This window comes from Mycobacterium sp. E1214 (genome assembly GCF_001666755.1).
Lineage (GTDB): Bacteria > Actinomycetota > Actinomycetes > Mycobacteriales > Mycobacteriaceae > Mycobacterium.
Genome location: NZ_LZJC01000151.1, coordinates 1 through 57,410, shown reverse-complemented (window position 1 = coordinate 57,410; position 57,410 = coordinate 1). Strand labels below are relative to the sequence as shown.

The 57,410-nt window shown below is 71.1% G+C and carries 51 protein-coding genes and 2 pseudogenes (1 of these 53 running past the window's edge); 14 read left to right on the top strand and 39 right to left on the bottom strand.

Features of this window, described 5'->3' with window-relative positions:
- From A5700_RS21365 to mqo, 7 genes and pseudogenes are all read right to left on the bottom strand, one after another.
- Positions 1-1,601, bottom strand: partial view of an MFS transporter gene (locus A5700_RS21365; RefSeq protein WP_068064522.1) — the 5' portion only. The gene continues 16 nt to the left of window position 1, outside the view; the window shows 1,601 of its 1,617 coding nt (coding positions 1-1,601); it begins with the start codon at positions 1,599-1,601; its stop codon lies beyond the left edge, outside the window.
- Between the two features lie 22 nt (positions 1,602-1,623).
- Positions 1,624-2,843 (bottom strand): annotated as a pseudogene (gene cobA / locus A5700_RS21360) (uroporphyrinogen-III C-methyltransferase).
- Between the two features lie 9 nt (positions 2,844-2,852).
- Positions 2,853-4,283, bottom strand: coding sequence for a cobyrinate a,c-diamide synthase (locus A5700_RS21355; protein WP_197502689.1), 1,431 nt, complete (start codon positions 4,281-4,283; stop codon positions 2,853-2,855).
- Positions 4,280-4,894: a cob(I)yrinic acid a,c-diamide adenosyltransferase gene (gene cobO / locus A5700_RS21350; RefSeq protein ID WP_068064515.1), complete on the bottom strand. Its 615-nt coding sequence runs from the start codon at positions 4,892-4,894 to the stop codon at positions 4,280-4,282. Before cobO ends, A5700_RS21355 begins: the two co-directional genes overlap by 4 nt.
- 23 nt (positions 4,895-4,917) lie before the next feature.
- Complete coding sequence (locus A5700_RS21345; RefSeq protein ID WP_068204994.1) at positions 4,918-6,762, bottom strand: magnesium chelatase subunit D family protein; 1,845 nt, start codon at positions 6,760-6,762, stop codon at positions 4,918-4,920.
- Positions 6,759-7,229 (bottom strand): GNAT family N-acetyltransferase, encoded by a 471-nt coding sequence (locus tag A5700_RS21340; RefSeq protein WP_068064513.1) that lies wholly within the window; start codon positions 7,227-7,229, stop codon positions 6,759-6,761. Before A5700_RS21340 ends, A5700_RS21345 begins: the two co-directional genes overlap by 4 nt.
- Before the next feature lie 69 nt (positions 7,230-7,298).
- Entirely contained in the window at positions 7,299-8,786 is a 1,488-nt protein-coding gene (mqo, locus tag A5700_RS21335; protein ID WP_068064544.1) for a malate dehydrogenase (quinone), read from the bottom strand.
- 180 nt (positions 8,787-8,966) lie between these two features.
- On the opposite strand from mqo, the gene A5700_RS21330 reads away from it, so the two are divergent.
- Both A5700_RS21330 and mtr read left to right on the top strand, forming a co-directional pair.
- Positions 8,967-10,004 carry an alpha/beta hydrolase gene (locus A5700_RS21330; RefSeq protein ID WP_068064511.1) on the top strand — a complete coding sequence of 346 codons (1,038 nt, stop codon included), beginning with the start codon at positions 8,967-8,969 and terminating at the stop codon, positions 10,002-10,004.
- A gap of 13 nt (positions 10,005-10,017) precedes the next feature.
- On the top strand, positions 10,018-11,397 hold the full coding sequence (mtr, locus tag A5700_RS21325; RefSeq protein WP_068064508.1) for a mycothione reductase: 1,380 nt from the start codon (positions 10,018-10,020) through the stop codon (positions 11,395-11,397).
- On the opposite strand, the gene A5700_RS21320 is transcribed toward mtr, so the two are convergent.
- Positions 11,394-11,873 (bottom strand): Fur family transcriptional regulator, encoded by a 480-nt coding sequence (locus A5700_RS21320; RefSeq protein WP_068064506.1) that lies wholly within the window; start codon positions 11,871-11,873, stop codon positions 11,394-11,396. The two genes, mtr and A5700_RS21320, sit on opposite strands and share 4 nt — an antisense overlap.
- A gap of 180 nt (positions 11,874-12,053) precedes the next feature.
- Here A5700_RS21320 and A5700_RS21315 point away from each other — a divergent pair, with 180 nt between their 5' ends.
- The 5 genes from A5700_RS21315 to A5700_RS21295 all read left to right on the top strand — a co-directional run bounded on the left by A5700_RS21315 (position 12,054) and on the right by A5700_RS21295 (position 17,676).
- Positions 12,054-13,145, top strand: coding sequence for a HoxN/HupN/NixA family nickel/cobalt transporter (locus A5700_RS21315; RefSeq protein WP_156671342.1), 1,092 nt, complete (start codon positions 12,054-12,056; stop codon positions 13,143-13,145).
- A gap of 231 nt (positions 13,146-13,376) precedes the next feature.
- Complete coding sequence (locus A5700_RS21310; protein WP_068064501.1) at positions 13,377-14,879, top strand: mannitol dehydrogenase family protein; 1,503 nt, start codon at positions 13,377-13,379, stop codon at positions 14,877-14,879.
- 102 nt (positions 14,880-14,981) lie between these two features.
- Positions 14,982-16,100, top strand: a complete 1,119-nt coding sequence (locus A5700_RS21305; protein ID WP_068064499.1) for an alkaline phosphatase family protein — start codon at positions 14,982-14,984, stop codon at positions 16,098-16,100.
- Between the two features lie 135 nt (positions 16,101-16,235).
- Complete coding sequence (locus tag A5700_RS21300; protein WP_231973674.1) at positions 16,236-16,610, top strand: hypothetical protein; 375 nt, start codon at positions 16,236-16,238, stop codon at positions 16,608-16,610.
- Between the two features lie 121 nt (positions 16,611-16,731).
- Positions 16,732-17,676: a PPE domain-containing protein gene (locus A5700_RS21295; protein WP_068064494.1), complete on the top strand. Its 945-nt coding sequence runs from the start codon at positions 16,732-16,734 to the stop codon at positions 17,674-17,676.
- Here the strand turns inward: A5700_RS21295 and A5700_RS21290 are convergent.
- The 13 genes from A5700_RS21290 to dxr all read right to left on the bottom strand — a co-directional run bounded on the left by A5700_RS21290 (position 17,663) and on the right by dxr (position 32,365).
- Positions 17,663-18,442, bottom strand: coding sequence for a 3-oxoacyl-ACP reductase (locus tag A5700_RS21290; protein WP_068064492.1), 780 nt, complete (start codon positions 18,440-18,442; stop codon positions 17,663-17,665). The two genes, A5700_RS21295 and A5700_RS21290, sit on opposite strands and share 14 nt — an antisense overlap.
- 3 nt (positions 18,443-18,445) lie before the next feature.
- Complete coding sequence (locus A5700_RS21285; RefSeq protein ID WP_068204992.1) at positions 18,446-19,810, bottom strand: aldehyde dehydrogenase; 1,365 nt, start codon at positions 19,808-19,810, stop codon at positions 18,446-18,448.
- Positions 19,811-19,812: 2 nt separating this feature from the next.
- Positions 19,813-20,559, bottom strand: a complete 747-nt coding sequence (locus tag A5700_RS21280; RefSeq protein WP_231973673.1) for a gamma-glutamyl-gamma-aminobutyrate hydrolase family protein — start codon at positions 20,557-20,559, stop codon at positions 19,813-19,815.
- Positions 20,540-21,934 carry a glutamine synthetase family protein gene (locus A5700_RS21275; RefSeq protein WP_068064485.1) on the bottom strand — a complete coding sequence of 465 codons (1,395 nt, stop codon included), beginning with the start codon at positions 21,932-21,934 and terminating at the stop codon, positions 20,540-20,542. The genes A5700_RS21280 and A5700_RS21275 overlap by 20 nt, the downstream gene beginning before the upstream one ends.
- A gap of 21 nt (positions 21,935-21,955) precedes the next feature.
- Complete coding sequence (locus A5700_RS21270; protein ID WP_068064540.1) at positions 21,956-22,507, bottom strand: alpha/beta hydrolase; 552 nt, start codon at positions 22,505-22,507, stop codon at positions 21,956-21,958.
- 151 nt (positions 22,508-22,658) lie between these two features.
- Positions 22,659-24,158, bottom strand: coding sequence for a cobyric acid synthase (locus tag A5700_RS21265; protein WP_068064483.1), 1,500 nt, complete (start codon positions 24,156-24,158; stop codon positions 22,659-22,661).
- A 4-nt stretch (positions 24,159-24,162) separates the two neighbouring features.
- Positions 24,163-25,020 (bottom strand): type I methionyl aminopeptidase, encoded by an 858-nt coding sequence (gene map / locus A5700_RS21260; RefSeq protein ID WP_068204988.1) that lies wholly within the window; start codon positions 25,018-25,020, stop codon positions 24,163-24,165.
- Between the two features lie 155 nt (positions 25,021-25,175).
- Entirely contained in the window at positions 25,176-25,763 is a 588-nt protein-coding gene (locus A5700_RS21255) for a DUF1707 domain-containing protein (protein WP_068064476.1), read from the bottom strand.
- Between the two features lie 67 nt (positions 25,764-25,830).
- The gene (locus A5700_RS21250) at positions 25,831-27,651 is read right to left on the bottom strand and encodes a penicillin-binding transpeptidase domain-containing protein (protein ID WP_068064474.1); all 1,821 of its coding nucleotides are present in this window, start codon (positions 27,649-27,651) and stop codon (positions 25,831-25,833) included.
- A gap of 166 nt (positions 27,652-27,817) precedes the next feature.
- A complete protein-coding gene (locus A5700_RS21245) occupies positions 27,818-28,672 on the bottom strand; it encodes a GNAT family N-acetyltransferase (protein ID WP_068064471.1) in 855 nt (284 codons plus the stop codon).
- Between the two features lie 54 nt (positions 28,673-28,726).
- On the bottom strand, positions 28,727-29,893 hold the full coding sequence (gene ispG, locus A5700_RS21240; RefSeq protein WP_156671339.1) for a flavodoxin-dependent (E)-4-hydroxy-3-methylbut-2-enyl-diphosphate synthase: 1,167 nt from the start codon (positions 29,891-29,893) through the stop codon (positions 28,727-28,729).
- Positions 29,894-29,914: 21 nt separating this feature from the next.
- Positions 29,915-31,132 carry an RIP metalloprotease gene (locus tag A5700_RS21235; protein WP_068064466.1) on the bottom strand — a complete coding sequence of 406 codons (1,218 nt, stop codon included), beginning with the start codon at positions 31,130-31,132 and terminating at the stop codon, positions 29,915-29,917.
- Positions 31,133-31,171: 39 nt separating this feature from the next.
- Positions 31,172-32,365, bottom strand: coding sequence for a 1-deoxy-D-xylulose-5-phosphate reductoisomerase (dxr, locus tag A5700_RS21230; RefSeq protein ID WP_068064464.1), 1,194 nt, complete (start codon positions 32,363-32,365; stop codon positions 31,172-31,174).
- Between the two features lie 112 nt (positions 32,366-32,477).
- Here dxr and A5700_RS21225 point away from each other — a divergent pair, with 112 nt between their 5' ends.
- Entirely contained in the window at positions 32,478-32,732 is a 255-nt protein-coding gene (locus tag A5700_RS21225) for a DUF2631 domain-containing protein (protein ID WP_068064462.1), read from the top strand.
- Here the strand turns inward: A5700_RS21225 and A5700_RS21220 are convergent.
- The 6 genes from A5700_RS21220 to pyrH all read right to left on the bottom strand — a co-directional run bounded on the left by A5700_RS21220 (position 32,683) and on the right by pyrH (position 37,759).
- Positions 32,683-33,600 carry a cytochrome c biogenesis CcdA family protein gene (locus A5700_RS21220; protein ID WP_082960302.1) on the bottom strand — a complete coding sequence of 306 codons (918 nt, stop codon included), beginning with the start codon at positions 33,598-33,600 and terminating at the stop codon, positions 32,683-32,685. The genes A5700_RS21225 and A5700_RS21220 overlap by 50 nt on opposite strands.
- A 4-nt stretch (positions 33,601-33,604) precedes the next feature.
- A complete protein-coding gene (locus A5700_RS21215) occupies positions 33,605-34,114 on the bottom strand; it encodes a redoxin domain-containing protein (protein WP_068064459.1) in 510 nt (169 codons plus the stop codon).
- A 118-nt stretch (positions 34,115-34,232) separates the two neighbouring features.
- Positions 34,233-35,327, bottom strand: a complete 1,095-nt coding sequence (gene rlmN / locus A5700_RS21210; RefSeq protein ID WP_068064458.1) for a 23S rRNA (adenine(2503)-C(2))-methyltransferase RlmN — start codon at positions 35,325-35,327, stop codon at positions 34,233-34,235.
- A gap of 18 nt (positions 35,328-35,345) precedes the next feature.
- Positions 35,346-36,269, bottom strand: coding sequence for a phosphatidate cytidylyltransferase (locus tag A5700_RS21205; RefSeq protein WP_082959782.1), 924 nt, complete (start codon positions 36,267-36,269; stop codon positions 35,346-35,348).
- A gap of 32 nt (positions 36,270-36,301) precedes the next feature.
- Entirely contained in the window at positions 36,302-36,859 is a 558-nt protein-coding gene (gene frr / locus A5700_RS21200) for a ribosome recycling factor (RefSeq protein ID WP_068064456.1), read from the bottom strand.
- A 66-nt stretch (positions 36,860-36,925) separates the two neighbouring features.
- Positions 36,926-37,759 (bottom strand): UMP kinase, encoded by an 834-nt coding sequence (gene pyrH, locus A5700_RS21195; protein ID WP_068064454.1) that lies wholly within the window; start codon positions 37,757-37,759, stop codon positions 36,926-36,928.
- Positions 37,760-38,050: 291 nt separating this feature from the next.
- Here pyrH and A5700_RS21190 point away from each other — a divergent pair, with 291 nt between their 5' ends.
- Positions 38,051-38,290, top strand: coding sequence for a CsbD family protein (locus A5700_RS21190; protein WP_068064451.1), 240 nt, complete (start codon positions 38,051-38,053; stop codon positions 38,288-38,290).
- Positions 38,291-38,464: 174 nt separating this feature from the next.
- On the top strand, positions 38,465-39,247 hold the full coding sequence (locus tag A5700_RS21185; protein ID WP_068064449.1) for a response regulator transcription factor: 783 nt from the start codon (positions 38,465-38,467) through the stop codon (positions 39,245-39,247).
- Positions 39,248-39,269: 22 nt separating this feature from the next.
- Here the strand turns inward: A5700_RS21185 and A5700_RS21180 are convergent, their stop codons facing one another.
- Positions 39,270-40,205 carry a lysophospholipid acyltransferase family protein gene (locus tag A5700_RS21180; RefSeq protein ID WP_068204987.1) on the bottom strand — a complete coding sequence of 312 codons (936 nt, stop codon included), beginning with the start codon at positions 40,203-40,205 and terminating at the stop codon, positions 39,270-39,272.
- A gap of 120 nt (positions 40,206-40,325) precedes the next feature.
- Positions 40,326-40,805 (bottom strand): MPT63 family protein, encoded by a 480-nt coding sequence (locus tag A5700_RS21175; RefSeq protein ID WP_068064443.1) that lies wholly within the window; start codon positions 40,803-40,805, stop codon positions 40,326-40,328.
- 323 nt (positions 40,806-41,128) lie between these two features.
- Here A5700_RS21175 and A5700_RS26650 point away from each other — a divergent pair, with 323 nt between their 5' ends.
- Positions 41,129-41,305, top strand: coding sequence for a hypothetical protein (locus A5700_RS26650; protein ID WP_197502688.1), 177 nt, complete (start codon positions 41,129-41,131; stop codon positions 41,303-41,305).
- A 44-nt stretch (positions 41,306-41,349) separates the two neighbouring features.
- Complete coding sequence (locus tag A5700_RS21170; RefSeq protein ID WP_068064441.1) at positions 41,350-42,189, top strand: glucose 1-dehydrogenase; 840 nt, start codon at positions 41,350-41,352, stop codon at positions 42,187-42,189.
- 20 nt (positions 42,190-42,209) lie between these two features.
- Here the strand turns inward: A5700_RS21170 and A5700_RS21165 are convergent, their stop codons facing one another.
- Positions 42,210-42,542 carry a DUF2795 domain-containing protein gene (locus A5700_RS21165; RefSeq protein WP_068064439.1) on the bottom strand — a complete coding sequence of 111 codons (333 nt, stop codon included), beginning with the start codon at positions 42,540-42,542 and terminating at the stop codon, positions 42,210-42,212.
- 79 nt (positions 42,543-42,621) lie between these two features.
- Positions 42,622-43,035, bottom strand: coding sequence for a ChaB family protein (locus A5700_RS21160; protein ID WP_068064436.1), 414 nt, complete (start codon positions 43,033-43,035; stop codon positions 42,622-42,624).
- 131 nt (positions 43,036-43,166) lie between these two features.
- Here A5700_RS21160 and A5700_RS21155 point away from each other — a divergent pair, with 131 nt between their 5' ends.
- Positions 43,167-43,586 (top strand): MarR family winged helix-turn-helix transcriptional regulator, encoded by a 420-nt coding sequence (locus tag A5700_RS21155; RefSeq protein WP_068064434.1) that lies wholly within the window; start codon positions 43,167-43,169, stop codon positions 43,584-43,586.
- On the opposite strand, the gene A5700_RS21150 is transcribed toward A5700_RS21155, so the two are convergent.
- The 3 genes from A5700_RS21150 to rpsB are packed head-to-tail and all read right to left on the bottom strand — an operon-like array spanning position 43,587 to position 46,697.
- Positions 43,587-45,002, bottom strand: coding sequence for an amidase (locus A5700_RS21150; protein ID WP_068064432.1), 1,416 nt, complete (start codon positions 45,000-45,002; stop codon positions 43,587-43,589). It lies immediately after the preceding gene.
- Positions 45,003-45,034: 32 nt separating this feature from the next.
- Positions 45,035-45,853, bottom strand: a complete 819-nt coding sequence (tsf, locus tag A5700_RS21145) for a translation elongation factor Ts (RefSeq protein ID WP_068064431.1) — start codon at positions 45,851-45,853, stop codon at positions 45,035-45,037.
- A gap of 1 nt (position 45,854) precedes the next feature.
- Positions 45,855-46,697 (bottom strand): 30S ribosomal protein S2, encoded by an 843-nt coding sequence (gene rpsB / locus A5700_RS21140; RefSeq protein WP_068064428.1) that lies wholly within the window; start codon positions 46,695-46,697, stop codon positions 45,855-45,857.
- Positions 46,698-47,102: 405 nt separating this feature from the next.
- Between rpsB and A5700_RS21135 the strand changes: the two are divergent.
- A pseudogene (locus A5700_RS21135) lies at positions 47,103-47,558 on the top strand (M23 family metallopeptidase); the annotation flags it as partial.
- 236 nt (positions 47,559-47,794) lie between these two features.
- Here A5700_RS21135 and A5700_RS21130 read toward each other — a convergent pair.
- The 5 genes from A5700_RS21130 to A5700_RS21110 all read right to left on the bottom strand — a co-directional run bounded on the left by A5700_RS21130 (position 47,795) and on the right by A5700_RS21110 (position 57,322).
- On the bottom strand, positions 47,795-48,691 hold the full coding sequence (locus A5700_RS21130; protein ID WP_068071251.1) for a tyrosine recombinase XerC: 897 nt from the start codon (positions 48,689-48,691) through the stop codon (positions 47,795-47,797).
- A 32-nt stretch (positions 48,692-48,723) separates the two neighbouring features.
- Positions 48,724-49,896 carry a lactate 2-monooxygenase gene (locus A5700_RS21125; RefSeq protein WP_068071255.1) on the bottom strand — a complete coding sequence of 391 codons (1,173 nt, stop codon included), beginning with the start codon at positions 49,894-49,896 and terminating at the stop codon, positions 48,724-48,726.
- Between the two features lie 42 nt (positions 49,897-49,938).
- The gene (locus tag A5700_RS21120; protein ID WP_068071249.1) at positions 49,939-50,790 is read right to left on the bottom strand and encodes a siderophore-interacting protein; all 852 of its coding nucleotides are present in this window, start codon (positions 50,788-50,790) and stop codon (positions 49,939-49,941) included.
- Positions 50,791-50,913: 123 nt separating this feature from the next.
- Positions 50,914-51,795 (bottom strand): hypothetical protein, encoded by an 882-nt coding sequence (locus A5700_RS21115; protein ID WP_231973831.1) that lies wholly within the window; start codon positions 51,793-51,795, stop codon positions 50,914-50,916.
- A gap of 16 nt (positions 51,796-51,811) precedes the next feature.
- Positions 51,812-57,322, bottom strand: a complete 5,511-nt coding sequence (locus A5700_RS21110) for a hypothetical protein (RefSeq protein WP_231973830.1) — start codon at positions 57,320-57,322, stop codon at positions 51,812-51,814.
- Between the last annotated feature and the right edge of the window lie 88 nt (positions 57,323-57,410).

Here is a 57,410-nt window from a genome sequence, read left to right as displayed (position 1 = left end):
TCCATCGCTTCCTTGACCTCTTGCGCGTGCGCGACCTGGTCGGGGGTGTAACCGATGAGCAGTGCCGCGCCGCCGACGATGACGGCCACGCCCGCCACCCACAGCAGACCGTAGGTGTAGCCGTGGTCCAACGCGTGCAGCTGCGCCTCGTTCATGAACTTCACCGGGCCGGTGGTGCCGCCCAGGTACAGGGTCCGCGAGGTGATGACGGCCTGGATGACCGCCAGCACCAGCGGCCCGCCCAGGCTCTGCAGCATCAACGTGACCGCGGACACGGGGCCGATCTGGTCGAAGCCCACGCCGGCGATCGCGGACAGCGTGAGCGGGACGACGGCCATGCCGATGCCGATGCCGCCGACCACGATCGGCAACACCAGGTTCGGGAAGTATGCGACGCCGCGGTGCATGAACGCCCAGCCGTAGAGCATCGCCCAGAACAGCAGGATGCCGCCGCCGATGGTCAGCACCCGCGGCGAGAACCGCGACACCAGCTGCGAGGAGATGCCCAGCCCGATGCCCATGGCGATGACGAACGGGATGAAGCCGACGCCCGCGCGCAGCGCGCTGTAACCCAGCACGTCCTGCACGTACAGGCCGATGCAGACGGTCAGGCTGAACATCAGCCCACCGGCCAAGAAGATCGCGATGAAGGTGACCAGCCGGTTGCGGTCCCGGAACAGGTCGAAGGGCACCACCGGATTCTCGGCGGTGCGCTCCACGACGATGAAGGCCAGGCCGGCGCCCAGTGCCACCACACCGGACCCGATGGTGGTGATCGACACCCAACCCTTCTCCGGGCCCATCGAGAAGGCGAATACGGCCGCGGTGCACGCGAGGGTAGCCAGCATGGCCCCGGTGGCGTCGAGCTTCATTCGTTCGCGGTGGGTTTCCCGCAGCGCGGTGCGGGCGAGGTACATCATCACGAGGCCGATCGGCACGTTGACCAGAAACGCCAGCCGCCAGGACACCTCGGTCAGCGCCCCGCCGACCACCAGCCCCATCACGGAGCCGATGGCGGTCATCGCCGCGAACACCGCCGTCGCGAAGTTACGTGCCGGGCCCTTCGGGAACGTGGTCGCCACCAGCGCCAGACCGGTCGGCGAGGCGATGGCCGACCCGACGCCCTGGGAGAGCCGCGCGATGACCATGGTCACCTCGTCCCAGGCAACGGCGCACAGCACCGACGAGATGGTGAACAGGGCGACGCCGACGATGAACGTGCGCTTGCGTCCGATGGTGTCGCCGAGCCGGCCGCCGAGCAGCATCAGGCCGCCGAACGTCAGGACGTAGGCGGTGATCACCCAGCTGCGCCCGGCGTCGGACAGGCTCAGCTCGTTCTGGATCTTGGGCAGCGCCACGATGGCGACGGTGCTGTCCATGGTCGCGAGCAATTGCATGCCGCCGATCGCGATGACCGCCGCGATGAACCGGCGCGACGGTAGCCAGGCGGGGTAATACTTGCTGATCCGAGTGGCGGCGGTCTTCGCCGGCGGCTTCGCGGCGGTCTCCGCCGGGAACATCGCGCGCGCGGGGGCCGGACGATCGGGGCGCGCAGAGGTCCAGTTCTGGACAGCGCGCTCGGAGTCGTTGAGAGCCGTCATAAAGGGTTACCTTACAGTAATCTTAAGAACCGTTTAAGCCCCGAACGCCGCGACCGCCCCGATGATGACGATTGCGGGAGGTCGGATACCCTCCGCCCGGATCTTTTCCGGCGTGTCGGTGAGGGTGGCCCGCAAAGTGCGCTGAGCCGCCGTCGTACCCTCCTGGACCACCAGGACCGGTGTATCCGCTGGTCGGCCGCCTTTCAGCAGCGCGTCCACGAAGAGCTCGATGCGCTCGACGGCCATCAGCAAAACGATGGTCCCGCTCATTGCGGCCAACGCATCCCAATTCACTAACGATTCGGGATGACCGGGTGGGAGATGGCCGCTGACCACCACGAACTCGTGATTTACGGCCCGATGAGTCACCGGAACGCCCGCCAGGGCGGGCACCCCTATGGCACTTGTCACACCCGGCACGACGGTCACCGGGATCCCCGCGTCGACGCACGCCAGCACCTCCTCGTAACCGCGCGCGAAGACGAAGGGATCGCCGCCCTTGAGGCGGACCACGAAGCTGCCCGCGCGGGCCCGCTCGATCATGGTGTGGTTGATGGCGTCCTGGGCCATGGCCCGGCCGTAGGGGATCTTGGCGGCGTCGATGACCTCCACGTGCGGCGACAGCTCGGCGAGCAGCTCCGGCGGCGCCAGCCGGTCGGCCACCACCACGTCGGCCTGCGCGAGCAGCCGGCGCCCGCGCACGGTGATCAGCTCCGGGTCTCCGGGACCGCCCCCGACCAGCGCCACCCCGCCGCGGATCACGTCGTCGCCGGTGGCCGAGGTTTCGGGCGCGATGGCTCCCGTCTGCAGCGCCTCCCGGATCGCCGACCGGATGGCCGCCGAGCGGCGATGCTCGCCGCCGGCCAACACGCCCACCGACAACCCCGCGTAGCGAAACGACGCGGGGGTGACCGCGGTGCCCTCGACCGCGATGTCCGCCCGCACGCAAAAGATCCGCTGCCGTTCGGCCTCCGCGACCACGGCCGCGTTCACCTGCGCGTCGTCGGTGGCCGCGAGGGCGTACCAGGCGCCGTCCAGGTCGCCCTCGCGGTAGGCGCGCAACGACAGGCTGATCCCGCTCATCGCCTCGACGGCCGGGGTGGCGGCGCGCGCGATCACGTGGATGTCCGCGCCACTGGCGATGAGCAGCGGCAGCCGGCGCTGGGCCACGTTGCCACCGCCGACCACCACGACCTTTTTGCCCGCCAGCCGCAGTCCCACCAGGTAGGCGTTCTCGGTCACCCGGCAAGCCTAGTGGCTGCCCGCGGGCGTCCCGTCCCGCCGACCCGCGCGCCCGTAGCCCCGCGCCGCCGCGTGTGCGACGAACCGGCCGACGGCCTCGGGAGCCGCCGCGGGATGCGTGTGCAGGTACGACGCGTGCACGCCGGCGTGCACGGCGCCGTCGCGCGTCGGGTCCGCGCCGGAGGCCCCGTCGTGGACGCGGTACCGCCACGCCGGCGCGTAGGGCCGGTCGAACGCCACGACGGTGCGGTGGAATTCGTGCCCGACGACCCGCTGGCCCGCGGTGTACAGCGGCGAATCGGCCACGGCGACGGCCTCGCGATAGGCCAGGGTGAGGCGCGAGGTGAAGCGCGCCGACCCGGCCAGCACCCCGCACATCGGTTGCCCGTCGAGCTCGGCAGCCAGATAGATCAGCCCGGCGCACTCCGCGTGGATGGGCGCGCCGGCGGCAGCCAGCGCGTTGATCTGCCGGCGCACGGCGTCGTTGGCCGAGAGCTCGGCGGTGAACTGTTCGGGGAAACCGCCCGGCAACAGCACCGCGTCCGTCGCGTCGGGCAACGGGTCGACGAGCGGGTCGAACGCGACCACGTCGGCGCCCGCGGCGGCCAGCAGCTCGGCGTGTTCGGCGTAGCCGAAGCTGAACGCCTTGCCGGCCGCGAGGGCCACGGTGGCGCGCCCGGCCGCGCGCTCGACGCCGGGCGACAACGCGGCCGCGGGCTCCCAGGCGGCGTCGGGGACCCGGCTCGCGGCGACCGCCGCGACGGCGGCCACGTCGACGTGCCGGGCCACCAGCTCCGTCATCGCGTCGACGGCCGCGCGGGCCCGCCGCCCGTATTCCACGGCCGTCACCAGCCCCAAATACCTTGTCGGCAGCTCCAATTCGGCGTTGCGTGGGATGGCGCCCAGCACCGGGAGTCCGGCGTGTTCACAGCCCTGCCGCAAGACCTGCTCGTGCCGGGGCGAGCCGACCCGGTTCAGGATCACCCCGGCGATGCGCGTCGCCGGGTCGAACGTCGAGAAGCCGTGCAGCAGCGCGGCGACGCTCTGGCTCTGCCCGCGGGCGTCGACCACCAACAGCACCGGCGCGCCGACCAGCCCGGCCACGTGCGCGGTGGACCCGGTGGCCGGGACGCTCGGGGCAGCGCCGATGCGCCCGTCGAACAGGCCCATCACGCCCTCGATCACCGCGATGTCCGCGCCGCCGGCGCCGTGGGCGTACAGCGGGCCGATCAGGGCGTCGCCGACCATGACTGGGTCCAGGTTGCGGCCCGCGCGGCCGGCCGCGACGCCGTGATAGCCGGGGTCGATGAAATCCGGGCCCACTTTGAACGGCGCCACCACGTGACCGGCGCGGCGCAGCGCGCCGATCAAACCCGTTGCCACCGTGGTCTTTCCGCTGCCCGACGCGGGCGCGGCGATCACCACCGCGGGGACACTCACCACTCGATGCCCTTCTGGCCTTTGCGGCCGGCGTCCATCGGGTGTTTGACCTTGGCCATCTCGGTCACCAGATCGGCGGCCTCGAGCAGGCGCGGCGGGGCGTCGCGCCCGGTGATCACCACGTGCTGCTGGCCCGGCCGCGCGAGCAGCGTGTCGACCACGTCGTCGACGTCCACCCAACCCCACTTCAGCGGGTAGGTGAACTCGTCGAGCACGTAGAAGTCGTGGCGTTGCGCGGCGAGCCGGGCCGCGATCTCCCGCCAGCCGTCCGCCGCGGCGGCCGCGTGGTCGACCTCGCTACCCGCCTTGCGGGTCCACGACCAGCCGGCGCCCATCTTGTGCCATTCGACCGGCCCGCCCACGCGGTGCTCGTCGTGCAGGCGGCCGAGCCGGGCGAACGCCGCCTCCTCCCCCACCTTCCACTTGGCGCTCTTGACGAACTGGAAGACCGCGACGGCCAGCCCGGCGTTCCACGCCCGCAGCGCCATCCCGAAGGCCGCGGTCGACTTTCCTTTGCCCGCGCCGGTGTGCACCGCCAGCACCGGCGCGTTGCGCCGGGCCCGCGTGGTGAGGCCGTCGTCGGGAACCCGAACCGGGACACCTTGTGGCACAGCGCTACTCCTCTCCGTGCGCCTCAGGCGACGTCGCGCACCGCGCGCGTCAGGGACTCCGCGTGCAACTGTTCCAACCGGACCGCCGGCGCTCCGAGCTGGCGGGCCAGCTGCTCGGCCAGCCCGAGCCGCACGAACGACGTTTCGCAATCCACCACCACCGCGGCGGTGCCCTCGGCCACCAGGCGGGCCGCCGCGGCGCGGCTGCGGCCCAACGGGTCCGGGCCCGCGGTGGCCCGGCCGTCGGTGAGCAACACCACCAACGCGCGCCGCGCCCGGTCGCGCGCCTTCTCCCGGACGGTCAGCGCGCGCGCGGCCAGCAGCCCCTCGGCCAGCGGCGTGCGGCCGCCGGTATCGAAGCGGGCGAGCCGCCGGCTGGCGATGTGGGCGCTCGAGGTGGGCGGCAGCAGCAGGCGCGCCTCCTGCTGGCGAAAGGTGATGACGGCGACCTTGTCTCGGCGTTCGTAGGCGTCGCGCAGCAACGACAGGGTGGCCCCACCGACCGCGGCCATGCGGTCGCGCGCGGCCATCGAGCCCGACGCGTCCACGACGAAGATCACCAGGTTGCCCTCGCGACCCTCGCGGACGGCCCGCCGCACGTCCTCGGGCCGGGGCCGCAGCGGGCCGCGCCCGGCCCGCGCGGCGGCCGACAGCACGGTGGCGAACAGGTGCAGCCCGTGAGCGCCGGGGCTGGCGTCGTCGCCGTCGGCGGCCGCCACGACGCTGCCGGTGGCGTTGCGCGCCCGCGACCGGCGCCCGGGGGCCCCGACCCCCACCCCCGGAACCGTCAACGCCCGGGCGCGGAAGGTCTTCGACGGCGGCGCACTCGGCGTCGTCCGCGGCGCCGGCGCCGCCGAGCCAGGCCCCGAATCCTGCTGCGGCGCAACGTTTTCCCCGTGATCCGGCGCTCCACCGCCCGGAGGGTCGGGATCGGGCTCGGCGTCCGGTCCGCCCTGCGCCAACGCGTCGTCGAGCTGGTCGCGGTCGATGCCCGGGTCGTCGAAAGGATCGCGGCGGCGCCGGTGCGGCAACGCCAGCTCGGCGGCCACCCGGACGTCTTGCTCGGCAACGGTTGCGGCGCCCCGCCACGCGGCGTGTGCGACGGCGGTGCGGGCCACCACCAGATCGGCGCGCATGCCGTCGACGTCGAACGCCGCGCACACGGCCGCGATGCGGCGCAGCTCGGCGTCCGGCAGGTCCACGTCGGCGACCAGGGCGCGCGCCTCGGCGATCCGGCGAGCGAGATCGGCCTCGGCGTCGGCGTACCGCTCGGCGAACCCGTCCGGGTCGGCCTCGTAGGCCATCCGCTGCCGGACGACCTGCACCCGGACGTCGACGTCCCGCGAGGCCCGCACGTCGACCGTCAAGCCGAAGCGGTCCAGCAGTTGGGGACGCAGCTCGCCCTCCTCCGGATTCATCGTGCCGATCAGCACGAACCGCGCCTCGTGCGAATGCGAGATGCCGTCGCGTTCGACGTGCACCCGGCCCATCGCGGCCGCGTCCAGCAGCACGTCGACCAAGTGATCGTGCAGCAGGTTCACCTCGTCGACGTACAGGACGCCGCCGTGGGCGCGCGCCAACAGGCCGGGTGAGAACGCGTGCTCGCCGTCGCGCAGCACCCGCTGCAGGTCCAGCGAGCCGACCACCCGGTCTTCGGTTGCGCCCAAAGGCATTTCGACCAAGCCGCCGCCGGCGCCGCCGGTGGCGGCCGCCAACAGTGACGCGAGCCCGCGCACGGCCGTCGACTTGGCGGTGCCCTTCTCGCCGCGGATCAGCGCGCCGCCGATCTCCGGGCGCACCGCGCACAGCAGCAGCGCGAGCCGCAGTTGGTCGTGACCGACGATGGCGCTGAACGGGTACGGCTTCACCACAGTTCCGCCAGCCCAGAACCGGGCCGCAGCATCGGCACGTGCGGGACGCCGTCGTCGAGGAAGTCGTCGCCGTCCCGGACGAACCCGTGCTGCGCGTACATGTCCGCCAGATAGGTCTGCGCGTTGATCCGACACGGATACTTGCCGACCTCGGCCAGCGCAGCGCGCAACAACCGGGTGGTGTGGCCGAGGCCGCGGGCGCTGCGCTTGGTGCACAGCCGGCCGATCCGAAAGGCCTTCTGGCCGCCGGCGTGTTCCTCCATCAACCGCAGCGTGCAAATCACCTCACCCTCAGGCGTTTCCAGCCAGAAGTGCCGGGTCTCGGCCAGCAGGTCCCGCCCGTCCAGCTCCGGATACGGGCAGGCCTGCTCGACGACGAACACTTCCACCCGCAGCTTCAGCAGCTCGTAAAGTGTCTGCACGTCAAGGTCTTTGGCCCAGACGCGCCGCAGCGCTTCAGTCATGACGTTGCTCTTTCCCGTCGGCGGGACTCAGGCCCACATCGCTTCGCTTCGCATCGCAGACAGCGCAACTCATGACACCCCCGTCGGCGACGTTGTGGCGTGGGACGAATGCGGACCCGGTGGCGCCGCGCCGGGTTGCCGGTCCAACCCCAGCACCCGAGAGCTCCACGACCACACCTCGCCGTAGAGGGCCGGCTCCTGGGACAGCTGCACTCCCAGCGACGGCACCATCTCGGTGAGCGTGGGCGCCCAGGCGGGATAGCGGCCGGTGAAGCAGCGGCGCAACACGTCCAGGGCGATCGAGACGGCCGTCGACGCCCCCGGCGAGCCGCCCAGCAGCCCGGCGATGCCATCGGAGTGCAGCAGCGTGGTGCCGAAGTCCAACGCGCCACCCCTGCGCCCGTCCCGGCGAATCACCTGCACCCGCTGGCCGGCCACCGTCAGCTGCCAGTCCGAACCCGTTGCGGTGGGAATGAATTCGCGCAGCATGCGTAGCCGGTCCGGTGCCGAGAGTCGCAGCTGAGCGATCAGATAGCCCAGCAGCGTCCGCTCGGTGAGCCCGACGCCCAGCATCGACAGCGCGTTGTCCGGTTTCACCGACCGCGGAAGGTCGGTGAGGCGACCGTGCTTCAAGAACTTCGGGGACCACCCGGCGTAGGGACCGAACACCAGCCAGGGCTTGCCGTTGACGAAGCGCAGATCCAGATGCAGGGCCCCGAGGGGCGGGGCGCCCGCAGCCGGGGCGCCATACACCTTGGCGCGGTGCGCGGCGGTGAGCGCGGGGTTTGCGGCGCGCAGGAAGCGGCCGCCGATCGGGAAACCCGCGAAACCCTTCGCCTCCGCGATGCCGGACTTCTGCAACAACGGCAGGGCGTCACCCCCGGCCCCGACGAACACGAATTTCGCGTCGATGCGCCGCTTTTCGCCGGTGCGGCGATTGCGGAGCAGCAGCCGCCAGCTGCCGTCGGACTGACGGCTCAGGCCAAGCACCTCGTGCCCGAACAACGCCGTGGCGCCCGTGCGCACGCAATATCCCAGCAGTTGCGCAGACAACGCTCCGAAGTCGACGTCGGTGCCGTGCGGCGCCCAGTTGAGGGCCGTCGGCTCGGAGAAGTCGCGTTTGGCCGCCATGAGCGGCAGCCGACGCGCGAACTCACCGGCGTCGTCGATCAATTCGACGCCGGCGAACAGCGGGTTGTCGGCCAGGGCGCGCTGCCGGCGCCGCAGATAGTCGACGCGGTCCGCCCCGCGCACGAAGCTCACGTGCGGGACCGGGTTGACGAAGCCCGCGTCCGTCAGGATGCCGTTCTCCACGGCGTAGGCCCAGAACTGGCGGGTCAGCTGGAACTGCTCGTTGACGCGCACCGCTTTGCTGATGTCGATCGAGCCGTCGGGCAGCTGCGGGGTGTAGTTGAGTTCGCACAACGCCGAGTGCCCGGTGCCCGCGTTGTTCCAGGGGCTGCTGCTTTCGGCGGCGGCCGCGTCGAGCCGCTCCACGACGGTCATCGACCAATCCGGCTGCAGCCGGCGCAGCAACGCGGCCAGGGTGGCGCTCATGATGCCCGCACCCACCAGCACGACGTCCGTCCGCGCGGTACTGGCTAGCGATGACACCGGCGTGCTGGTCCTTCCCTCGGGGCGTGCCGGTCCCAGGTTATCCCGACGGGTACCGCGCGCGAACGGCGTGCGCCTCCCCCGGGGCAGCAAAGGCTCTAAGCTGGCTTGGTGAATGGCGGGGTGACTGGCTGGGAGCCCGACGTCCTGCCTGGTTACTGGCAGCGCACCATCCCGCTGGGCACGGACCCGGCCGGCGAGGGCGACATCGCCGCGACCCTGATCCGCCGCGGGCCGGCGCCAGGGCACGACGGTGCCGACACCGCGCCGCCGGGGCACGCGGTTTTGGCGGTGCACGGCTACACCGACTACTTCTTCCACACCGCGCTCGCCGAGCACTTCGCCGCCCGCGGCTTCGACTTTTTCGCACTCGACCTGCACAAATGCGGGCGTTCGCGGCGCGACGGCCAGACGCCGCACTTCGTCACCGACCTGCAGAACTACGACACCGAGCTGCAGGCGGCACTCGCCCTGGTCGCCGCGACCGCGCGACCCGCCAAGATCCTGATGTACGGGCACTCGGCGGGCGGGCTGATCGTGTCGTTGTGGCTGGACCGGCTGCGCCGCCGCGACCCGGCGGCGCACGCCACCGTCGGCGGGCTCGTGCTCAACAGCCCGTTCTTCGAGCTGCCCGGGCCCGCCGCGCTGCGCCATTCCGCCACGGTCGCGCTGCTCGCCGGACTGTCGCGAGTGCGGTCCAAGGGCGTGGCCCGGTCGCCGGGCGTGGGCGGTTACGGCACCAGCCTGCACCGCGACTATCACGGCGAGTTCGACTACAACCTGCAGTGGAAACCGGTGGGCGGCTTCCCGATCACCTTCGGCTGGCTGCACGCCGTGCGCCGAGGGCAGGCCAGGCTGCACCGCGGTCTCGACGTCGGAGTCCCCAACCTGGTCCTGCGGTCGGATCGCAGCGTGCGCGAAAGCGCAGACCCGACGTCCATGGAGTGCGGCGACGCCGTCCTCGACGTCGCCCAGATCGCCCGCTGGGCGGGCTGTCTGGGCAATCGCACGGCCATCGTTCCGATCGTCGACGCCAAGCATGACGTCTTCCTGTCGCTGCCGGCGCCGCGCAATTCGGCCTATCGGGAGCTGGATTGGTGGCTCGACGGCTACCTGCGCGCCACCGGGCCCGGCGCGGCGGTAGCGGCGCAAGAGGCATAAGGGGTCTTACGGCATGGAAACCTACGACATCGCGATCATCGGAACCGGTTCCGGCAACACCATTTTGGACGAGCGCTTCACCGGCAAGCGGACGGCGATCTGCGAGCAGGGCACGTTCGGAGGCACCTGCCTGAACGTCGGATGCATCCCGACCAAGATGTTCGGCTACGCCGCCGAGGTCGCCACCACCGTCCGGGACGCCGCCCGGTACGGCATCGACGCCACGGTGGACGGGGTGCGCTGGGCCGACATCGTCTCGCGCATCTTCGGCCGCATCGATCCCATCGGGTTGAGCGGCGAGGACTATCGCCGCTCGTCCCCCAATGTCGATGTGTACCAACAACACACTCGGTTCGGCCCGGTTCAGCCCGACGGGCGCTACTTGCTGCGCACCGACGGTGGTGACGAATTCACCGCCGACCAGGTGGTGATCGCCGCGGGATCGCGGCCCACGGTCCCGCCCGCCATCCTCGACTGCGGCATCGACTACTACACCAGCGACACCATCATGCGGGTCCCGGAGCTGCCCGAGCACCTGGTGATCGTCGGAAGTGGTTATGTGGCTGCGGAATTCGCGCACATCTTTACCGCGCTGGGCACGCGGGTGACGCTGGTGATCCGGGGTGGTCGGCTGTTGCGGCACTGCGACGACGCCATCTGCGAACGGTTCACCCGCATCGCCGCCGCGCAATGGGAGGTCCGCACCCATCGCAACGTCGTGGGCGGCACCAACCGGGACGCCGGGGTGACCCTGCAACTCGACGACGGGCGCACCCTGGACGCCGACCTGCTGCTGGTCGCGACCGGCCGGGTGCCCAACGGCGACCAGCTCGACGCCGAGCAGGCCGGTGTGGACACCGAGGACGGCCGAGTCCTGGTCGACCAGTTCCAACGCACGAGCGCGCGCGGCGTTTTTGCGCTCGGCGATGTCTCCTCGCCCTATCAGCTCAAGCACGTGGCCAACCACGAGGCCCGCGTGGTGCGGCACAACCTGCTGCGCGACTGGGACGACACGGATTCCCTGGCCAGGACCGACCACCGGCACGTGCCGTCGGCCGTGTTCAGCGACCCGCAGGTGGCCACCGTGGGATTGACCGAAAACCAGGCGATCGCAGGGGGTTTCGATATCTCGGTGGCGGTCCAGCAGTACGGCGACGTGGCTTACGGCTGGGCGATGGAGAACACGACGGGCTTTGTCAAGCTCATCGCGGAGCGCCACGGCGGCCGTCTGCTGGGCGCGCACATCATGGGTCCGCAGGCGTCGTCGATCATCCAGCCGCTGATCCAGGCGATGAGTTTCGGGCTGACCGCCCCCGAGATGGCGCGCGGCCAGTACTGGATTCACCCGGCGCTGTCCGAGGTCGTCGAGAACGCGCTGTTGAAGCTGTACTAGCGGGCGCCGGGCCGCTCGTCCTGGCAGCTGGGGCACAGCCCGTGCAACGTCAGGCCGGCCGCCTCGGACAACGCGAACGAGCTGCCCGCCATGGCGTGTTCGAGCGCGGCGCTGAGCTGGCGCGCGGGCACCTCGATCAGGGTGGCGCAGCGGGTGCACACGGCGTGATGGTGCGGCGCGGTGGCCAGACCGTAGGTGGTGACCCCGCCCTCGAGGGTCAGGGCGTGCAGCAGGCCCTGGTCGACCAGGGTGGTCACCGTGCGATACACCGTCGCCACGTCGGGGGCCTGCGCGCCGGGCGGGAGGCCCTCGCGGACCCGCTGGTGGATCTCGGCCACCGACAGGTGCCCGGCGATGGGCTCGAGCACGGCCAGCACCTGGATCCGCGACGTCATCCGCCGCAGCCCCCGGGCGCGCAGGAAGTCGCCGAGGCGCGCGGTGACGGAGGGGTCCAGGGCCGAGGGCTTGGGCGTCACCCGTTCAGTGTTGCGCCCGACGCCCCGGATCGCCAGTTCTGACGCCGATTCACCCGGCGCGGTCTCCTGCGACCGGGTTGCATCTGGGGTCGGCGGAACTTACAGTCGTGCCGGTTGCCCGCGAAGCTGGACGGACCTGGAAGGACCCCGGTGGCCAGTGCCGACGCCTCGACGTCTTGGATGGCCAGGGTCGGTGGCGCCTTGGCGCCGGCGGAGTGGGGGCGGCTGGCGTCGATGCTCGCGGTGATCGTCGCGCTGCACGTCATCGGCTGGTTCACGTTGGTCGCCCTCGTCGCACCGGCCCAATACACGGTCGGCGGCAAGGCCTTCGGCGTCGGAATAGGCCTGACCGCCTACACGCTGGGCCTGCGGCACGCCTTCGACGCCGACCACATCGCCGCCATCGACAACACCACCCGCAAGCTGATGAACGACGGCCAGCGCCCGCTGGCCGTGGGCTTCTTCTTCTCGCTGGGCCATTCCACCGTGGTCTTCGGACTGGCGGTGCTGCTGGCCTGCGGGGTCCGCGCGGTCGTCGGGCCGGTCCAAGACGACTCCTCCGCGCTGCACCACTACACGGGGTTGATCGGCACCGGCGTCTCCGGGGTGTTCCTGTACGTGATCGCCATCCTCAACGTCGTTGTGCTGGTAGGCATTGTGCGTGTCCTGGCCCGGCTGCGCCGCGGCGAATTCGACGCGGACGTCCACGGCGCGGAGCTGGACCGGCAGTTGGCCAACCGGGGACTGATGACCCGCATCCTTAGACCGTTCACCAGGTCGGTCACCAGGTCCTGGCACTGCTACCCCATCGGATTGCTGTTCGGGCTCGGCTTCGACACCGCCACCGAGATCGCGCTGCTGGTTCTGGCGGGCACCAGCGCCGCCGCCGGGCTGCCCTGGTACGCGATCCTGTGTCTGCCCGTCCTGTTCGCCGCCGGCATGTGCCTGCTGGACACCGTCGACGGTTCGTTCATGAACTTCGCCTACGGGTGGGCGTTCGCCAATCCGCTGCGCAAGATCTATTACAACCTCACCATCACCGCCCTGTCGGTGGCGGTCGCGTGGGTGATCGGCAGTGTCGAGCTGCTCACCTTGATGGCGGGGCAGTTCGGCTGGCGGGGCGCGTTCTGGGACTACGTCGCCGGACTGGACCTCAACGCGGTCGGTTTCTTCATCGTCGGCATGTTCGCGGTGACCTGGGCGGTGGCCGTGCTGGTGTGGCGGTACGGCCGCCTCGAGCAGAGGTGGGCGACGCGCGACACGGCGCGTTGAGCCGCCGAGACCCCCGTACCCGCGGCGACAGCGTTCACACGCGGACAACGTTTTTGGCCGCGAACCACTTCGCCCGCCGGACCACGACGCCACGCGCCGCACACATCTGGCCCCCGTCGTTTGCCGCGATATGCCGAGGGTAACCACCGGCTCAAGCGTCTAGCACTTGCGCTTCCCACGAAACCTCGACCCACGTTCCCCGGGGGTAGCGCCGTGTCCACAGTAATCCGAATGCGGCGTCACGACGTCGTTGCGTTGAGCACAGCCACTTTGCAATTGCACCGCGACGGAGTTCGGGTGCCCACCTACGACCGGTCCGCGCTCTCCCCGGGAATCGTCCACATCGGTGTGGGCAATTTCCACCGGGCGCATCAGGCGGTCTACCTCGACGAACTCGCGTGCCGAGGCGTCTCGACGCAGTGGGGCATCGTCGGGGTGAGTCTGCGCCACCCCGACGTTAAAAAGCTTCTGGCGAGCCAAGATTGGCTTTACACCGTCACCGAACGCGGACGGGAGGCGCAGAACGCCCGCGTGGTGGGCTCACTCTGCGGTTGGCACTACGCCGCGGACGAGCGGGACGCGGTGCTCGCCGCCCTCACCGACGAGCGGACTCGCGTGGTGACCATGACGGTGACCGGCAACGGGTACTTCGTCGATCCGCACACGCAGAAATTCGATGTCACCGCCGACGACGTGCGCGCCGACCTGTACGCGCCGGACCAATTCAGGACGCCGTGGGCCTACCTTACCGAGGCGCTGCAGCGCCGTCGGCGCAACGGCATAGCCCCGTTCACGGTGTTGTCCTGCGACAACATGCCCGACAGCGGCCGGACCGCCCGCGCCGCGCTGGTCACGTTCGCCACGTTGCGCGACGGTGCCCTCGGGCGATGGATCGACGCGAACGTCGCGTTCCCGTCGAGCATGGTGGACCGCATCACGCCGCACACCGAGGCGGCTCACCTGCGGTTCGTCGAGCGCAGATTCGGCGTGGCCGACCGGGCGCCGGTGCTCACCGAGCCCTACCGGCAGTGGATTGTCGAAGACACCTTCAGCAACGGCCGCCCGCAGCTGGAAGAGGTCGGCGTGCAATTCGTCACCGACGTCAGCGCGCACAAGCTGATCAAGACCCGGCTCCTCAACGGAACGCACAGCGCCATCGCCTATTTGGCGACGCTGGCCGGGTATCAGCGGCTCAACGACGCCATGAACGACCGCGCGTTGTACTGCTACGCCGAACAGCTGATGCGGGAGGAGATCGCGCCGCTGCTGCCGAAAGTCCCCGGAGTCGACGTCCAGGCGTACTGCACGACGCTGCTCGACCGGTTGAGCAACCCGCACATCAGCGATCGGATGTCGCGGCTGGCGCGGCGCGGTTCGGAGAAGATGCCGGCATACCTGCTGCCCTCCCTGCACGAGGCGATCGCCCTCGGCCGGCCGCACGGCCTGCTGATGCTGGCGGTCGCGGGTTGGGCCCGCTACCTCTACGGATACGACCTCGCCGGGGCCGCCATGGCGATCGAGGACCCGCAGGCCAAGCTCTTGACCATGCTGGCCTCGCTGGGCAAGACCTACCCCAAACCGCTGCTCCGGCATGAAGCGTTCGGTGAGCTGCGCCTGGTGCCCGACTTCGTCCGCCTCCTCGGGGAGATGATCGGCGAGATCGACACCTACGGCGTGACGGCCGCGTTGCGGCGCTGTCAGGGCACCGATTACCGAGACCTGTTGTCCCAGTGAGCCTCCCGCGCGAGGCCGGTCTAGGCGCAGCGGGGGGCCGCCCAAAGCGCAACGGCGACAGCGCCGCGCACCGGCCGGCGGTCGTCGTGCCACACTGACCGGGTGCCCGGTTCCCTGTGCGACATCATGCCCGCGGCGGCGGCCCTGCTGGGCGCGCCCGGCGCGCACGACGCCCTGGGGCTGGCCGACGCGGTGGGCGCCGTCGACCGCGTCTGCGTGGTGCTGGTCGACGGGCTGGGCTGGCAGCTGCTGCCGTCGCTGGCCCCCGCGGCGCCGCTGTTGGCGTCGGTGCTGGCCGGCGAGGCCGGATGGATCAGCCGCTTGGATTGCACCTTCCCCTCGACCACGCCCACCAGCCTGGTGTCGCTGGGCACCGGTGCGCCGCCCGGCCAGCACGGCATTCTGGGCTTCACGCTCAACGTGCCCGGCACGGATCGGGTGCTCAACCACATCCGGTGGCGCGACGACCCGCCGCCCGGCGTGTGGCAGCCGCTGCCGACCTGGTTCGGGCGGCTCAACGACGCCGGCATCGCGGCGCGCGCCGTCCTGCCGGCGGCCTTCCTCGGCAGCGGGCTGACCGACGCGGCCTATCGCGGCGCCGCATTCCGCCCCGCCGAGCCCCGCGACGACTACGCGGCGCTGGTGGTCGACGAGCTGCGGGCGGCGCCGGGGTTGGTGTATGGCTACACCGCCGAACTGGACACCGCCGCCCACGTCTTCGGCGTCGGCTCGGATCAATGGCACACCGCCGCCGCCCAGGTCGACGCGCTGCTGTCCCGCTTGCGGGCGGGCCTGCCGCCGCGCGCCGCGCTGCTGGTGACGGCGGACCACGGCGGCCTCAACGTGCCGGCCGAGACCCGCGTCGACCTCGACGCCGACGCGCGCCTCGCCGCGGGCGTCCGGGTGGTGGCCGGTGAACCGCGGGTCCGCTACCTGCACACCGACCCGGGCGCCGCCGACGACGTGCGGGCAGCCTGGGCGGAGGTGCTGACCGGCCGCGCCGAGGTGTACAGCCGCGAGCAGGCGGTGGCCACCGGGATGTTCGGGCCCGTCGACCCGCGGCACCTCCGGCGACTCGGTGACGTCGTGGCGGTGTGCACCGGTGACACCGCGGTGCTGGCCACCGCCCACGAACCACCGGAGACGGCACAGCTGATCGGGTTTCACGGCGCCGCCACCGCCGCCGAGATGGCCATCCCGTTGATCGCGGTGCGCGGCTGAGGGCCGAATACACATCCGACTTGCACCGTTCTCACAGCTCGCACGGGCCGTCGCCGCAGGACGGTGTTGTAACGTCGGTCCACTGTGGGGCATCGGGACACTGGTCGAGCGCGACGATGGCTGTCGGCCGTCGGCGTGGCCGCCGCGGTCAGCCTCCTCGCCGCGCTCATCGCCGGATCGGCGCTGCGGCCGCAATACTCCGCCGCCACCCTGCCCGAGCCGGCGGTCTGGTCGCACGGCGCCGGCCACGTTGGGGTGCATGCGCGGCCGATGACTCGCCCCGCCGCCGCCCCGGCCGCGCCGGCGACCAAGAAGCCGTTCCGCAGCATGTGGATGACGCGCGAGCGGCCGCAGACCTGGACGCGGGGCGCGCCGCCGTGTTATCGCACCCCGCTGCCGGCGTCCTTCGCGGCCGCGCGCGTTGCGGCCGACGGCGCCCGCGCCGGGCCACTCTCCAATGCAGTGCTGGCTCAAAACCTTTCGACATCGCTGTGCATCGCGCGCTGCTGACGCGCGCTGTCGCTGAGACCTGACCGGGCTCGGCGCCGCGCGTTCGGCAGCGAACGCCTTTGGGCCGCAAACCTGTTGCGGCCGCGGGCCGGCCACCGCCGATGTCTGGAGACCGAAGAGCATGCATTTCACGACGCTTCCGCCGGAACTGAACTCCGCGCGCGTCCGTTCGGGACCGGGTGACCGTCCGCTGGTGCGCGCCGGCGAGGCGTGGCAGGTGCTGAGCGAGCGGCTGCGCGCCATGGCGGCCGCCTACGCGCCGATGGCCGCCATGCCGTCGGCCGCGGCCATGGCCGCCTGGCTGACCACCGTCGCCGAGCAGGCCGAGGAGACGGCGGCCCGGGCCGGCGCGGCGGCCGCGGCGTACCGGGCCGCGGTGGCCGCCACCGTGCCGCCGGCCGAGATCGCCGCCAATCGCCTGCAGCGGACGCTGCTGGCCTCGACCGACCCTCTGGGCCGGACGGCCGCGGCGATCGCGGAGCTCGACGGCGAGTACGACCGGATGTGGGCCCGCGACGCCGACGCCCTGCGCGACTACGCGAGCGCGTCGGCCCGGGCGGCGGCGTTGACGCCGTTCGCCGCGCCGCCCGGAGCCTGGCGGGCCGGGGCGTCGGGCTGCTGGAAGCTGACGGCGGCGCCGGACGTGGTCTCGACCGGCCGACAGGTGATGCCGGCGATCGCCGACGCGCTCGCGCGGCTGGCGTCGACGCCGATCCCGCCGTTCACCGCGGCGCTCGCGCCGGTCACGTCGTCGCTGTCCAAGCTGAGCTCGCTGTCGGCGCCGTCGGGCCTGGCGATAAGCCACCTCAACGCCGCGAACAAGGACGCCGCGCTGCGCGCGCTGTTCCCCCGGCGGGGCAACGGCGGGCCGGCCGTGCGGGTCGCGCGTGGCCGCGCGGCCGTCGTGGGCGCGCTGTCGGTTCCGCCGTCCTGGACGCGGGCCACGCCGCCGGTCGCGGCCGCCGCGGTCGGCGCCGCCCAGGGCTGGGCCACCGAGCGGCTACACCTGGTCGCCGGGAGCGAAGCGCCGTCGGGCCGGGGCGCGGCGGCGGTCAAAGGGGGGTGACGTAGGCGGCGCTGATGCCGCCGTCGACCAGGAACGTCGACGCGGTGATGAACGACGCGTCGTCGCTCGCCAAAAACGCCACGGCGGCCGCGATCTCGTCGGGATCGGCGAACCGCCCGACGGGCACGTGCACCAGCCGGCGGGCGGCCCGCTCGGGATCCTTGGCGAACAGCTCCTTGAGCAGCGGAGTGTTGACCGGGCCGGGGCACAACGCGTTCACGCGGATGCCCCGCCGGGCGTACTGCACCCCCAGCTCGCGGGACATGGCCAGCACCCCACCCTTCGAGGCGGTGTAGGAGATCTGCGACGTCGCCGAGCCCAGCACCGCGACGAACGACGCCGTGTTGATGATGGAGCCCGTGGCCGCCGGCACCATGTGCCGCAGCGCGGCCCGGCAGCACAGGTACACCGACATGAGGTTCACCTCCTGAACCCGTTGCCACGCCGGCAATTCCGTGGTCTCGATGAGATCATCGTCGGGCGGTGAGATGCCGGCGTTGTTGAACGCGATGTCGATGCGACCGTATCTGGCCGCCGCGGCGTCGAACAGCTCGTTGACCGCGTCCTCACGCGACACATCGGCGGGCACGTACAGCCCCGAAAGTTCTTCGGCCGCAGCGCCTCCGGCGTCGCCGTCGATGTCGGCCACCACGATGGTGGCGCCTTCGGCGCGCATCCGGCGTGCCGCGGCCAACCCGATGCCGCTGCCGCCGCCGGTGACGACGGCGACGCGGCCCTTCAGCCGCTGGGTGAGATCGACCGGCACCGGCTACGCCTCCTTGATCGCGATGAACACGTTCTTCGTCTCGGTGAAGTGCAGAGGCGCGTCCGCGCCGAGCTCGCGGCCCAGGCCCGACTGCTTGAACCCGCCGAACGGCGTGGTGTAGCGCACCGACGAGTGCGAATTGACCGACAAATTGCCGGATTCCAGCGCCCGCGACACCCGCAGCGCGCGGGACAGGTCGTCGGTCCAGATCGACCCGGACAGGCCGTAGTGGGTGTCGTTGGCCAGCGCGACGGCGTCGTGTTCGTCGTCGAAGGCGAACACGGTGACGACCGGGCCGAAGATCTCCTCCGTGGCGGCGCGGTCGGTGCGTTGCGGTGTCAACACCGTCGGCGGAAACCAGAACCCGCGCCCGCTCGGCGCGTCGCCGCGGAACGCGATCGGCGCACCGTCGGGCACGTAGGAAGCCACCTTCTCGCGGTGCGCCGCTGACACCAGCGGACCCATCTCGGTGTCGGGCGAGGCCGGGTCACCCACGACGACACCGCGCACCGCGGGCTCCAACAACTCCATGAATCGGTCATACACGGTGCGCTGCACCAGTATTCGGCTCCGGGCACAGCAGTCCTGCCCGGCGTTGTCGAACACCCCGGCCGGCGCGGTGGCGGCGGCGCGCTCGAGGTCGCAATCGGCGAAGACGATGTTGGCGCTCTTGCCGCCCAATTCCAGCGTCACCCGTTTGACCTGAGCGGCCGCGCCGACCATCACCTTCTTGCCGACCTCGGTGGACCCGGTGAACACGATCTTGCGCACGCCGGGGTGGGTGACCAACCGCTCCCCCACGACCGCACCGCGGCCCGGGAGCACCTGCAGCAGGTCTTCGTCCAGCCCGGCCGCCACCGCCAGCTCGCCGAGCCGGATGGTGGTCAACGGGGTCCACTCGGCGGGCTTGACCAACACGGCGTTGCCGGCGGCCAGGGCCGGCGCGATGCCCCAGGCCGCGATCGGCATCGGAAAATTCCACGGCGTGATCACGCCGACCACGCCCAGCGGCTCGTTGAAGGTGACATCCAACCCGCCCGCCACCGGAATCTGCTTGCCGGACAGCCGTTCCGGGCTGGCGGCGTAGAACGTCAAGACGTCGCGGACGTGGGCCGCCTCCCACTGGGCCGAGGCCAGCGGATGCCCGGAGTTGGCCACCTCGAGCGCGGCCAGTTCGTCGCGGTGGGCGTCGACCACGGCGGCGAAGTCCCGCAGGGCCGCGGCCCGTTCGGCGGGGGCCAGCCGCGCCCACCGCCGCTGGGCGGCCTGCTCGGGGCGCACCGCGTCGTCGACCGCCGCGGCGTCGGCCAACTCGACCGACCCCAGCGCCTCCTCGGTCGCCGGGTTGATCAGCGGCGCCGTGTCCATGCTCAGCTCACCCGCCGGGCGTGCGCGCGGGCGGCGGCGACGATGGCGGCGAAAAGCCGCACGTCGTCCGGGGATTGCTCGGGATGCCACTGCACCGCCAGCACGAAATCGTCACCGGGCAACTCGACCGCCTCCACGACGCCGTCGGCGTCGGTCGCGCTGACCTCGAGGCCCGCGCCGACTTTGTCGATGGCCTGATGGTGATAACACTTCCCCTCCGCGCGCTCCCCGACCAGCGCCGCCAACCGGGTGCCGGCGACCGTGCGCACCGGCACCCGCGTGAACACGCCGTTGCCGGCCCGGTGGCCGCTGTGCCCGAGCACGTCGGGCAGGTGCTGGTGCAGCGTGCCACCGAAGGCCACGTTGAGCACCTGCGCACCGCGGCAGATGCCCAGCACCGGCAGGCCGCGGTCCAAAGCCGCACGCAGCAAGGCGATTTCCCAGGCGTCACGGTCGGTGCGCGGCGCGTCGGTCGTGGGATGGGGTTGCTGGCCGTAGCTGGCGGGGTCCAGGTCGTAGCCACCGGTGATCACCAGCGCGTGCACGCTGTCGAGCACCGCGGTGACGGACTCTGGGTCGGCCGGTTGCGGGGGCAGCAGCAGCGGAACCCCGCCGGCCAGCTGGATCCCCTGGAAATAGTCGGCGGGCAAGTAGGCCGCGGGAACGTCCCAGATGCCGGTCCGCACCCGTTCGAGATAGGTGGTCAGGCCGACCACCGGGCGGCTCGGGCTATAGCCGTTCAAACCCACGCATCCTCTCCCAGTCGGTCACCGCCGCGTTGAACGCCGCAAGCTCCACCCGGGCGTTGTTCAGGTAGTGCGCGACAACGTCGTCGCCGAAGGCCTCCCGCACCCGCGGCGACGCCTCGAACGCCGCGGCCGCCTCGGCCAGCGTGGCCGGCAGCCGTTCGACGCCGCGGGCCTGGTAGGCGTTGCCCGTGAACGGCTCCCCCAACGTCAGGCCCTGCTCGATACCGTACAGCCCGCCCGCCAGCAGCGCCGCCACGGCCAGATACGGGTTGACGTCACCGCCGGGCACCCGGCACTCGACCCGGGTGCTGCCGCCGTGCCCCACCACCCGCAGGGCGCAGGTGCGGTTGTCCAGCCCCCAGCACAGCGCCGTGGGGGCGAAGCTGCCGTCGGCAAATCGCTTGTAAGAGTTGACATTAGGGGCGAGGAACAACGTGTGGTCAGGCAGCGTCGCCAACACGCCGGCGAGAAACCGGCGGAAGGTCGCCGACATGCCGTGCGGGCCGTCGGGATCGGCGAACACCGCGGCGCCGGCGTCATCACGCAACGACAGGTGGATGTGGCAGCTATTGCCTTCGCGCTCATCGTATTTCGCCATGAACGTCAGGCTCTTGCCGTGCTGGTCGGCGATCTCCTTCGCGCCGTTCTTGTAGACGACGTGGTTGTCGCAGGTGACCAGCGCCTCGTCGTAGCGGAAGCCGATCTCCTGCTGCCCGCGGTTGCATTCGCCCTTGACGGCCTCGAAGCGCAGCCCGGCGCCCTGCATGCCCCGCCGGATGTCGCGCAGCAGCGGCTCCATTCGCGACGACGCCGCGATCGCATAGTCGATGTTGTAGTCGCTGGCCGGCGTCAGGCCGCGGTACCCGCTCGCCCAGGCCTGCCGGTAGGGCTGCTCGAAGACCATGAACTCCAGCTCCGTGGCCACGTCGGCGACCAGCCCGCGCTCGGCCAACCGGTCGAGCTGGCGGCGCAGCACGGCACGCGGCGACGCGGTGACGGGGCTACCGTCGGGCCAGCCCACGTCGGCGATCACCAGCGCCGTCGCGGGCAGCCAGGGAACGAGCCGCAGGGTCGCCGGGTCCGGGCGCATCACCATGTCGCCGTAGCCGGTGTCCCAGCTCGACATCGCGTAGCCCGGCACGGTGTTCATGTCGACGTCGACGGCGAGCAGGTAGTTGCAGCAGTCGGCGCCGTGGGTGAGCACCTCGTCGACGAACAGCGACGCCGACACCCGTTTGCCCACCAGGCGGCCCTGCATGTCGGCGAAGGCGACGATGACGGTGTCCACCGCGCCCGCGTCCACGAGCTGTTCGAGCGCGGCCACCGACAGCGCCGGCCCGCTCGAAGGTGTCAGGGCGCGTTCCCGGTCGGCCATGACCGTCTAGTCAACCAGGCTTCACCAGGTGCTGGTGCGCAAGACGATCTCGGCGGCCAGTTGGGCCGTGGACTCCTGAACCGTGCGGCGCCCCAACTGCACCACCCGGTATTCGGCGTAGACGTATTGCTGGCTGGCGCGGGCCACCTCGCGGGCGGCCGGGGAGCTCGCCAGCACGGTGGTGCTGATCTCGACCGGCGGGCAGTGGCCGTCGCGCTCGGGGCCGCCCTGCCCGGACGCCCGCGGGTGCCCGCGGTCGACCACCACGAGACCCACGAACCGGCCCAGCTTGGTCGCCGCCAGCTCCCACGCGAGCTGGCCGCCGGCGCGGTCGCCCACCACCACGGCCCATCCGATGCCGAGGGCGTCCAGGATGCCGATCACCGCTTTGGGCGTCAGCCGCGGATCTAGGCCGATGACCACGGTCCGCAACGACGCGGTGTGCAAGCGCTCGCACACCGCGTCGTACGCGGCGGGAGGGCGTTGCTCGTCGCTCACGATGACGACGACGACGCCCTTTTCGGGGCCGGCGACGTGTACCGGGACGGGAAACCCGTCGAGCGTGGTCATCATCGAGGGCACCTCCGCACGCTACAGCCACTCGGCGTGCGCGCGCGACGGTTCTGCACATCTTGGCTGGCCCGGCAACTTCGCCGGTTTCGCCGTGCGGCTGCCGGCATCGTTGGCAGCAACCGCGAGGGGCATCCCGGTTCTGCCGAATCCCTCACGGCCGCAACGCCGTTGCGATCCGCGGCCGAGGCGGCGGTGGACCGTGCAGCAATGTCCAGATGGCGTCGATGTCCAGGTGCGCGGCGAGCAGGTCGGCGGCCGCGTCCAATTGGGCGTCGCGCCGCGCGCCGACATCGGTCTCGGCGGGGACGAAGCCGCCCCGACCGGCCGCCGCGGCGACCCGGGCCAGCCAGTCGCGCCGGAAGCCGTCGTTGTCGAGCAGGCCGTGCCAATGGGTGCCGAAGACCGCGCCGCGCACGACGCCGTGCGGCTCCCCGTCGCGGCCGAACCATTCGTCCTCGGCACACCGCGTGAGCCGGCCGTGGTGGATCTCGTAGCCGGCCAGCGGCGCCCCCCAGCGGCGCAGCACTTTGGCCGGGGCGAAGGCGATGTCGGCGTCCAGCAGCCCCAGCCCGGCCGTCCGGCCGGCCTTGGACTCCACCGGGTCGTCGATGCGTCGGCACAGCATCTGGAAGCCGCCGCAGATCCCCAGCACCGGCCGGCCGGCCGCGGCGTGCCGGGCGATCGCGTCGGCCAGGCCGCGCTCGCGCACCCAGGCCAGGTCGGCGACCGTGGCCTTGCTGCCGGGTAACACGACCAGGTCGGTGTCGGCCAGGTCCGCGGGGTCGGTCACCCAGCGCACCAGCACGCCCGGCTCGCAGGCCAGGGCCTCGACGTCGGTGGAGTTGGAGACCCGGGGCAACCGGACCGCGGCGACCCGCAGCCACTCCTCGCCGCGCGGCGGCTCGGGCGTCCCGACCACCCGGTGCGCGACCACCGACAGCGAGTCCTCGGCGTCGAGCCACAGGGCGTCGGTGAACGGCACCACGCCGTAGGTGGGTCGGCCGGTCAGGTCTCGCAGTTGGTGCAATCCCGGTTCGAGCAACGCCGGGTCGCCGCGGAACTTGTTGACGACGAAGCCGGCGATGAGCGCCTGGTCGGCGGGCTCGAGCACCGCCACCGTGCCGAATAGGTGGGCGAGCAGGCCGCCGCGGTCGATGTCACCGACCAGGATCACGGGTAGGTCGGCGGCCCTGGCCAGCCCCATGTTGGCCAGGTCGGTGGCCCGCAGGTTGATCTCGGCGGGCGAGCCCGCACCCTCGCAGATGACCGCGTCGAATTCGTCACGCAGCGAAGCCAATTCGTCAGCCACGACCGCGGCGAGGCGGTCCCGGTGTCGGACGTAGTCCGCCGCCGCGACCGAGTCGGCCACCTGGCCCTTGATCACCAGCTGCGAGGTGCGGTCGCCGCCCGGCTTGAGCAGGATCGGGTTGAACCGCACGCTGGGTTCCAGGCCGGCGGCCCGCGCCTGCAGCGCCTGGGCCCGGCCGATCTCACCACCCTCGACGGTGACGACGGAGTTGTTGGACATGTTCTGCGCCTTGAACGGCGCGACCTTGATCCCGTCGCGCGCCAGCAGCCGGCACAATCCCGCCACCACGACCGATTTGCCGGCGTCGGAGCTGGTGCCCGCGACCAGCAGCGCCCCGGTCACCGGTTCACGGCAGCGTGAGGATCTCGACGCCGGTGTCGGTCACCAGCAGCGTGTGCTCGAACTGGGCGGTCCACTTGCGGTCCTTGGTGACCACGGTCCAGCCGTCGTCCCAGATCTCGTAGTCCAGGCCGCCGAGGTTGATCATCGGTTCGATGGTGAACGTCATCCCCGGCTGCAGGACGGTGGTGATGGAGGGTTGGTCGTAGTGCAGCACCACCAGCCCGTTGTGGAAGGTGGTGCCGATGCCGTGCCCGGTGAAATCGCGAACGACGTTGTAGCCGAACCGGTTTGCGTACGACTCGATGACGCGGCCGACGATCGAGAGCGCCCGGCCAGGCTTGACGGCGTTGATCGCGCGCATCGTCGCCTCGTGGGTGCGCTCGACCAGCAGCCGGTGCTCCTCCCTGACGTCACCGGCGAGGAAGGTGGCGTTGGTGTCGCCGTGCACGCCGTCGATGTAGGCGGTGACGTCGATGTTGACGATGTCACCGTCCTGGATGACCGTCGAGTCCGGGATGCCGTGGCAGATCACCTCGTTCAGCGACGTGCAGCACGACTTCGGGTAGCCCTTGTAGCCCAGGGTCGAGGGGTAGGCGCCGTGGTCGATCATGTAGTCGTGGGCGATCCGGTCGAGCTCGTCGGTGGTCACCCCGGGCGCCACCGCCTTGCCCGCCTCGGCCAGGGCGCGGTCCGCGATCCGGCCGGCCACGCGCATCCTCTCGATGACGTCGGGCGTCTGCACCCACGGCTCGCTGCCCTCCTGGGCGGTGCGCTTGCCCACGTATTCGGGACGGGCGATGCGGGCGGGCACCGGCAGGGTCGCGGACAGTTCGCCGGGGGCGAGGGCGGTGCGGGCGGGCATACGACCAGCTTAATAGCTGGTGACCGCCACGCGTCGGCGACCGCGTGGGCCGCCGGGCGTGCGCCGGCGGCGTCGAGTGTGCTCGGGTGGCGGTAATTCGGCGGTAGCACCGCCGTGGCTGCACACCCGGCCGCTCCGGGCGCCCCGCGCCGTCGTCAGGCCGGCCGGGCGCGGCGCCGCAGCGACCGGCGGGGTCCGCGGATGATCACCGACCCGCACACCACGCGGCCGGTGAGCACGACGTGGGGGCGGCCCTCCCCGGGCGCGTCCTTGCGCCGGTCGCTGGCGCTGCCGCCGTAGACCTCGACGTCGTCGATGGACGCGCTGGCGCCGTCGGGCAACCGGATCTCGACCGAACCGAGGCGCATGTCGAGTTCGATCACCACCACGGGGCCGGCGAACCGCGCCCTGGTCAGGTCCAGGTGCACCGACCCCACCCGGCGGACCAGGGCCAGCCGGGTGGGCACCATCCATTCGCCGTGGCGTTTGAGGGACCCCGCCCAGCCGCGCAGCTCCACCCGGTCGGCGGCGGAAGTGACGATGGCGCCGGGACCCGGCAGGTCGCCGACCAGGCCGTCCAGCTCGCCGCGGGTGCGCGCGTAGGAGACCTGCGACGAGCGCTGTTCGAACTCGTCGATATCGATCAGCCCGAGCGCAACGGCGTTGTGCAGCCGCCGCATCGTGCCGTTCCGGTCGGCGTCCGAGACCCGCAACGCCACCATGTCTTTACCGGGCTCCGTCATGGCCTTTCCTGACGCCGACAACCATCGCCCCCGAATTTACGCCGCGGTGCCGGGCGGCCCACCGGCGTCAGGCCAGGAAGTTCGGCGGCAGCGCCTCGAACATGAACTTCGTCATGCGCACCGCCCACTCGGAGCTGCCGCCGCCGACGATGAGCGAAGCGAAGGCGAGGTCGCCGCGGTAGCCGGCAAACCAGGAGTGCGATCCCCCGGGGAACTCCGCCTCACCGGTCTTGCCGTACACCTCGCCGCACCCGGCGATCTCCTTCGCGGTGCCGTTGGTGACCACCAGCCGCATCATGGGCCGCAGCGCGTCGACCATCTTGGGGCTGATCGGCGTGGCGTCGCCCTGGACCGCCGTCTGCCGCCCCGCGATCAGCTGCGGCACCGGGGTCCGCCCGGCGGCCACGGTCGCGGCCACCAGGGCCATGCCGAACGGGCTGGCCAGCACCTTGCCCTGGCCGAAGCCGTCCTCCGTGCGTTCGGCCAGGTCCACCGTCGGCGGCACCGAGCCCGTCACCGTGCTCACGCCGTCCATCGAGTAATCCAGGCCGATTCCATACTGGGCGGCCGTCTGGGTCAGGCCGCGGGGCGGCATCTTGCTGCTCAGTTCGGCGAACGTGGTGTTGCACGAGCTGGCGAACGCCCGCGACAGCGACACGACGCCGAGGTCGAAACCGCCGTAGTTGGGAACGGTGCGGTGCCCGATGTCGAGGTGGCCGGGGCAGCCGAGCATGGAGTTGGGCGTGGCCATGTCGCGGTCGACGGCCGCGCCGGCGGTGATCATCTTGAAGGTCGAGCCGGGCGGGAACAGGCCGTTGGTGGCGGGCAGGCCGTCGGCGTCGGCGCCGCCGTTCTGGGCGATCGCCAGGATCTCGCCGGTCGACGGCTTGATGACGACGATCATCGCCTTGCCGCCCTTGTTGTCGACCGCGCGTTGGGCGGCGTTCTGCACGACGCGGTCCAGCGTGATCGACACCGACGGCGCCGGTGAGCCCTCCACCTCGTGCAGCACCTCGAGCTCGACGCCGTTCTGGTTGACGCTCACGACCCGCCAGCCGGCCTCGCCGTCAAGTTGGTCGGCCACGGACTTCTTGACCGCGGCGACGACCGATGGCGCGAAATGCGGGTCGGTGGGCAGCATTTCGGGTTGCGGGGTGACCACGATGCCCGGCAACCGGCCGATCAGCGGGAACACCTTGTCGTTGTCGGCGGGCAGCAGAGTCACCCCCAGGTCCACCTGGTTGGCCGACGAGCTGGCCCGCTCGGCGAGCAGCTGCGGGTCGGTCAGCGTGTCGTTGAAGGGCCGCAACACGTCGACGATCGAGTGGGTGGTGAAACTCAGCGACTGCGGCGGGCCGGCCTTGGTGGCGTCGAGCGCGTAGTGGTACACGAAGCCGGGCACCAGGACGTCGCTGCCGCCCAGGTCGTTCACCGAGGCGCGGCGGGGCCGGTCGGCCCGCAGGGCGAACGTCTGGTGCTCGCCCAGCTTCGGGTGCAGCGCCGTGGTGGTCCAACGGACCTCCCAGCGGCCCTCGTCGCGCGCCATCCGGAGCTGGCCGTCGTAGCTCCAGTTCCGGTTCTTGGGCAGGTGCCAGGTGAACCGATAGTTGACCGTGCCGGTGTCCTCGGCGTACTTGGCGTTGAGGATCTGCGCGTCCAGGTGGCTGGCCTGCAGCCCGGCCCACGCGGCGTTGAGCGCCTCGCGCGCGTCGTTCGGGCTGTCGCTCAGTTGCGCGGCCGTCGCGGTGTCACCGATGGCCAGCGCGTGGAAGAACTTCTCCGCCGCGGGGCCGGGGCCTTCGGGGCGTGGCGTGCACGCCGACAGGCCGATCGCCGCGACGAGCAAGACCACTGAGGCACCTGAGGCCAATGTTGTTCTCGTTACCATCGTTGCTGATGTTAAGAACTGAGGCGTCGGCAGCCGCGCCGACACACCGACGCCGAATCGTTATGGACGGGTTACGCCAGGCGGTGGCGCGTTCGTGGGCCACCGGTGGCGCCAGCGTGCCTGATGCAGCCGCGCCCTCGAGCACCTGGCCGCCGCGCCCCGGCGCTCAGTCCAGCAGGACCGTGGCGAAGGTCCCGACCTCGGTGAAGCCCGCCCGCGCGTAAGCGGCGCGCGCCACCGCGTTGAAGCTGTTCACGTACAGGCTGGCGGTGCGCCCGGTGCCCACGATCACCGCGGCCACGGTGGCGGTGCCGGCGGTCCCGAGCCCTCGCCCCCGCATCTCGGGGTGCACCCAGACCCCCTGGATCTGGCCGACGCTGGGCGACTGCGACCCCACCTCGGCCTTGAAGACGACCTGGCCGTGTTCGAAGCGCGCCCAGGCGCGCCCGGCGGCGATCAGGCTGGCCACCCGGCGCCGGTAACCCCGGCCGCCGTCACCGAGCCGGGGGTCGACCCCCACCTCGCCGATGAACATGTCGACGGCCGCCACCAGGTAGGCGTCCAGCTCCTCCGGCCGCACCTGGCGCACCGCGGGGTCGATGTCGCAGGCGGGGTGCTTGGTCAGGGCCAGCAGCGGCTGGTGGTCGCGGACGTCGCGGGCCGGGCCCCACGCCGGCTCGAGCCGCTCCCACATGGGCATCACCAACTCGGCGCGGCCCACCAGCGACGAACAGCGCCGCGTGCCGCGCATCGCCTCGTCGGCGAAGGCGTTCAGGTCGGCCGCCGCGCCGCGCAGCGGAATCAGGTTCGCCCCCGCGAAGCACAGCGATTCTTCAGCCCCGCGCAGCGTCCACAGTTCGCCGCCGATCGAGTTCGGGTCGATGCCGTGGTCGGCGACGCGGGCCGCGACCATGCACGACCCCACCGGGTCGTCGTCGAGCACCCGCCAGACGGCCGCGGCGTCGCGCACCACGGACACCCGTCGGTCGCCGACTAGGCGGAACAGGGGCGGAGCCGACATGTGGCGAACTCTCTGTGGTGCGAATCGAAGCGGCCAAACGACGCCGGCCGCTATTCAGCTTACGGTCACAACCGGCGAACCGCTGGGTGTTGCGTCCGGACCGTGATCGTCGTTCATCTCGGCGGCGATGCGCATGGCTTCCTCGATCAGCGTCTCGACGATCTGCGCCTCGGGCACCGTCTTGATCACCTCGCCGCGAACGAAGATCTGCCCCTTGCCATTTCCCGACGCGACGCCCAGGTCGGCCTCGCGGGCCTCGCCCGGCCCGTTCACCACGCAGCCCATCACCGCGACGCGCAGCGGCACGTCCAGGCCGTCCAGGCCGGCCGTCACCTCGTTGGCCAGCGTGTAGACGTCCACCTGCGCGCGCCCGCACGACGGGCAGGACACGATCTCCAGCGACCGGGGCCGCAGGTTCAACGACTCCAGGATCTGCGTGCCGACCTTGACCTCTTCGACCGGGGGCGCGGACAACGACACCCGGATGGTGTCGCCGATGCCCCGCGACAGCAGCGCACCGAAGGCGACCGCGGACTTGATGGTGCCCTGGAACGCGGGGCCGGCCTCCGTGACGCCGAGGTGCAGCGGGTAGTCGCATTGCTCGGCGAGCTGCTCGTAGGCGGCCACCATGACGACCGGGTCGTTGTGCTTGACGCTGATCTTGATGTCGCCGAAGCCGTGCTCCTCGAACAGCGAGGCCTCCCACAGCGCGGACTCGACGAGGGCCTCGGGTGTGGCCTTGCCGTACTTCTCCATGAACCGCTTGTCCAGCGACCCGGCGTTGACGCCGATGCGGATCGGGATGCCCGCCGCCGCGGCGGCTTTGGCGACCTCGCCGACCCGGCCGTCGAATTCCTTGATGTTGCCGGGGTTCACGCGCACCGCGGCGCACCCGGCGTCGATCGCGGCGAAGATGTACTTCGGCTGGAAGTGGATGTCGGCGATCACCGGAATCTTGCTCTTCTTGGCGATCGCCGGCAGCGCGTCGGCGTCCTCCTGGCGCGGGCACGCCACCCGGACGATGTCGCAGCCGGCGGTGGTCAGCTCGGCGATCTGCTGCAGCGTCGAGTTGACATCGTGGGTCTTCGTGGTGCACATCGACTGCACCGAGATCGGATAGTCGCTGCCGACCCCGACGTCGCGGACCATCAGTTGGCGCGTGGTCCGCCGCGGGGCGAGCGTGGGCGCCGGGGGCGCCGGCATGCCCAGGCCAACGTTCACAGTGTCATTTCCTTCGAGTCGTCATTGGAAGAGTCTGATCGGGTTGACCAGATCGGCGGTCACGGTCAGCAGCATGTAGCCGACCACGAACACGAGCACGACGTAGGTCGCCGGCATCAGCCTGAGGTAGTTGACGGGCGCCGCCGCGACCTTGCCGCGGGCCGACCGCACGAGGTTGCGGATCTTCTCGTAGACCGCGATCGCGATGTGTCCGCCGTCGAACGGCAGCAGCGGCACCAGGTTGATCGCGCCCAGGATGAGGTTCAGCTGGGCCAGGAAGAACCAGAACGCCACCCACAGGCCGTGGTCGACGGTGTCGCCGCCGATGATGCTGGCGCCGACGACGCTCATCGGGGTCTGCGGGTCGCGCTGGCCGCCGCCGATGGCGTGCACCAGCGCGCCCAACTTGGTCGGGATGGCGACCAGGGCCTTGCCCACCTCGCCGGTGAGGCTCCACGCGAACGCGACGGTGGCCGGCACGGCGGAGAGCACGTTGTAGTGCGCCGGCGCCACCCGGACCGCCGCGACGCCGATGGCGCCGACGGTCGAGGGCTGGGCCGCCGAGTCGTGCCCGCCCGCGGCGACGAACCGCTGGGTGGGGGTCACGTCGACGTAGGCGGTGATCGGGGTGCCGTTGCGCTCGACCACGACGGGCACGGTGCCGTGCAGCTTGCGGATGGCCGCGGCCATGTCCTCGAAGGTGGCCACCCGGGTGTCGCCGACCTTGACGATCACGTCGCCGGGGCGGATGCCGGCGAGCGCCGCCGGGCCGGGGCCGGTGCAGTCGGCAACCTTGCCCGGAGCGACTTCCGGTGCGACACAAGCGGTTTCGCCGACGATCGCCTGGGTGGGCGGGTGCAGGTTCGGCAGCCCCCAGATCAGCGCGATGACGTAGATCAGCACCAGGCAGATGAGGAAGTTCATGCCGGGCCCGGCGAACAGCACGGCGACGCGCTTCCACGCGGCCTGCTTGTACATCGCGCGCTCGGTCTCGTCGGGCGCCAGTTCCTCGACCGAGGTCATCCCGGCGATGTCGCAGAAGCCGCCCAGCGGAACGGCTTTGACGCCGTACTCGGTCTCGCCGCGGCGGGTCGACCACAGGGTGGGGCCGAAACCCACGAAATAGCGGCGCACCTTCATGCCCGTCGCCCGCGCAACCCACATGTGCCCGCACTCGTGCAGGGCCACCGAGATCAGGATGGCAAGGGCGAACAGCACAATGCCGATGACAAACATCATGTCGCTGTCAGCACCTTTCTGACGTTGTGTTCGGAGGCGTCACCGCACGACCTCGGCGGGGCGTTCGCGGGCGACGGCGCGTTGCGCCCGCTCCCGTGCCCAACGCTGCGCATCGAGTACCTCATCCACGTTAGCGGGTGTGCGGGCCCATTGGTCGGCGGCGTGCAGCACGTCGGCGATGGTTTTCACGATCGCGGGGAACCCGATGCGGCCGCGCAGGAAGGCCGCCGCCGCCTCTTCGTTGGCGGCGTTGTAGACCGCGGTCAGGCATCCGCCGGTCTCGCCCGCGTGCCGGGCCAGTTCCACCGCGGGGAACACGTCGCTGTCCAGGGGCTCGAACTCCCAGGTGGCGGCAGTGCTGAAGTCGCACGAGCGCGCCGCGCCCGGCACCCGGTGCGGCCAGCCCAGGGCCAGCGCGATCGGCAGCTTCATGTCCGGCGGGCTGGCCTGCGCGATCGTCGAGCCGTCCACGAAGGTGACCATCGAATGAACGATTGACTGCGGGTGCACCACCACCTCGATGCGGTCGTAGTCGATGCCGAAGAGCAGGTGGGTCTCGATGAGCTCCAGCCCCTTGTTGACCAGGGAGGCCGAGTTCAGGGTGTTCATCGGCCCCATCGACCAGGTGGGGTGGGCGCCGGCCTGCTCGGGGGTGACGTCCTCGAGTTGGGCGGCGGTCCAGCCGCGGAACGGGCCGCCGGAGGCGGTCAGGACCAGCTTGGCGACCTCGTCGGGGGTGCCGCCGCGCAGGCACTGCGCCAGCGCGGAATGTTCGGAGTCGACGGGCACGATCTGCCCCGGCCGGGCGGCGCCCAGGACAAGCGGGCCCCCGGCCACCAGGGATTCCTTATTGGCCAGCGCCAACCGGGCGCCGGAGTCCAGCGCCGCCAGGGTGGGCCGCAGCCCCAGCGCCCCGACCAGCGCGTTGAGCACGACGTCGGCCTCGGTTTCCTGCACCAGCCGGGTGGCCGCGTCGGGCCCGCGGAACGCCACCTCGCCGGCCGCTTCCGCGGCGCGCTCGTCGGCGATGGCGATGTTCGTCACGCCGGTCTCGGCGCGCTGGCGCTGCAGCGTGTCCAGGTTCGCGCCGCCCGCCGCCAGGCCGACCAGCTCGAACCGGTCGGGGCTTGCGGCGATGACCTCGAGCGCCTGGGTGCCGATCGAGCCGGTGCTGCCCAGCACCAGCACGCGCAGGCGCGCGCCGGTTTGCCCGTCGGTCGTCGGATCGGTCACCGTTTCATTGTGCCGCCCGTGAGCCGGGGCGGGCCATCTGCTCGCCACGCCCGCGCGCCGGGTATGCCAGAATTCATCGGAACAAGCCGATCCGATCCGAAAGGGATGCGCCGTGGCCAGTACCGAGGTGGAGCACTCCAACGGCGTCGACACCTTCGAGGTGCCCTCGGCGGCCTGGGGTTGGAGCCGGATCAATCACCGCACCTGGCACGTGACCGGCCTGATCGGCTTCGTCTTCCTGCTGGCGATGCTGCGCGGCAACCACATCGGCCACGTCGAGGACTGGTTTCTGCTCGGGTTCGCCGCGTTGGTGCTGTTCATCCTGATCCGCGACCTGTGGGGTCGGCGGCGCGGCTGGATCCGCTAGCCACCGCTTCCCGCCCAGGATCGCGCCGTCGCGCCCGCAGGCCCGCGGCGACGACGCCCAGCGCGGCCAGCGCCGCCAGCCACGGCCACACCCCGTGCTGGTGCACCCAGCCCGCGACCGCGCCTTGCACCTGACCGGCGACCGCGATCACCGCGTCGCGCGGGTCGGCGGCGCCGTGGAGCAGGCGCAGCTCGTAATAGCCGTAGTAGGCGACGTAGAGGCCGACGACGATCAGCAGCGCCCCGCCGATCCGGTTGACGACGGGCAGTAGCCGACGCAGCCGGTCGACGATCGCCGAGCTGGCCGTCGCCGCCGCGACGGCCAGGACCCCGACGACCAGCGTCAGCCCCGCCAGGTAGGCGACGTAGACCAGTGCCCCGGTGACCGCCGACCGGGCCCGCAGCCCGGCCGCGGTGACGGCCAGGAAGGGGCCCACGGTGCAGGACAACGACGCGATCGCGTAGCCGACGCCGTAGCCGTACATGGAGCCGAGGCGGGCGCTCGGCGCCCACCGCGCGGCCAGCCGCGCGGCACCGGCGATGGCAAGCGACCGGCCCGCCAGCAGCCAGCCCCCCAGCGCGACGAGCAGCGCACCGACGACGACCGTCGCGTACGGCACATACCGCTGGACGGCTGCGGCCGCCGAGAGGGTCAGGGCGCCGAAGACCCCGAACACCGTCACGAAGCCCAGCGCCATGCCGAGCGTCGCGGTCAGCGCACGTCCCAGCGGCGCCCCGGCCGACCGTCCGCCGTCGCCGTGCCCGCGCACCACCAACAGCAGGTACGCGGGCAGCATCGCGAAGCCGCACGGATTCACGGCTGCGACCAGGCCGGCGGCGAACGCGAGCCCGATCAGACCCCGGTCCACGCCTCTAGGACTTGAGGGCCGCGACCCGGTCCGACAGCTCCTGCGCCGACATCGCCGAGGTCGGGTTGTTCACGAACGTCGAGCTGCCGTCCGCGCGGTAGAACACGTAGGCCGGCTGCCAAGGGACGTTGTAGCGCGCCCAGATCGAGCCGTCGGCGTCGTTGAGGTTGGTGAAGTTGAGGTGGTATTTCGACACGAAGTCCTGCGCGGCGCCGACGTCCGAATGGCCCACCACGCCGACGAACGTGACACCCAGGTTGGCGGCGGCGGCCTGCGCGACGCCCGGGGCCTCGGCGTTGCAGAACGGGCACTGCGGCGCCCAGAACCAGAGCACGGCGGGCTTGCCTTGCAGGCTCGCGCCGTTGAACGGCGCCCCGCTCAGGGTGGTCCCGGTGAACTGCAGGCGGTCGTCGGCGGCCAGCGCGCGGGGAGCACCGCTCAGGCCGAGCAGAAGCGCCACCGCCAGCAGGGCTGCGGCAAACACGTGGCGGGGCGCGGACGAGCGAACGGTCATGGAGTCCTCATTTGCTGAAATCACGCCCTAGACAACGGCGCAGCCACCGGATCGGTTCACCTACCCGCCTTCGGCGGCCAGCTGTCCGCAGGCTCGGGTCAAAGCGCCTGCGCTCCACCTACCCGCCTTCGGCGGCCAGCTGTCCGCACGCGGCGCTGATCTCGCGTCCGCGCGTATCCCGCACCGTGCACGACACCCCCTGCGCCCGCACGCGGCGCACGAAATCGCGTTCCATGGCCTTCGGGCTGGCGTCCCAGTCGCTGCCGGGCGTGGGATTGAGCGGGATCAGGTTGACGTGCACCAGCGGTCCGAGCGCGCGATGCAGCCGCTGCCCCAGCAGGTCGGCCCGCCAGCCCTGGTCGTTGACGTCGCGGATCAGCGCATACTCCACCGACACCCGCCGGCCGGTGGTGTCGGCGTAGTAGCGCGCCGCGTCCAGGGCCTCGGCCACCTTCCACCGGTTGTTGACGGGCACCAGCGTGTCGCGCAGCTCGTCGTCGGGCGCGTGCAACGACAGCGCCAGCGTCACCCCGAGCCGCTCGTCGGCGAGCCTGCGGATCGCCGGGGCCAGCCCCACCGTCGACACCGTCACCGAACGGGCCGAGATGCCGAAACCGTGCGGCGGCGCGGCGGTGATGCGCTGCACCGCGGCCAGCACCCGCGCGTAGTTGGCGAGCGGCTCACCCATGCCCATGAACACCACGTTGGACAGCCGGTCGCCGAAGTCGTCGCGCAGCGCCGCCGCACCGGCGCGCACCTGCTCGAGGATTTCGGCCGTGGACAGGTTGCGGGTCAACCCGCCCTGACCCGTGGCGCAGAACGGGCAGGCCATGCCGCAGCCCGCTTGCGACGAGATGCACACCGTGTTGCGCTGCGGGTAGCGCATCAGCACCGACTCGACCGTCGCGCCGTCGACGGCCCGCCACAACGTCTTTCGGGTCTGGCCGGCGTCGCAGGTGATGTCGGAGACCGCGGTGAGCAGCGTCGGGAACATCGTCTCGGCGAGGGCGTCGCGCACACCGGCGGGCAGATCGGTCATCTGGCGCGGGTCGGCGATCAACCGGCCGTAGTACTGATGCGCCAGTTGCTTGGCGCGAAACGCCGGCAGGCCCAACTCGGCGACGGCCGACGCGCGGCCCTGCGCGTCGAGGTCGGCCAGGTGCCGCGGGGGCCGGCCGGGGCGGCGCTCGGAAAACGTCAACTGCACAACCATGACTGGTCCAGTATCCCCTCAGGGCACCAGTGTCAGCACCGTCCAGGCCGCCACGGCCGACGGCAGCACGCCGTCGAGCCGATCCATCAGGCCGCCGTGGCCGGGCAGCAGGCGGCCCATGTCCTTGATGCCGAGGTCGCGCTTGACTTGGGATTCCACCAGGTCACCGAGGGTGCAGGTGAACACCAGCACGACGCCCAACAGCGCGCCCACCCACGGGGGCTTGCCCGCCAGAAAGGTCGCGGTCAGGATCGCCGCGGTGATGCCGAGCACCAGCGATCCGGCCAGGCCCTCCCAGGATTTTTTCGGGCTGATCGCCGGCACCATCGGGTGTTTGCCGGCCAGGACGCCGACGGTGTAGCCCCCCACGTCGGAAGCAACGACGGTGATCATCAGGCAGAACACCCGGCCCGCACCGTCGGCGGGATAGACCAGCAGCGCGGCGAACGAGGCGAACAGCGGCACCCACGCCGCCAGGAAGACGGTGGCGGACGCGTCGCGCAGGTAGTTCGCCGACGCCGAGCCGTCGGCCGGGCCGGCCGGTTTGCTGTTGTCCTGCATGAACAGTCGCCAGAACATGCAGGCCATCACCGTGACACCGAATCCGGCCATCGCCCCGGCGGCGTGGTACGGCCAGGTCAGCCACACGGTCAGCTGGCCGCCGAGCAGCAGCGGGATGACGGGGATCAGGAATCCGGCCTCGCGCAGCCGCCGAACCACCTCGTGGGTGGCGACGAAGATGGCCGCAGCCACCAGCACCACCCAGTAGCGGGGGGCGTACACCAGCGTGGCGATCAGCACGCCGCCGATGCTGGCGCCGACCAGGATGGCCGCGCGCAGGTCGCGCCCGGCGCGGGAGGTCTTCTTCGCCGGCCGCTCGGCGGGCTTCTCGGCCGCGCGCGCCGGCTCGCGGGGAGGGATGCCTGCGCCGGTGTCTGCCACGGACCTGAAACGAATCAGCTGCTGAGCGGTCGCTAGACCTCCAGCAGCTCGCCTTCTTTGTGCTTGACCAGCTCGTCGATCTGGGTGATGTACTGCTGAGTGGACTTGTCCAGGTCTTTCTCGGCGCGGCCGACCTCGTCCTCGCCCGCCTCGCCGTCTTTGCGGATGCGGTGCAGCTCCTCCATCGCCTTGCGGCGGATGTTGCGCACCGAGACCTTGGCGTCCTCCCCTTTGCCCTTGGCCTGCTTGACCAGCTCCCGGCGGCGCTCCTCGGTCAGCTGCGGCACGGCGACGCGAATCAGGGTGCCGTCGTTGCTGGGATTCACGCCCAGGTCGGAGTTGCGAATCGCGGTTTCGATGGCGCCGAGTTGACCCGCTTCGTACGGCTTGATGACGACGAGCCGCGCCTCGGGGACGTTGATGCTGGCCAGCTGGGTGATCGGCGTGTTAGTGCCGTAGTAGTCGATCACGATGCGCGAGAACATGCCCGGGTTGGCGCGCCCCGTCCGGATCGTCGACAGGTCGTCGCGGGCCACCGATACGGCCTTTTCCATCTTCTCTTCCGCATCGAAGAGAGCCTCGTCAATCATCGTGCGCCGCTCCTTCTCATCGCTTCGCTCTGCATCGTCGCCGGCGCGCACGTGCGCCGCTCCTCCTCAGGTGGTGACCAGGGTCCCGATCTTCTCACCAGCGACCGCACGGGCGATATTGCCATTGGTCAGCAGGTTGAACACCAGGATCGGCATGCCATTGTCCATGCACAGGCTAAACGCGGTGGCATCGGCCACCCGCAGCCCGCGGTCGATCACCTCGCGGTGGGTGATGGCCGCGATCAGTTCCGCGTCGGGGTCCTCGCGCGGGTCCGCCGAAAACACCCCGTCCACGGCCTTGGCCATGAGCACCACCTCGGCGCCGACCTCCAGCGCGCGCTGCGCGGCGGTCGTGTCGGTGGAGAAGTACGGCAACCCCATGCCTGCGCCGAAGATCACGACGCGCCCCTTCTCCAGATGCCGCACCGCGCGCAGCGGCAGGTAGGGCTCGGCGACCTGTCCCATGGTGATCGCGGTCTGGACGCGCGTGACGATGCCCTCCTTCTCCAGGAAGTCCTGCAGCGCCAGGCTGTTCATGACGGTGCCGAGCATGCCCATGTAGTCCGAGCGGGTGCGCTCCATGCCGCGCTGTTGTAACTGCGCGCCCCGGAAGAAGTTGCCACCACCGATCACGACGGCCACCTGCACGCCGCCGCGGACGACCTCGGCGATCTGGCGAGCCACCCGGGCCACCACGTCGGGGTCGAGCCCGACCGAGCCGCCCCCGAACATCTCACCGCCCAGCTTGAGCAGCACTCGTGAATAGCGGGCCCGGGTGATGGGCTGGCCGGAGAGCGACCCGTTTTCCGGTGCGGACAGGGCAACGCCGTTCTCGGCGCTCGCCGACTGCGACCCGGGAGCCGCCGAGCCGGCGACGTGGGGCTCCGTGGGCTCCGTCATCAGACTCCTCGCATGACAGTGCCATCCCGGGCGACCTCATCCGGAACGGCAGTTCACATCCTGCCTCATCGCAGCACAATGCGGCTTCGGCGGGGTGCGTTATGGGCTGGTGTTTTGTTCACGACCGCGTCAAATGTTTGAGCCCGGCGCGGCAACGGGAATCCGCCCCATCGCGGGAGGACTGGCTGGCCTTAAGAAGTAGGGCCGTGCTGTGCCGCATGACGGGATCGATCGCTCGCGATCGGCATGAGCACCAGAGCTCACCACACGCCAACGAGGAGGAACTGATCCATGGCTGACGACAACAAGTCGGGACCGGCTGAAGCTGTGAAGGGCGTCGTCGAGGACGTGAAGGGCAAGGCCAAGGAGGCCGTCGGCGCCGTGGCGGGTCGTGACGACCTGACGCGCGAGGGCCAGGCCCAGCAGGACAAGGCCGAGGCGCAGCGCGACGCGGCCAAGAAGGAAGCCGAGGCCGAGGCGGCTCGCGGCGGCGCCGAAGCGGCCGAGCAGCGCCAGAAGTCCAACCAGTAGCTTGCTCCACAGGTGGGCCCGGTCCGTAACGGCGGACCGGGCTCATCGGTGTTTACGGCGCTGCGCGTCGGCATAATTCAACGCGTGACGGGTATCCAGAAATAGCGCTGTACGACATCTCCCGTGCGAGATGCCTACGGACCGGGGGGTGGACCGACCTGGCGAAGTTGGGAGATGTCGTTGGACGTTTTGGTGCTCACCGATGCGGATGACTTCGAGACCGCTCTGCCGGAGCTGGAGTCGTTTGCCCCCGACGCGCGGCGCGCCCAGCTGACCGTTCATCTCGACGGCGAGCCCGAGGGTGCGGATGTCGCCATCGTCGACGCGCGCCGCAACCTCCCTGCGGCGCAAGCGATTTGCCAGCGCCTGGCCGGCAGCAACCCGACCACCGCGGTGGTGGCGCTAGTGGAACCGGCCGACTGCGCCGCCGTGGACGCCGATTGGCAGTTCGACGACGTGATGTTGCCCCGCCCGGGCGCCATGGAACTGCGGGCGCGGCTGCGCTTGGCAATCGGGCGCCGCCGCAACGCGATTGACGGCACCCTGAAGTTCGGTGACCTGCTCCTGCATCCGGCCGACCTGACCGCCTCGTTGGAGGGCAAGGGACTGGATCTGACGTTGACCGAGTTCCGGTTGCTGAACTTCCTTGTGCAGCAGGCGGGCCGGGCCTTCAGCCGCACCCGGCTGATGCACGAGGTGTGGGGTTACGACTGCAGCGGGCGGGTACGCACCGTCGACGTCCACGTGCGACGGCTCCGGACGAAACTCGGACCGCGCCACCAGTGGATGATCGGCACGGTGCGCGGCGTCGGGTATCGCGCGGCCACCCCGCCGCAACCGGAATGGATCGTCACCGAATCGACGCTGACCCCGGGATGGTCGACGACGCCGCCACCCCCGGATCCGGGCGGCTCCGGTGGGCCCGATCCCGCTGGGACACAAGCCCTCTCGAGCTAAGGCGGGCTAGGGGCCGCGGCCGCTACCCGAACAACGGGAAGGCGCGTTTGCGCGCCAGCGCATCCATCCCCTCTTGGATGGAGTCCTGCACCTCGCGGTACTTGCGCTCCACGTAGTCTTCGTCGTCCGCACGCTGCGGGTCGTGGTCGAGTTCGACGGCCGGCATGAAACGCGTCCTGATCTTGGCGGGCAGCGGCAACTGAGGCAGCGCCGCGGGCGCTATCCCCCACGGCAGCGAGACCGCCAACGGAAACACCTTGAGCCGCAACAGGCGGTCCAACTGGAGAGCCTTGGACAGCTTGTCGCCCCGAATCAGCACCGGCATCGCGTCGGCACCGCCGACGGTGGCGATGGGCACGATCGGGACGCCGGCGCGAATGGCCATGCCGACGAAGCCCTTTCGCCCGGCGAGATTGGCGCGGTCGCGTTCGGTCCACGGCCGCAGCGAGTCGACTTCCCCGCCGGGCCACAGCGCGACATCGCGACCCTCCGCCAGCGCGGTGGCGAACGCGTCGGGCGCCGCCGGCAGCACCCCCATCGACCGGAAGTAGCGCCCGAACAGCGGGATCGCCATCAGCGCGTCGTGGGCCGTGCCGTGCAGGGGTCGGTCCTGCCCGAACCGCCGCCACCACTGCAGGCCGACCGTCCACGCGTCCCACACGAACGGGGCACCCGAATGGATGCCCACCAGTAGCGCCGGCGGCTCGGGGATGTTTTCCCAGCCGTCGATCTCCATGCGGAACCAGTAGTCCACCAGCACGTTCCACAGGTACTTCTGCCGCTGCAAGGTGGCCTCGTTCTGGCCGCGCAGATCCCATTGGCCGGCGCGCTCGGCGACCCATCCACTGACGCCGCCGCTCTGCGCCTTGCGCCGGTCCTCCATCTTCGCGCGCGCTTTCTCGGCGTTGCGCTGCGCCTGCGCGCGAAGGTCTGCTGGCCTGTGATCTGGGTTACTCATGGCTGCGGTGTACCCGATTCCGGCGCGTGCGATGCACGGTTCTCGGCGACCCGGAAAAAAGCGCCTCCCCGCACCGGGAACGGCGCGGGGAGGCGTCGGCGTGGTCGGGCGGGTCGCCGGTCAGGTGTTGCTAGTCCAGGTCAGCACGTCCTGCACGCCGTCGTTGTAGACCACGCCGTTGGGCGGCTGGCCGGTGACGTCGAAGTACAGGGTGCCGCTCGACTGCTGGCCCTGCGGCAGCGGCGCCGGGCTCAGCCCGTTGGGCGCCGGTGTCCGGTCGATCACCCGATAGGTCTGGCCGTTGGCCGCGCGGGCGTTGAAGTCGGCGACCAGCGGCGTCACGATGCCGCCGTCGGAGCGGGCGGTGACGTCGGCTTGATACAGCTGACCCTTGGGCGTGTAGCCGGGAATGACGACGTTGCTCGGTTGCAGGTTGCTCACCGTGTAACTGGTGATCAGCGGGCCGTCGACCAGTTGCTCGCTGCTGCCGAACGCCTGGATGGTGGGCGGCGCGGCGAACGCCGTCGCCGTCGTGAACACCGCCGCCGCTCCGATCCCCCCGGCGGCAATTGCGGTTTTGATGCCGGTCATCGATTTCATGGGAAATTCCTTTCCTGTCGAACAATCGCGCCCCCCGAAAGGGCGACAAACCACAGCAGTTTCGATAGCCATTCCGACGCGGGCTTAAACCCGCAACGTCAACCAATAGCGGGAAATGGCGGCGAGCAAATGCACCGATAAGGCCTTATACCTCAGCAACTATGGCCCCAGAAATATCATTGGTCTCACAACTCACATGACTACCGCCCGGGGAGGTACCGCGATTGAGCCGTCTCCCGGCGGGTAGTCCGAGCGTGGGAATCCGGCCGGCCGTTGCGCCGGGCCGGGCTACGCACGCTGACGTCACGGTAGGGGTGAAGAGCATGGAACGCGGAAACGCCAAGCACAGCGCTCGCGAAGACGAGCAGCTGAAGCAGGAACTGAGCGGCACCATGCAGGGTAACCGGCCGAGTCGGGCCGAGGAATGGCGCGACCCGGAGCCGCCCGCCGACGACGATCCCGACGTGCCGACCGCGGGCCCCGCCCCGCGCGAACCCTGACCTTCACACTCAATCGCTTTCAGAATCCCGGAGAGGAAAACGGCGTGGGCTTTACGACGCAGCAACAACAGGTCCCCGGTGTCCAGTCACAAATGGACCCCATTCCCGATTGCGGAGAAGACTCATACCGGGGCTCGGGAAAACTGACCGGCAAGAGGGCGATCATCACCGGCGGTGACAGCGGAATCGGGCGGGCCGTCGCGATAGCGTTTGCCCGGGAGGGCGCTGACGTGCTGATCGCTTACCTCAACGAGGACGACGACGCGCGCGATGTCGAGCGCCACGTGACCGAGGCGGGCCGCAAGTGCGTCCTGGTTCCCGGCGACCTGTCCGACCCGGCCCACTGCCGCGCGGTCGTGGAGCGCGCGGTGACCGAACTCGGCGGGGTGGACATCCTCGTCAACAACGCCGCCTTCCAGATGACCCATCAGAGTCTGGACGACATCAGCGACGAGGAATGGGATTACACGTTCCGGCTCAACGTCGGCGCGCACTTCTACCTCACCAAGGCGGCCGTCCCGCACATGGCCCCCGGGTCGTCGATCATCGGCAGCTCCTCGGTCAACTCCGATAGCCCGAATCCCACCCTGGCGCCGTACGCGGCGACCAAGGCGGCGATCGCCAACTTCTCGGCGAGCCTGGCGCAATTGTTGGGCGAGAAGGGAATCCGGGTGAACAGCGTGGCGCCCGGCCCCATCTGGACGCCGCTCATTCCCGCGACGATGCCGCCGGAGAAAGTCGAATCGTTCGGGGAAAACACGCCGTTAGGTCGCGCGGGTCAGCCCGCCGAACTCGCGCCCGTCTATGTGCTGCTCGCCTCCGACGACGCGAGCTACATCTCGGGCGCGCGAGTGGCGGTCACCGGCGGCCGCCCGATCCTGTAGCGGCCGCGGCCGAAACCGGCTCAGCGGTCGGGATTTTCGTGGACGTGTTCGACCATGGGGCCCAGCACCGGGAAGTCGTCGGTGGTGTCGGTCGATTTCGGTGCCGCGTCTCGGGGGCGCGCGGCGGCGGCCCGCGGGAGGTCCGGCCTATCACGCTCGTCGGCGATCGTGACCGACGAGGCGATCTGCGCGACGTTGGTGTAGGTCCCGGACGGGATGGCCGACAGCGCGTGCAGAGTCTGGGTGTCACAGCCGTTGCGCTCGGCGGCCCCGAGGAGTTCGCGCTTGTTCGCCGGGAAGACGACATCGCTGAGGCACCGGTGCAATTCGCTGGAGGTGGTTGAGGCGACCATGGCCCGCGGGTGCCCGGTACCGACGCCCCTAAACGAGTCGACGGGGTGCGGGCTACGTCACAGTCGCGGCGGACGCGGCTTACCGGCCGCGGACCTTGCGATTGTGCTTCTTGATCGCGTCGACCAGGTCCGCCTTGTTCATCGTCGACCGGCCCTGCACCCCGAGGCGCCGGGCCACGTCGAGCAGGTGCTTTTTGGTGGCGTTGGCGTTGACGCCCTCGGCCGACTCCCCGGTGGCGCGGGGGCCGCCGCTTTCCGCCCGTTCGTCGGATGGGCCCTTGTGCTCCTTGGGCTCCCAATGATCGCCCACCTTTTCGAAGCTGTGCTTGAGGGCGGAGTACGCCACCCGATGGGCGCGCTCTTCGTCGCCGTATTCGTCGGCGGCGGCGTCGTGGGTCTTGGCGAATGTCCGTTGCGCCTTGGCGTTGGAACGCTGCAGCGTGCTCGGCAGTTCGCTGTCCTTGGGCTTGCCGCCTTTCGTCGTCTTCGGCATGGAACCTCCTCGTGCGCCAGGGCGCGGTGCCACCACCGCGCCGCTCGTGGTCGGTTACCCGCTTGGGCAACGGACAACCACGGCGACCCGCTTGGCGCATTCGGGCGGCGGAATATGTCAATATCGTTGACATGGGTCACGTCGACGACGCTCCGCTGGGATTCCTGCTCTACCGAGTGGGCGCGGTGCTGCGTCCGGAAGTCTCCGCCGTGCTGGGCCCGCTGGGCCTGACGCTCCCCGAATTCGTTTGCCTGCGCATCCTTTCGATGTATCCCGGCATGTCGAGCGCCGAATTGTCGCGGCACACCAATGTCACGCCCCAGGCGATGAATACGGTGCTGCGCAAGCTCGAGGAGGCCGGCGTGGTGGCGCGCCCGTCGTCGGTGTCGTCGGGACGGGCGCTGCCGGCGACGCTGACCAGCCAGGGGCGGGCCCTGCTCAAGCGCGCGGAGGGCGCGGTGCGCACCGCCGACGCCCGGATCCTGAGCAAGCTCACCGACGCCCAGCAGCGCGAATTCAAGCGAATGCTCGAAAAGCTTGGGACCGACTGATCACGCCGCCTGGATGCGCGCGAACGGGTGCGCCTCCTCCAGCTCGAAGGCCAGCTGCAGCAGCAGCGCTTCCTGTCCGACGTCCGCCGCGAGCATCATGCCGACGGGCATGCCGTCGGCGGACTGCGCCAGGGGCAACGAGATCGCCGGCTCGCCCGTGACGTTCTGCAGCGGGGTGAACGACACCCAGTCGGTCAGCCGGGCGATCACCTGGCGGTAGTCCGTCGGCGCGAGAAAGCCGATGCGCGGCGTCTCGTCGGCGACGGTCGGCGTCAGCACGGCGTCATAGGTGGCGAAGAACCGCGCGGTGCGGCCGCGGATCCGGCGCAGCCGTGCGATCGCCAGCGGCAGCCGGTGCAGGTTGCGGCGGGTGTGCCGGTCCAGCCCCAGCGTCAACGCGTCGAGGCGGCCGCGGTCGAACGTCTTGCCGAACAGGTGCCGCCCGGCGCGCATCTGCGCCAACGCCAAAGATCCCCAATACAGCACGAAGTCGTCGACGAAGCTGGCCGGCACCGGCGGTTCGTCGACCCGCTCGACGCGGTGGCCGAGCTCCTCGAGCAGCCCGGCCGACTTCATGGTCAGCTCCCGCATCTGCGGGCTGCACTCGCGCTGCACCGAGCGGGTCACCACCGCGATCCGCAGCCGTTGCCGGCCGGGCCCGGTGACGTCGCCGACCGGCGCGAGCTTGGGGTTCCGCCAGATACGTTCGGCCTCCCGGTAGAACCCCGCCGTGTCACGCACGGAGCGGGTGAGGACCCCGTTGGCCACGATGCCCACCGGCATCCGCCGCAACACCGGCTCCAGCGGAAGCCGTCCGCGGGAGGGCTTGAGGCCGACCAGCCCGTTGCAAGCGGCGGGAATTCGGATCGATCCCCCGCCGTCGTTGGCGTGCGCGATCGGGACCACCCCGGCCGCCACGAAGGCGCCGGAGCCCGACGACGACGCCCCCGCCGTGTAGTCGGTGTTCCACGGGTTGCGGACCGGGCCCAGCCGCGGGTGTTCGGCCGACGCGCTGAAGCCGAACTCCGAGAGTTGCGTCTTGCCCAGCGACGTCAACCCCGTGGCGAGGTAGAGCCGGGTGAACACGCTGTCGGCGGCGGCGTCGAACGGGGTCCACGCGTCGGCGCCGTGCATGCTCGGCTGGCCGGCCACGTCGACGTTGTCCTTGATGAACGTCGGCACGCCCGCGAAGAACCGGCGGTCGCCGGCCTCGGCCCCGCCCGCTACGGCGGCCCGGGCCTGGGTGAAGGCCGCGTAGGCCAGGCCGTTGAGGAGGGGGTCGACGGCCTCGGTGCGGGCGATGGCGGCCTCGACCACCTCCGCCCGGCCGACCAGGCCGGCGCGCAGGGCGTCGGCCAGGCCCACCGCGTCCAGCTCACCCAGAGCGTCGTCGCCGAAGGCGTGCACGTGTCGCATAGCCCCGACGCTAACGCGCCGGGGCTCGCGCGTTAAGCCTGGCCCACCTCGAAGCGAACGAACCGGGTCACGGTGACGCCGGCGTCGTCCAGTAGCGCCTTGACGGTCTTCTTGCTGTCGGACACCGACGGCTGCTCGAGCAGCACGGCGTCCTTGAAGAATCCGTTAAGCCGGCCCTCGACGATCTTGGGCAGGGCCTGCTCGGGCTTGCCCTCCGCCTTGGCGGTCTCCTCGGCGATGCGGCGCTCGCTGGCCACCACGTCCTCCGGCACGTCGTCGCGGGACAGGTAGCGCGCCTTGAGCGCGGCGATCTGCAGCGCGACCGCGTGGGCGGCGTCGGAATCCGAGCCCTCGTACTCGACGAGCACGCCCACCGCCGGCGGCAGGTCGGCCGCGCGACGGTGCAGGTAGGTCTCGACGGTGCCGCTGAAGTTGGCGACGCGGCGCAACACCAGCTTCTCGCCGATCTTGGCGGAGAGCTCGGCGATCGCCTGCTCGACAGTCTTGCCGCCGTCGACGCTTGCGGCGTTGAGCTCGGCGAGGTCGGCGACCTTGGACGCGACGGCGGCCGTGACGATCTGGTCGGCGAGCGCCTGAAACTCGGCGTTCTTGGCGACGAAGTCCGTCTCGGAGTTCAGCTCGATGAGCGCGCCGTCCTTGGCCGCGACCAGCCCCTCGGCCGTGGCCCGCTCGGCCCGCTTGCCGACGTCCTTGGCGCCCTTGATGCGCAGCGCCTCGACGGCCTTGTCGAAGTCGCCGTCGGACTCGGCCAGCGCGTTTTTACAGTCGAGCATGCCGGCCCCGGTGAGTTCCCGGAGCCGCTTGACGTCGGCGGCGGTGAAGTTCGCCATATTAGCCTTCCGTGGGGGTTGGTTCGGGGGCGCCGGCCGTGGCGTCGTTGCCGGCCGGAGCGGCGGTCGCGGTCGCCGAAGCGAGCAGCTCCTGCTCCCACTCGGCGAGCGGCTCGGCGGCCTGCGCCTCGGGCTTGCCGTCGCCGCGGCCGACGCCGGCGCGGGCCTGCAGGCCCTCGGCGACGGCGGAGGCGATCACCTTGGTGAGCAGCGCGGCGGAGCGGATCGCGTCGTCGTTGCCCGGGATCGGGTAGTCGACCTCGTCCGGGTCGCAGTTGGTGTCCAGGATCGCGATGACCGGGATGCCCAGCTTGCGGGCCTCACCGACGGCGATGTGCTCCTTGTTGGTGTCGACGACCCAGATCGCCGACGGCACCTTGGCCATGTCGCGGATACCGCCCAGGCTGCGCTCCAGCTTGTTCTTCTCCCGGGTCAGCATCAGGATTTCCTTCTTGGTGCGACCCTCGAAGCCACCGGTCTGCTCCATCGCCTCGAGCTCCTTGAGACGCTGCAGCCGCTTGTGGACGGTGGAGAAGTTGGTGAGCATCCCGCCCAGCCAGCGCTGGTTCACATACGGCATGCCGACCCGGGTCGCCTCGGCGGCGACCGACTCCTGCGCCTGCTTCTTGGTGCCGACGAACAGCACCGATCCACCGTGGGCGACGGTCTCCTTGACGAACTCGTACGCCTTGTCGATGAAGGTCAGCGTCTGCTGCAAGTCGATGATGTAGATGCCGTTGCGGTCGGTGAAGATGAACCGCTTCATCTTGGGATTCCAGCGACGGGTCTGGTGCCCGAAGTGGGTGCCGCTATCCAGCAGCTGCTTCATGGTGACTACGGCCATGGTTGTGCCTTAATTTGTGTCGGTTGTCGCCCGGCGTCGGGTGAAGCCGGGCCCTGGCGCCTGCTGCTGCCGAACCCGCTGGTGAGGCGGGACCGCTCGGCATGCTGGTGCGGACCCAGTGGAACGGGACCGCGGTGCGGACGCGCGAAGTCAGCCCGCGAACGAGCTGCGACCAGCAGTTTACACCGACTCAGCAGGTGGTTTTGTCCACAGCCGCTGCCGACCCGGCTGGTGCGGCCGTCGCGGTCACGCTGGACTGCCTGGGTGCGGCGTGTGGCGCTGACCGTCGGGTCGATTCTCGTGGCCGCCGCGCCGGCGCTGGTGGTGAGCATCGGCGCCGCCGCGTCGACGCTGGTGATGAGCATCGGCGCCGCCGGGGCGACGCTGGTGGTGAGCATCGGCGCCGCCGGGGCGGCGCACGCGGACGAGGGCCGGCTGGACTGGCCGCTGCGGCCCGTCCCGGCCGTGACCCGGGGTTTCGACGCGCCGACGCCCGACTGGCTGCCCGGCCACCGCGGCGTCGACCTGGCCGGGCGGCCCGGCCAACCGGTATACGCCGCGGGCGACGGCGTCGTGGTGTTCGCCGGTTCGCTGGCGGGGCGGCCGGTGGTGTCGGTGGCGCATCCGGGCGGACTGCGCACCAGCTACGAGCCCGTGCGGACGGCGGTGCGGGCCGGCCAGCAGGTGACGGCCGGAACCGCGCTGGGTGAGCTGCTGGCCGGGCACTCCGGGTGCCCGGCAGCGGCGTGCCTGCACTGGGGCGCCATGTGGGGGCCGGCGTCGGGAGCGCACTACGTCGACCCGCTGGGGCTGTTGGGGTCGACGCCGATCCGGCTCAAGCCGCTGCGCCCGCGGGGTCGGATCACCCGTCCCACGGGCCCCAGGAGCCTCGGGTTCGGGGGCTAATGCCGTTGTGCCCGCCTCAGAGCGACAACAGGCCGCCACGGGTCACGTGGCGGCGCTTGTCGCTACGAGGCGGGCACTTCGCCTGCCACCCCGACGAGAGCCACCCCGCGCGGTGCCGCGCTTGTCGCTACGAGGCGGGCACTTCGCCTGCCACCCCGGAGAGAGCCGCCGGCGCCCGCGGCGACCGGACGTCAGGCCCGGGGATGCGCCTGGTCGTGCACCGCCCGCAGCCGCGACACCGCGACGTGGGTGTAGAGCTGCGTCGTCGCCAGGCTCGAATGGCCGAGCAGCTCCTGAACCACCCGCAGGTCGGCCCCACCCTCCAACAGGTGAGTGGCCGCGCTGTGCCGCAGCCCGTGCGGCCCGATGTCCGGGGCGCCGTCGACGGCCGAGACCGTCTCATGCACGACGGTGCGGGCCTGCCGCACGTCGAGGCGCCGGCCCCGGGCGCCCAACAGCAGCGCAGGACCCGACTCCGCGGTCGCCAGCGCCGGCCGGCCGGTGCTCAGCCACGCGCCGAGCGCGTCGGCCGCGGGCACGCCGAAGGGCACGGTGCGCTGCTTGTTGCCCTTGCCGAGGACCCGGATCAGCCGATGATGGGAGTCGACATCGTCGACGTCCAAGCCGCACAGCTCGCTCACCCGGATCCCGGTGGCGTACAACATCTCGACGATCAGCCGGTCCCGCAGCGCTCTCGGATCCCCTTGTTGCGCACCGGACTTGGCGGCGCTCATGGCGTCGAGGGCCTGGTCCTGGCGCAGCACCGCCGGCAACGTGCGGTGCGCCTTGGGCACCTGCAGCCGCGCGGCGGGGTCCTCGGCGAGCAGGCCGCGGCGGACGGCCCATGCGGTGAAGGACTTGACGGCCGAGGTGCGCCGGGCCAGCGTCGTGCGGGCCGTCCCGGCCCCCGCGGCCGACGCCAGCCAGGCGCGCAACAGCGGCAGGCTCAATCCCGCGAGGTCGACGCCGCGCTGCTGCAGAAACGCCCACAGCGACCGCAGATCGCCGAGGTAGGCGCGGCGGGTGTGCGCCGAGCGGCCGCACTGCAGCCCCAGGTACTCGTCGAACTCCTCGAGTATCTCGTCCACGCCCTCACGGTGGCAGGCGCGGACGCGGCGGCTCAGTCGACGCGCCGCAGCGTGTCCGGGGTGAGATCTTGCAGCGTCGGATAGCCGTCGACGGCCATGATCAGGTCCGCCTCGGCGAGCAGGCTGCGCAGCACATGCACGATGCCGTCGTCGCCGCCCAGCGCCAGCCCGTAGGCGTAGGGGCGGCCCACGCCCACCGCGGTGGCGCCCAGCGCCAGCGCCTTGACGATGTCGGAGCCGCTGCGCACACCCGAATCGAACAACACGGGCAGCCCGTCGGCCGCCTCGACCACGCCGGGCAGGCACTCGATGGCGGGCAGGCCGCCGTTGGCCTGCCGACCGCCGTGGTTGGAGCAGTAGATGCCGTCGACGCCGCCGTCCTTGGCGCGACGGGCGTCGTCGGGGTGGCAGATGCCCTTGACCAGCAGCGGCAGATCGGTCAGCGACCGCAGCCAGGGCAGGTCGTCCCAGGTCAGCGCGGAACCGAAGACCTGCACCCAGCGCAGCACGGCGGCCTGCGGGTCCTCTTCCGGGGTCCGTTGCAGGCCGGCGCGGAACACGGGGTCGCTGGTGTAGTTGGCCAGGCAGTGCCCGCGGAGTTGGGGGAAGTTGGCGGTGCTCAGGTCGCGCGGCCGCCAGCCGGTCACCCAGGTGTCCAGCGTGACGACGATGCCCTTGAACCCGGCCGCCTCGGCGCGGTGCACGAAGCTGGCGGCCAGCTCGCGGTCGTTGGGGGTGTAGAGCTGGAAGAAGCCGGGGGTGTCACCCAGGGCGGCGGCGACGTCCTCCATCGGGTCGACGGACAGGGTGGAGGCGACCATCGGGACACCGGTGTGCGCGGCCGCTCGAGCGGTGGCCAGGTCGCCGTGGCCGTCCTGGGCGCAGATCCCGATCACCCCGATCGGCGCCAGGAACGCGGGCGTCGGCAGGCTCAGGCCGAACAGGTCGACCGACAGGTCGCGCTGCGCGGCGCCCACGAACATGCGGGGCATCAGCCCCCAGCGTTCGAACGCCGTGGCGTTGGCCCGCTGGGTGCGCTCGTCACCCGCTCCGCCGGCGACATACGACCACACCGAGGACGGCAGCGCCGTGGCGGCCTTGGCCTCCAGCTCGGAGAAGACCATCGGCAGCGGCGGGACCACACCGGCCAGGCCTCGCAGATAGATCTCGTTCTGGTAATCCCCGAAATGCGGTGACAGTGCCATGGGAAAGAGCATGCCAGCCCGCCGCAGCGGCAGGCGAAGTCGTCAGGACCCGCCGGCCTCCGCCTGCGCCAGCTCCTTTTTCCACTGCCGGAACGTCTCTTCGGTGCGGCCCCGACGCCAGTACCCGGAGATCGACGACGCCCACTTCGCGTCGACGCCACGCTCCTTGCGGATGAAGGGCCGCAGGTTGTGCATGACGGCCTGCGCCTCGCCGTGGATGAAGACGTGGACCTGGCCCGGCAGCCACAGCGTGGTGGTGACGGCCTCGACGAGCGGCGAGTGATCACCGGCGCGGTCCTCGGGGACCAAGTCCGCCCGGCCGCCGCGGTAGACCCAGTGCACCTCGACGCCGTCCGGCGCCACCAGCGGGATCTCGTCTTCCGGGCCGGCGACCTCGATGAAGGCCTTGCCGACCGCGCTGGCCGGCAGGGCCTCCAGCGCGGCGGAGATCGCCGGGAGCGCCGACTCGTCGCCGGCCAGCAGATGCCAGTCGGCCGCGGGGTCGGGCGTGTACGCGCCGCCGGGGCCCATCAGGTAGATGGTCTGGCCGGGACGGGCGGCGGCGGCCCACTGCCCCGCCACCCCGTGTTCCCCGTGGGTCACCAGGTCCAGCGTGATTTCGTGTGCCGCCACGTCGACGCGGCGCACCGTGATGGTGCGCACCGAGGGCCGCTTCTCGGGCGGCAGGCCGGAGAAGCTGTCGAGGGTCAACGGCTGCGGCAGCGCCGAGACGTCGATGTCGTCGGCGACGAAGGCCAGCTTGACGTAGGAGTCGGTGAATTTGCTGGGCACGAAGGAGCTGAAGTCGCTGCTTCGCAGCACAACCCGGATCATGTGCCGCGTGAGTTGTTCAGTACCGACGACTTCGAAACGTTGCAAAGGCCGACCCGCCACGTGTCCTCCTGTCCAGTCCCGACCCCCGTCGACTATACGAGCCGTTTCGCGGGCGCGGCCTGGCCACGTTTGCCGGCCGGCGCGGCACGGCGTCGTGCCGGACGGCGAAAGGCCTGTTGGGGGCTAGGAACGCGGCGGCGCGCCGTTGCAGAGTCGCAGTTGCGGATAACGCCTGGTGGTGACGGTGAGGGTGCCCGCCACGTTGGTGATGGTGGCGCCGTCGGCCCCGACGGCGGCGTTGGCGGTGCGGCCCGCGGGCGTGGATACCTCGCCCGCGCGCGGTCCGGCACCGGTGGTAGCGGAGCCGCTGAACAGTTCGACTTCGACCCCGGCGCGTCGATACTGCGTGAGGGTGAAGGCGCCGTAGCTGCCCGCGAACAGCCGCGTATCGGAGGGGATCACGGCGCCGGCCGCGCAACACCGGCCGAGGGTGGTGACGGTACCGCCGTCGTTGACGGTGACGGGCACGTTGGCGATGCGCGCCCCCGGGCCTTCCACCGTGACGAAGCCGCTGTCGACCAGCATGGTGGTGCCTTCACCAAGAGCGATGGTGCTGCCGAACGGCAGCGTGACGGTTTGCCCCGGCAGGACGCGCAGGACGATGGTGGGGCCCGCGATGCGCGGCGGCTCGGCGCCTTGAGCGGGCTGGCCGACGAGATCCCCTGCGGCTGTGAGGTTTTGACCGGCCCCCGGGCGCGTCCCGTCGGCGCACGCGGAACACCCACGCGGGGGGAGCACACGCGGGCCGGCGAGCAACGCCATCAGCCCCTTGGAGTACGTGCTGGCCATCGGGTTACCGGCGGCGGGCGAAGGGGTATTGCGATTGGCCGCTGCGGACAACGGGGAGGCCGTCTGGATCCGCGGGGCGGTGGTCGACCAGCTCACCGGCACGGACAGCGGTCCGTGCGCGATCGCCTTGCCCCGGCGTCCGGAGGCTTTACCGGCCCGGATCCGCGGCTGCGCCGTCGCGTCCTTCGAATCCGATTCTTGCACAACACTATTCACTATTCCTCCTGCCCCATCAGTCAACCTCGCGGGTGAAGAGATCCCAGCAGCAGCGACCACCGTTTGCGTCTATGTATCGACAGCAGGACCTGTCGTCCGAATCGCACGCGGCCAACGCTGAATTGTCCTGTGGCGCTTGAATACCGGAGAGCCCCGCGAGTCCGGCCAGGCCGGGCGAGGCGAGGCCGCTCGGGGAGACGCCGAAGACCACGGGGGGCGGCGTCGGCGGCGGCACCGCGCCGGGGGCGATGGTGACCGGCCCGACGACACCGGCGGCGGTGTAGCTGCCCCCTGGTCCGACGGTGACGACCTCGCCGGGACCGACGACGAAGGCGCCGCCGTTGAGGATCGGAATCAAGGCGCCCGGATCGACGGTGAACGTGCTGCCCGAGCCGGCGGTGACGACGCCGCTGTCGGCGAGGATGCCGCCGACGGTGACGGTGCCACCGCTGGTCAGCGCTCCGCTCGAACTGACGGTGATGGTGCCGCCGTCGGTCAGGGTGCCGCCTGCCCCGACCGTGATCGTGCCGCCGTCGGTCAGCGTGCCACCGCCCAGGACGGTGACGGCGCCACTGTCGGTGAGCGTCGCGCCGGCGTCGACTGTGACGGTGCCGCCGTCGGTGAGCACGCCGCCGGCGCTGACCGTCACGGTGCCGCCGTCGGTCAGGCTGCCCCCCGAGCCCAGCAATCCCCCGCCGCTGACGGTGACCGTGCCTGAGTCGGTCAGCGTGCCGGCGGGGCCTACGGTCACTGTCCCGCCTGCCCCGACCACCGACCCGCCGTTGACCGACAGCGCACCGCCGTCCGCGACGGTCAAGCTCCCGCCATCGGTGAGCGTCCCACCCGAGCCGAGCAACGAGCCGCCATCGACCGACAGCACACCGCCATTGGCCACCGTCACACTGCCGTCGTCGACGAGCGAACCCGCCGGCACCAGCACAGAACCGCCGTCGACCGTCACCGTCCCACCGTCGACCAGCGCGCCGCCCGAATTAACCGTCACCACACCGCCATCGGTGAGCACGCCGCCGGCGCTGACCGTCACGGTGCCGCCGTCGGTCAGGCTGCCCTCCGAGCCCAGCAAACCCCCGCCGCTGACGGTGACCGTGCCCGAGTCGGTCAGCGTGCCGGCGGGGCCCACGGTCACGGTGCCGCCGGACCCGACCACCGACCCGCCGTTGACCGACAGCGCACCGCCGTCCGCGACGGTCAAGCTGCCGCCATCGGTGAGCGTCCCACCCGAGCCGAGCAACGAGCCGCCATCGACCGACAGCACGCCGCCGTTGGCCACCGTCACACTGCCGTCGTCGACGAGCGAACCCGCCGGCACCAGCACCGAACCGCCGTCGACCGTCACGGTCCCGCCGTCGACCAGCGCGCCGCCCGAATTAACCGTCACCACACCGCCATCGGTGAGCACCCCGCCGGAGCTGACGGTCACGGTGCCGCCGTCGGACAGCGTGGCGCCGGTGTTGACGGTGAGCGAACCGTCGACATCGACCGCGCCGGCGGCGCCCACATCGACCGCGCCGTTGTCGGTCAGGCTGCCGCCGATGGTGACGGTGCCGTCGTCGGTCAGCAGGCCGCCCGAATTGACCGTCAGCGCACCGGCATCCGACAGGCTGCCGCCCGCGTTGATCGTGACCGCTCCGCTGTCGGTTAGCGTGCCACCGGGATTCACCGTCACCACGCCACCGTCGGTCAGCGCTCCGCCGGTGTTGACGGCCAGGGCGCCACCGTTGTTGACGTTCACCGCGCCGGTCGAACCGACATCGATCGTGCCGGAAAGGCTGACACCGCTGTTGATGTCGAGGGTGCCGTCGTCGGTCAGGGTGACGCCGGAACCGACGGTGAGCGTCCCGCTGTCGGTCATGGTGCCACCGCTGGTGATGGTCACCGAGCCGCTGTCAGTGAGCGTGCCGCCGCTGGTGATGGTCACCGAGCCGCTGTCGGTCAACGTGCCACCGCTGGCGACGGTCACCGAGCCGCTGTCGGTCAACGTGCCGCCCCCGGTGACGGTCAGGGTGCCGCCGTCGGTCAGGGTCCCGCCGCCGGCGACGGTCAAGGCCCCGCTGTCCGTCACGGCGCCGCCGGAATCGACGGTCAGGGCACCTCCGGAGCCGACGGTCAGCGCGCCGCCGTCGGTCAGCGCGCCGCCCGGACCGACGGTGACGGTGCCGCCGTCGCCGAGGACGCCGCCGGCACTGATGGTGAGCGTGCCGTCGTCGGTCAGGGTGCCCCCGGACCCGACCAGCCCTGAGCCACCGACGGTCACTGTGCCGCTGTCGGTGAGGGCGCCGCCGGAGTCGATGGTCACTGCGCCGCCGGAGCCGACGACGGCGCCGCCGTTGGCGGACAGGGTGCCGCCGTCCGCGACGGTGAGACTGCCGCCGGATTGCACCGTCAGAGTGCTGCCGGAGCCGAGGATCGTGCCGCCGTTGACCGACACGGTGCCGCCGTCCGCGACGGTGAAAGTGCCGCTGTCGGTGACAGTTCCGGCGGAGCCGAGCACGGCACCGCCGTTGACGGACAGGGTGCCGCCGTCGGTGACGGTGAGGCTGCCGCCGTCAGCCAGGGTGCCACCCGAGCCGAGGATCGTTCCACCGTTGACCGTGACGGTGCCGCCGTCTACCAGCGCGCCACCGGAGTCGATGGTGACGGTGCCGCCGTCGGTCAACGTGCCCGTGGCGCCGACGGTGAGGGTGCCGCCGTCGTCGACGTTGAGGCCACCGGTGGCGCCCACGTCGATGGTGCTGCCGGTCAGGCTCATACCGCTGTCGATGTTGACGGTGCCGTTGTCGACGAGGGTGACACCGGAGTCGATGGTGAACGTGCCGCCGTCGGTCAACACGCCGCCCGAATTGACCGTCAGCGCACCGCTATCGGTCAGCGTTCCGCCCGAGTCGATGGTGACGGCGCCGCCGTCGGTCAGCGTCCCGCCACCGGCGACGGTCAACGACCCGCTGTCGGTCAGGGTGCCGCCGGCGTTGACCGTCACCGTGCCGCCGTCGAGCAAGGTGCCGCCGGCGTCGACGGCCACGGAGCCACCGTCGGACAATGCGCCACCCGCACTGACGGTCAGCGTCCCCCCGTCGGCCAGCGTGCCGCCCGAGCTGACGGTCACGGTGCCCGCGTCGGTAAGGGTGCCGCCGGCGCCGACCGTCACGGTGCCGCCGTCGGTGAGCGTGCCGCCCGACCCGAGAAGCCCACCGCCGCTGACGGTTACAGTGCCGCTGTCGGTCAGCAACCCGCCGGAGCTGACCGTCACGGTGCCGCCGGAGCCGACGACGGATCCGCCGTTGACGGTGAGGCTGCCGCCGTCGGCGACCGTGAGGGCGCCGCTGTCGGTGAGGAGGCCACCCGAGCCGAGCACCGATCCACCGTCGACGGAAAGCGTTCCGCCGTTCGCGACCGTCACGGTGCCGTCGTCGGTCAACGTCCCGGCGGAGCCGAGGATCGCGCCACCGTTGACGTTGACGGCGCCGCTATCGACGAGCGCACCACCGGTATTGACCGTGACTGCACCGCCGTCGGTGATCGTGCCGGTGGCCCCGACCGTGAGCGTGCCGCCGTCGTTGACGTTGAGCGCACCCGTGGATCCGACGTCGATGGTGCCGGCAATCCCCGTGCCGCCGTTGATGTTCAGCGTTCCGTCGTCGACAAGGGTGACGCCCGGACCCACCGTCAGCGAACCACCGTTGGTCAGTGTGGCACCCGAATGGACCGTCACCGCACCACTGTCGGTCAACACGCCACCCGTATTCACGGTGACGGCGCCGCCGTCGGTCAAAGTCCCGCCGCTGGCGACCGTCACTGTCCCGCTGTCCGATAGCGCGCCACCCAAGGTGACGGTCAGTGTGCCGCTGTCCGTTAACGTGCCACCCTGAATGACCGTCACGGTGCCGCTATCGGTCAGGGTGACACCCGGGCCGACGGTCAGCGTGCCGCCGTCGGCAAGGGTGCCTCCGGAGCCGACGGTCACGGTACCCGCGTCGGTGAGGGTGCCGCCGGAATCGATCGTGACCGCGCCGCCGTCGGTGAGCGTCCCGGTGACGGTGATGGTCCCGCTGTCGCTCACGGTGCCACCGGTGTTGACCGCCACCGTGCCGCCGTCAGTGAAGGCCACTCCGGGGCTTACGGTGAAGGCGCCGCTGTCGGTACCGCCGGTGCTGACGACGAGGGTGCCGCCCGTGTTGGTGAGTGTTCCGGCGTCGGTGAGCATCCCGCCCCCGGTGACGGTCACGGTGCCGCCGTCCGCCAAGGTTCCGGTGGAGCCGATGGTCACACTGCCGCCGTCGGTCAGGGCGCCACCCGATCCCAGGACTCCGCCGCCGGTGACGGTTACGGTGCCGCTGTCGGCCAAGGTGCCGCCCGAACCCACCGTGAGTGTCCCGCCCGACCCGAGAACGGATCCACCGTCGACGGAGAGCGCACCGCCGTTTGCGACAGTGAGAGTGCCGCCGTCGCCCACCGTGACCGCGCCGCCGGAGCCGAGGACCGTACCGCCGTCGACCGTCAGCCCGCCGCCGCCGGTGATCGTGACGGCGCCGCCGTCGGTGAGGGTGCCACCCGAACCCAGGACCGCTCCCCCGCTGACCGTGATGGTTCCGCCGTCGGTCAACGTGCCGGCCCCGTTGATCGTCACGGCGCCGCCGTCGGTCAGCGCGCCGCCGGCCGCGACGGTGAGGGTGCCGCTGTTGACGTTGAGCGCACCGGTGGTTCCGATGTCGACGGTGCCGGCGATGCCGGTGCCGCTGTTGACGTTCAGCGTCCCGTTGTCCACGAGGGTGACGCCCGGCCCCACCGTCAGGGAGCCACCATTGGTCAACGTGGCACCCGGATTGATCGTCAGCGCACCGCTATCCGTCAACACGCCACCCGAATCCACGGTGACGACACCACCGTCGGTCAGGGTGCCGGTGGAGCCGACGGTAAGTGCGCCCCCGTCGTCGACGTTGAGCGCACCGGTGGGGCCGACGTTGATGGTGCTGCCGGTGAGATTCAGGCCGCTGTCGATGTTGAGCGTGCCGTTGTCGGCAAGCGTCACACCGGAATTCAGCATGAACGAGCCGCTGTCGGTGAGCACGCCTCCGGAATCGACGGTCAGCGTGCCGCCGTCGGTCAGGGCGCCGCCGGCGCTGACCGTCACGGTGCCACCGTCGGTCAGGGTGCCACCGGCGCTGACCGTCACGGTGCCACCGTCGGTCAGGGTGCCACCGGCGCTGACCGTCACGGTCCCGCCGTCGGTCAGGGTGCCACCGGCGCTGACCGTCACGGTCCCGCCGTCGGTCAGGGTGCCGCCCGACCCGAGAAGCCCACCGCTGCCGACGCTGACGGTACCGCCATCGGTGAGCGTGCCCCCCGAGCCGACGGTCACCGTGCCCCCGGAGCCGACGACCGCCCCGCCGTTCATGGACAGGGTGCCGCCGTTCGCGACGGTGAGGCTGCCGTTGTCGGTGAGCACGCCGCCGGAGCCGAGCACCGATCCGCCGTCGACGGAGAGGGCACCCCCGTTGGTGACGGTCACGGCGCCGTTGTCGGTCAGCGTGCCGGCGGACCCGAGAACCGCTCCGCCGTTGATGTCGACAGTTCCGCTATCGACAAGCGCGCCACCG

Bases quoted from the DNA above. Each gene is read 5' to 3' on its own strand.
- A5700_RS21270 (WP_068064540.1), bottom strand. From the start codon at position 22,507: ATGATGACCACGCTCGACGGGTTTCCCGTCCCGGTACACGTCGCCGGC.
- mtr (WP_068064508.1), top strand. From the start codon at position 10,018: ATGGAAACCTACGACATCGCGATCATCGGAACCGGTTCCGGCAACACC.
- A5700_RS21165 (WP_068064439.1), bottom strand. From the start codon at position 42,542: ATGGTCGCCTCAACCACCTCCAGCGAATTGCACCGGTGCCTCAGCGAT.
- frr (WP_068064456.1), bottom strand. From the start codon at position 36,859: ATGATTGACGAGGCTCTCTTCGATGCGGAAGAGAAGATGGAAAAGGCC.
- rlmN (WP_068064458.1), bottom strand. From the start codon at position 35,327: ATGGTTGTGCAGTTGACGTTTTCCGAGCGCCGCCCCGGCCGGCCCCCG.
- A5700_RS21125 (WP_068071255.1), bottom strand. From the start codon at position 49,896: ATGGCACTGTCACCGCATTTCGGGGATTACCAGAACGAGATCTATCTG.
- A5700_RS21175 (WP_068064443.1), bottom strand. From the start codon at position 40,805: ATGAAATCGATGACCGGCATCAAAACCGCAATTGCCGCCGGGGGGATC.
- A5700_RS26650 (WP_197502688.1), top strand. From the start codon at position 41,129: ATGGAACGCGGAAACGCCAAGCACAGCGCTCGCGAAGACGAGCAGCTG.
- A5700_RS21150 (WP_068064432.1), bottom strand. From the start codon at position 45,002: ATGCGACACGTGCACGCCTTCGGCGACGACGCTCTGGGTGAGCTGGAC.
- A5700_RS21295 (WP_068064494.1), top strand. From the start codon at position 16,732: ATGCATTTCACGACGCTTCCGCCGGAACTGAACTCCGCGCGCGTCCGT.
- A5700_RS21275 (WP_068064485.1), bottom strand. From the start codon at position 21,934: ATGGCCGACCGGGAACGCGCCCTGACACCTTCGAGCGGGCCGGCGCTG.
- A5700_RS21155 (WP_068064434.1), top strand. From the start codon at position 43,167: ATGGGTCACGTCGACGACGCTCCGCTGGGATTCCTGCTCTACCGAGTG.
- A5700_RS21180 (WP_068204987.1), bottom strand. From the start codon at position 40,205: ATGAGTAACCCAGATCACAGGCCAGCAGACCTTCGCGCGCAGGCGCAG.
- A5700_RS21340 (WP_068064513.1), bottom strand. From the start codon at position 7,229: ATGACTGAAGCGCTGCGGCGCGTCTGGGCCAAAGACCTTGACGTGCAG.
- map (WP_068204988.1), bottom strand. From the start codon at position 25,020: ATGCCCGCCCGCACCGCCCTCGCCCCCGGCGAACTGTCCGCGACCCTG.
- A5700_RS21235 (WP_068064466.1), bottom strand. From the start codon at position 31,132: ATGATGTTTGTCATCGGCATTGTGCTGTTCGCCCTTGCCATCCTGATC.
- A5700_RS21315 (WP_156671342.1), top strand. From the start codon at position 12,054: ATGGCCAGGGTCGGTGGCGCCTTGGCGCCGGCGGAGTGGGGGCGGCTG.
- A5700_RS21285 (WP_068204992.1), bottom strand. From the start codon at position 19,810: ATGGACACGGCGCCGCTGATCAACCCGGCGACCGAGGAGGCGCTGGGG.
- tsf (WP_068064431.1), bottom strand. From the start codon at position 45,853: ATGGCGAACTTCACCGCCGCCGACGTCAAGCGGCTCCGGGAACTCACC.
- A5700_RS21190 (WP_068064451.1), top strand. From the start codon at position 38,051: ATGGCTGACGACAACAAGTCGGGACCGGCTGAAGCTGTGAAGGGCGTC.
- A5700_RS21255 (WP_068064476.1), bottom strand. From the start codon at position 25,763: ATGACGGAGCCCGGTAAAGACATGGTGGCGTTGCGGGTCTCGGACGCC.
- A5700_RS21185 (WP_068064449.1), top strand. From the start codon at position 38,465: ATGTCGTTGGACGTTTTGGTGCTCACCGATGCGGATGACTTCGAGACC.
- rpsB (WP_068064428.1), bottom strand. From the start codon at position 46,697: ATGGCCGTAGTCACCATGAAGCAGCTGCTGGATAGCGGCACCCACTTC.
- pyrH (WP_068064454.1), bottom strand. From the start codon at position 37,759: ATGACGGAGCCCACGGAGCCCCACGTCGCCGGCTCGGCGGCTCCCGGG.
- A5700_RS21310 (WP_068064501.1), top strand. From the start codon at position 13,377: ATGCGGCGTCACGACGTCGTTGCGTTGAGCACAGCCACTTTGCAATTG.
- A5700_RS21215 (WP_068064459.1), bottom strand. From the start codon at position 34,114: ATGACCGTTCGCTCGTCCGCGCCCCGCCACGTGTTTGCCGCAGCCCTG.
- A5700_RS21160 (WP_068064436.1), bottom strand. From the start codon at position 43,035: ATGCCGAAGACGACGAAAGGCGGCAAGCCCAAGGACAGCGAACTGCCG.
- A5700_RS21250 (WP_068064474.1), bottom strand. From the start codon at position 27,651: ATGGTAACGAGAACAACATTGGCCTCAGGTGCCTCAGTGGTCTTGCTC.
- A5700_RS21245 (WP_068064471.1), bottom strand. From the start codon at position 28,672: ATGTCGGCTCCGCCCCTGTTCCGCCTAGTCGGCGACCGACGGGTGTCC.
- mqo (WP_068064544.1), bottom strand. From the start codon at position 8,786: ATGAGCGCCACCCTGGCCGCGTTGCTGCGCCGGCTGCAGCCGGATTGG.